Origin of the sequence: Roseomonas indoligenes, from assembly GCF_017813365.1 — a bacterium.
In the GTDB taxonomy this organism is placed as follows: Bacteria; Pseudomonadota; Alphaproteobacteria; order Acetobacterales; family Acetobacteraceae; genus Roseomonas; species Roseomonas indoligenes.
On the sequence record NZ_JAGIZA010000011.1, the window covers coordinates 109,062 to 166,596 of the forward strand.

The 57,535-nt window shown below is 71.2% G+C and carries 46 protein-coding genes and 1 tRNA gene (1 of these 47 running past the window's edge); 25 read left to right on the forward strand and 22 right to left on the reverse strand.

The window, feature by feature from the left end; all coding sequences use genetic code 11:
- Positions 1–221 carry the end of a siderophore-interacting protein gene (locus J5Y10_RS17775; protein ID WP_209375381.1) on the forward strand. The gene continues 841 nt to the left of window position 1, outside the view, so 221 of the gene's 1,062 nt are visible here — the last part of the coding sequence; its start codon lies off the left edge, out of view; its stop codon occupies positions 219–221.
- Positions 222–245: 24 nt separating this feature from the next.
- On the opposite strand, the gene J5Y10_RS17780 is transcribed toward J5Y10_RS17775, so the two are convergent.
- From J5Y10_RS17780 to J5Y10_RS17805, 6 genes are all read right to left on the reverse strand, one after another.
- Positions 246–581 (reverse strand): FKBP-type peptidyl-prolyl cis-trans isomerase, encoded by a 336-nt coding sequence (locus tag J5Y10_RS17780; RefSeq protein WP_209375382.1) that lies wholly within the window; start codon positions 579–581, stop codon positions 246–248.
- Positions 582–639: 58 nt separating this feature from the next.
- Entirely contained in the window at positions 640–1,641 is a 1,002-nt protein-coding gene (locus J5Y10_RS17785) for an LLM class flavin-dependent oxidoreductase (RefSeq protein ID WP_209375456.1), read from the reverse strand.
- A gap of 23 nt (positions 1,642–1,664) precedes the next feature.
- Positions 1,665–2,990: an LLM class flavin-dependent oxidoreductase gene (locus J5Y10_RS17790; RefSeq protein WP_209375383.1), complete on the reverse strand. Its 1,326-nt coding sequence runs from the start codon at positions 2,988–2,990 to the stop codon at positions 1,665–1,667.
- A 70-nt stretch (positions 2,991–3,060) separates the two neighbouring features.
- Positions 3,061–6,870, reverse strand: a complete 3,810-nt coding sequence (locus J5Y10_RS17795; protein ID WP_209375384.1) for a cellulose biosynthesis protein BcsC — start codon at positions 6,868–6,870, stop codon at positions 3,061–3,063.
- 1 nt (position 6,871) lies between these two features.
- The gene (gene bcsA, locus J5Y10_RS17800) at positions 6,872–11,482 is read right to left on the reverse strand and encodes a UDP-forming cellulose synthase catalytic subunit (protein WP_209375385.1); all 4,611 of its coding nucleotides are present in this window, start codon (positions 11,480–11,482) and stop codon (positions 6,872–6,874) included.
- Positions 11,483–11,493: 11 nt separating this feature from the next.
- Positions 11,494–12,312 carry a cellulose synthase operon protein YhjQ/BcsQ gene (locus tag J5Y10_RS17805; protein ID WP_342452953.1) on the reverse strand — a complete coding sequence of 273 codons (819 nt, stop codon included), beginning with the start codon at positions 12,310–12,312 and terminating at the stop codon, positions 11,494–11,496.
- Between the two features lie 1,169 nt (positions 12,313–13,481).
- Here J5Y10_RS17805 and J5Y10_RS17810 point away from each other — a divergent pair.
- Entirely contained in the window at positions 13,482–13,745 is a 264-nt protein-coding gene (locus J5Y10_RS17810; protein WP_209375386.1) for a hypothetical protein, read from the forward strand.
- On the opposite strand, the gene J5Y10_RS17815 is transcribed toward J5Y10_RS17810, so the two are convergent.
- The 6 genes from J5Y10_RS17815 to J5Y10_RS17840 form a co-directional block, all read right to left on the reverse strand.
- Positions 13,742–16,225 carry a glycogen/starch/alpha-glucan phosphorylase gene (locus J5Y10_RS17815; RefSeq protein WP_209375387.1) on the reverse strand — a complete coding sequence of 828 codons (2,484 nt, stop codon included), beginning with the start codon at positions 16,223–16,225 and terminating at the stop codon, positions 13,742–13,744. The genes J5Y10_RS17810 and J5Y10_RS17815 overlap by 4 nt on opposite strands.
- Before the next feature lie 102 nt (positions 16,226–16,327).
- Positions 16,328–17,767 carry a glycogen synthase GlgA gene (gene glgA / locus J5Y10_RS17820; protein WP_209375388.1) on the reverse strand — a complete coding sequence of 480 codons (1,440 nt, stop codon included), beginning with the start codon at positions 17,765–17,767 and terminating at the stop codon, positions 16,328–16,330.
- A gap of 25 nt (positions 17,768–17,792) precedes the next feature.
- Positions 17,793–18,062, reverse strand: a complete 270-nt coding sequence (locus J5Y10_RS17825) for a hypothetical protein (RefSeq protein WP_209375389.1) — start codon at positions 18,060–18,062, stop codon at positions 17,793–17,795.
- A 99-nt stretch (positions 18,063–18,161) separates the two neighbouring features.
- Positions 18,162–19,430 (reverse strand): glucose-1-phosphate adenylyltransferase, encoded by a 1,269-nt coding sequence (glgC, locus tag J5Y10_RS17830; RefSeq protein WP_209375390.1) that lies wholly within the window; start codon positions 19,428–19,430, stop codon positions 18,162–18,164.
- 154 nt (positions 19,431–19,584) lie between these two features.
- A complete protein-coding gene (locus J5Y10_RS17835) occupies positions 19,585–21,183 on the reverse strand; it encodes a zinc-binding metallopeptidase family protein (protein ID WP_209375391.1) in 1,599 nt (532 codons plus the stop codon).
- Positions 21,184–21,278: 95 nt separating this feature from the next.
- The gene (locus tag J5Y10_RS17840) at positions 21,279–22,142 is read right to left on the reverse strand and encodes a DUF4189 domain-containing protein (RefSeq protein WP_209375392.1); all 864 of its coding nucleotides are present in this window, start codon (positions 22,140–22,142) and stop codon (positions 21,279–21,281) included.
- Positions 22,143–22,330: 188 nt separating this feature from the next.
- Between J5Y10_RS17840 and J5Y10_RS17845 the strand changes: the two genes are divergently transcribed.
- The 8 genes from J5Y10_RS17845 (at position 22,331) to J5Y10_RS17880 (ending at position 31,689) form a co-directional block, all read left to right on the forward strand.
- Complete coding sequence (locus J5Y10_RS17845; RefSeq protein ID WP_342452954.1) at positions 22,331–24,112, forward strand: transglycosylase domain-containing protein; 1,782 nt, start codon at positions 22,331–22,333, stop codon at positions 24,110–24,112.
- A complete protein-coding gene (locus J5Y10_RS17850) occupies positions 24,109–24,693 on the forward strand; it encodes a hypothetical protein (protein WP_209375393.1) in 585 nt (194 codons plus the stop codon). Before J5Y10_RS17845 ends, J5Y10_RS17850 begins: the two co-directional genes overlap by 4 nt.
- A 256-nt stretch (positions 24,694–24,949) precedes the next feature.
- Positions 24,950–26,017 (forward strand): amino acid ABC transporter substrate-binding protein, encoded by a 1,068-nt coding sequence (locus tag J5Y10_RS17855; protein ID WP_408901589.1) that lies wholly within the window; start codon positions 24,950–24,952, stop codon positions 26,015–26,017.
- A 76-nt stretch (positions 26,018–26,093) separates the two neighbouring features.
- Complete coding sequence (locus tag J5Y10_RS17860) at positions 26,094–27,296, forward strand: amino acid ABC transporter permease (protein WP_209375394.1); 1,203 nt, start codon at positions 26,094–26,096, stop codon at positions 27,294–27,296.
- 12 nt (positions 27,297–27,308) lie between these two features.
- Positions 27,309–28,451, forward strand: coding sequence for an amino acid ABC transporter permease (locus J5Y10_RS17865; RefSeq protein WP_209375395.1), 1,143 nt, complete (start codon positions 27,309–27,311; stop codon positions 28,449–28,451).
- A 26-nt stretch (positions 28,452–28,477) separates the two neighbouring features.
- Positions 28,478–29,272: an amino acid ABC transporter ATP-binding protein gene (locus J5Y10_RS17870; RefSeq protein WP_280855421.1), complete on the forward strand. Its 795-nt coding sequence runs from the start codon at positions 28,478–28,480 to the stop codon at positions 29,270–29,272.
- Positions 29,273–29,408: 136 nt separating this feature from the next.
- Positions 29,409–31,289, forward strand: coding sequence for a potassium transporter Kup (locus tag J5Y10_RS17875; protein ID WP_342452955.1), 1,881 nt, complete (start codon positions 29,409–29,411; stop codon positions 31,287–31,289).
- A gap of 34 nt (positions 31,290–31,323) precedes the next feature.
- Positions 31,324–31,689, forward strand: a complete 366-nt coding sequence (locus J5Y10_RS17880) for a hypothetical protein (protein ID WP_209375396.1) — start codon at positions 31,324–31,326, stop codon at positions 31,687–31,689.
- A gap of 81 nt (positions 31,690–31,770) precedes the next feature.
- On the opposite strand, the gene J5Y10_RS17885 is transcribed toward J5Y10_RS17880, so the two are convergent.
- A tRNA-Ala gene (locus J5Y10_RS17885) sits at positions 31,771–31,846 on the reverse strand.
- A 125-nt stretch (positions 31,847–31,971) separates the two neighbouring features.
- Here J5Y10_RS17885 and J5Y10_RS17890 point away from each other — a divergent pair.
- Entirely contained in the window at positions 31,972–32,727 is a 756-nt protein-coding gene (locus J5Y10_RS17890) for a CoA transferase subunit A (RefSeq protein ID WP_209375397.1), read from the forward strand.
- Between the two features lie 13 nt (positions 32,728–32,740).
- Entirely contained in the window at positions 32,741–33,388 is a 648-nt protein-coding gene (locus tag J5Y10_RS17895) for a CoA transferase subunit B (RefSeq protein ID WP_209375398.1), read from the forward strand.
- A 60-nt stretch (positions 33,389–33,448) separates the two neighbouring features.
- Here the strand turns inward: J5Y10_RS17895 and J5Y10_RS17900 are convergent, their stop codons facing one another.
- From J5Y10_RS17900 to J5Y10_RS17920, 5 genes are all read right to left on the reverse strand, one after another.
- Entirely contained in the window at positions 33,449–33,922 is a 474-nt protein-coding gene (locus tag J5Y10_RS17900; protein ID WP_209375399.1) for a hypothetical protein, read from the reverse strand.
- 71 nt (positions 33,923–33,993) lie between these two features.
- Entirely contained in the window at positions 33,994–34,800 is an 807-nt protein-coding gene (locus J5Y10_RS17905; protein WP_209375400.1) for an undecaprenyl-diphosphate phosphatase, read from the reverse strand.
- Positions 34,801–34,877: 77 nt separating this feature from the next.
- On the reverse strand, positions 34,878–35,981 hold the full coding sequence (locus J5Y10_RS17910) for a TRAP transporter substrate-binding protein (RefSeq protein WP_209375401.1): 1,104 nt from the start codon (positions 35,979–35,981) through the stop codon (positions 34,878–34,880).
- A 127-nt stretch (positions 35,982–36,108) separates the two neighbouring features.
- A complete protein-coding gene (locus J5Y10_RS17915) occupies positions 36,109–38,016 on the reverse strand; it encodes an autotransporter domain-containing protein (protein ID WP_209375402.1) in 1,908 nt (635 codons plus the stop codon).
- A gap of 295 nt (positions 38,017–38,311) precedes the next feature.
- Positions 38,312–39,166 carry a prephenate dehydratase gene (locus J5Y10_RS17920; protein WP_209375403.1) on the reverse strand — a complete coding sequence of 285 codons (855 nt, stop codon included), beginning with the start codon at positions 39,164–39,166 and terminating at the stop codon, positions 38,312–38,314.
- A gap of 200 nt (positions 39,167–39,366) precedes the next feature.
- Here J5Y10_RS17920 and J5Y10_RS17925 point away from each other — a divergent pair, with 200 nt between their 5' ends.
- Genes J5Y10_RS17925 through J5Y10_RS17955 form a run of 7 tightly spaced genes read left to right on the forward strand, consistent with a single transcriptional unit; the run spans position 39,367 to position 46,769 of the window.
- Positions 39,367–39,900 carry a c-type cytochrome gene (locus tag J5Y10_RS17925; RefSeq protein WP_209375404.1) on the forward strand — a complete coding sequence of 178 codons (534 nt, stop codon included), beginning with the start codon at positions 39,367–39,369 and terminating at the stop codon, positions 39,898–39,900.
- Between the two features lie 11 nt (positions 39,901–39,911).
- Complete coding sequence (locus J5Y10_RS17930) at positions 39,912–40,697, forward strand: inositol monophosphatase family protein (protein WP_209375405.1); 786 nt, start codon at positions 39,912–39,914, stop codon at positions 40,695–40,697.
- Positions 40,698–40,742: 45 nt separating this feature from the next.
- Positions 40,743–42,593 (forward strand): extracellular solute-binding protein, encoded by a 1,851-nt coding sequence (locus tag J5Y10_RS17935; RefSeq protein ID WP_209375406.1) that lies wholly within the window; start codon positions 40,743–40,745, stop codon positions 42,591–42,593.
- Between the two features lie 6 nt (positions 42,594–42,599).
- On the forward strand, positions 42,600–43,706 hold the full coding sequence (locus J5Y10_RS17940; RefSeq protein WP_209375407.1) for a microcin C ABC transporter permease YejB: 1,107 nt from the start codon (positions 42,600–42,602) through the stop codon (positions 43,704–43,706).
- Entirely contained in the window at positions 43,703–44,752 is a 1,050-nt protein-coding gene (locus J5Y10_RS17945; protein ID WP_209375408.1) for an ABC transporter permease, read from the forward strand. Before J5Y10_RS17940 ends, J5Y10_RS17945 begins: the two co-directional genes overlap by 4 nt.
- The gene (locus J5Y10_RS17950; RefSeq protein WP_209375409.1) at positions 44,749–46,356 is read left to right on the forward strand and encodes an ABC transporter ATP-binding protein; all 1,608 of its coding nucleotides are present in this window, start codon (positions 44,749–44,751) and stop codon (positions 46,354–46,356) included. Before J5Y10_RS17945 ends, J5Y10_RS17950 begins: the two co-directional genes overlap by 4 nt.
- Positions 46,353–46,769, forward strand: a complete 417-nt coding sequence (locus J5Y10_RS17955; protein ID WP_209375410.1) for a hypothetical protein — start codon at positions 46,353–46,355, stop codon at positions 46,767–46,769. Before J5Y10_RS17950 ends, J5Y10_RS17955 begins: the two co-directional genes overlap by 4 nt.
- Before the next feature lie 81 nt (positions 46,770–46,850).
- Here J5Y10_RS17955 and J5Y10_RS17960 read toward each other — a convergent pair whose 3' ends face one another.
- From J5Y10_RS17960 to J5Y10_RS17970, 3 genes are all read right to left on the reverse strand, one after another.
- On the reverse strand, positions 46,851–47,261 hold the full coding sequence (locus tag J5Y10_RS17960; RefSeq protein ID WP_209375411.1) for a MarR family transcriptional regulator: 411 nt from the start codon (positions 47,259–47,261) through the stop codon (positions 46,851–46,853).
- A 115-nt stretch (positions 47,262–47,376) separates the two neighbouring features.
- Complete coding sequence (locus tag J5Y10_RS17965) at positions 47,377–48,741, reverse strand: leucyl aminopeptidase family protein (protein ID WP_245214834.1); 1,365 nt, start codon at positions 48,739–48,741, stop codon at positions 47,377–47,379.
- A gap of 59 nt (positions 48,742–48,800) precedes the next feature.
- Entirely contained in the window at positions 48,801–49,526 is a 726-nt protein-coding gene (locus J5Y10_RS17970; protein WP_209375412.1) for an SGNH/GDSL hydrolase family protein, read from the reverse strand.
- A gap of 9 nt (positions 49,527–49,535) precedes the next feature.
- Here J5Y10_RS17970 and J5Y10_RS17975 point away from each other — a divergent pair, with 9 nt between their 5' ends.
- The 4 genes from J5Y10_RS17975 (at position 49,536) to J5Y10_RS17990 (ending at position 53,964) form a co-directional block, all read left to right on the forward strand.
- Positions 49,536–50,735, forward strand: a complete 1,200-nt coding sequence (locus J5Y10_RS17975; RefSeq protein ID WP_245214852.1) for a glycosyltransferase family 4 protein — start codon at positions 49,536–49,538, stop codon at positions 50,733–50,735.
- Positions 50,732–51,919: a glycosyltransferase family 4 protein gene (locus J5Y10_RS17980; RefSeq protein WP_209375413.1), complete on the forward strand. Its 1,188-nt coding sequence runs from the start codon at positions 50,732–50,734 to the stop codon at positions 51,917–51,919. Before J5Y10_RS17975 ends, J5Y10_RS17980 begins: the two co-directional genes overlap by 4 nt.
- A 75-nt stretch (positions 51,920–51,994) precedes the next feature.
- Positions 51,995–52,975 (forward strand): GDP-mannose 4,6-dehydratase, encoded by a 981-nt coding sequence (gene gmd, locus J5Y10_RS17985; RefSeq protein WP_209375414.1) that lies wholly within the window; start codon positions 51,995–51,997, stop codon positions 52,973–52,975.
- Positions 52,976–52,980: 5 nt separating this feature from the next.
- Positions 52,981–53,964, forward strand: coding sequence for an NAD-dependent epimerase/dehydratase family protein (locus J5Y10_RS17990; RefSeq protein ID WP_209375415.1), 984 nt, complete (start codon positions 52,981–52,983; stop codon positions 53,962–53,964).
- A gap of 49 nt (positions 53,965–54,013) precedes the next feature.
- On the opposite strand, the gene J5Y10_RS17995 is transcribed toward J5Y10_RS17990, so the two are convergent.
- Entirely contained in the window at positions 54,014–55,423 is a 1,410-nt protein-coding gene (locus J5Y10_RS17995) for a glycosyltransferase family 4 protein (protein ID WP_342452956.1), read from the reverse strand.
- A 186-nt stretch (positions 55,424–55,609) separates the two neighbouring features.
- Between J5Y10_RS17995 and J5Y10_RS18000 the strand changes: the two genes are divergently transcribed.
- Positions 55,610–56,251: an acetyltransferase gene (locus tag J5Y10_RS18000; protein WP_209375417.1), complete on the forward strand. Its 642-nt coding sequence runs from the start codon at positions 55,610–55,612 to the stop codon at positions 56,249–56,251.
- Between the two features lie 101 nt (positions 56,252–56,352).
- Complete coding sequence (locus J5Y10_RS18005) at positions 56,353–57,504, forward strand: DegT/DnrJ/EryC1/StrS family aminotransferase (RefSeq protein WP_209375418.1); 1,152 nt, start codon at positions 56,353–56,355, stop codon at positions 57,502–57,504.
- Positions 57,505–57,535 lie beyond the last annotated feature (31 nt).

The window sequence follows — 57,535 nt, forward strand, 5'->3', positions numbered from 1 at the left end:
GCTGGCTCTACCGCGACGGGGCGCATTACGGCACCCGCCTGCTGGCAGAGGTCCGCGCCGCCACCCTGCCCGCGGGCGTCGCCGTCACCTGCTGGGCGGCCTGCGAGAACACCGCCGCCCGCGCCATCCGGGAGCATTGGGGAGAGGCCTGCGGGTTGCCGCGCAGCCGCTTCCGCGCCGTTTCCTACTGGCGGCACGGGGTGGGCGACGGGGAGGGCTGAACCCGCCCCGCCGCCGGTCCGGCGTCAGCCGACGCCGAGCAGTTCCACGTCGAAGACGAGGGTCGCGTTGGGCGGGATCACCCCGCCGGCGCCGCGCGCGCCGTAGCCCATCTCCGGCGGCAGGGTCAGGGTGCGCTGGCCGCCCACCTTCATGCCCTTCACGCCCTCATCCCAGCCGCGGATCACGTGGCCGGCGCCGAGGGGGAAGGAGAAGGGCTCGCCCCGGTCGCGGGAGCTGTCGAACTTGCGGCCCTTGTTCTCGGGCTTGGACGGGTCGTGCAGCCAGCCGGTGTAGTGCACCGTGACCTCCTTGCCGGTCACGGCCTCGTCGCCCGTGCCGGGCTTGCGGTCCTCGATCATGCCTGTGGTTCCCTGGTGGAAGGCGGGGGTTCTAGCCGGGGCAGTCCCAGCGGCCAAATCAGGCCGCGACTGCCACATCCGCCGCGACTTCCGCCAGGATGGCGTAGGAGCGCTTGCGGGCCTCGATGTCGTGGATATGCCCGGTGAGCATCAGCTCGTCCGCGCCGGTCCGCTCGATCAGGTCGTGCAATCCCTTCCGCACGGCATCCGGCCCGCCGACGATGGTGCAGGACAGGCTGTTGTCCAGCATGCGCTGCGCATAGGGGTCCAGGCTCTCGTAGAACCCCTCCTTCGGCCGCGGCAGCTTGCCGGGCTGGCCGGTGCGGAGGTTCACGAAGGATTGCTGGTGAGAGGAGAAGAGGAAGCGCGCCTCCTCATCCGTTGGCGCCGCGTGCAGGTTTGCGCCGACCATGACATGCGGCTTCTCCAGGTACTCGGAGGGCCGGAAGCGCTCCCGGTAGATGGCAATGGCGTCGTGCAGGGCGGCCGGGGCGAAATGGGACGCGAAGGCGTAGGGCAGGCCGAGCGCCGCCGCGAGCTGCGCGCCGTAGGTGGAGGAGCCGAGAATCCAGAAGGACATCTCCAGCCCCGCACCGGGCACGGCCTGCACGCGCTGGCCGGGCTGGGCCGGGCGGAAATAGGACATCAGCTCCATGACGTCCTGCGGGAAGGAGTCCACGTCGCCCTGCAGGGTCCGGCGCAGGGCATGGGCGGTGATCTGGTCCGTGCCCGGTGCGCGGCCGAGGCCGAGATCTACCCGGCCGGGGTAGAGGGCGGCGAGGGTCCCGAACTGCTCCGCGACCGTCAGCGGCGCGTGGTTCGGCAGCATGATGCCGCCCGCCCCGAAGCGGATGCGGGTGGTGCCCTGCGCCACATGGGCCAGGGACACGGCCGTGGCCGCGCTGGCGATGCCGGGCATGTTGTGGTGCTCGGCCATCCAGTAACGGTTGTAGCCGAGCGCCTCGGCGTGGCGCGCCAGCTCGGCCGAGTTGCGCAGCGCCTGGCCGGCGTCATGCCCCTCGGGGATGGGGGAGAGGTCGAGGACGGAGAGCGGGATCATGCCGGACATATGGTGCGCCCCTCTCAGGAGAAGAACCGGTTGGCAGGACGGGGCAGGCCGAGATTTTCCCGGAGCGTCCGGCCCTCATACTCCGTGCGGTGCAACCCGCGCCGCTGCAGCTCCGGCACCACCTTCTGGCAGAAGTCGTCCAGCCCCTCCGGCAGGTAGGGGAACATCATGTTGAAGCCGTCGCAGGCGCCGGTTTCCAGCCATTCCTGCATCTGGTCCGCGATCTGCGCGGGGGTGCCGACCATGGCGGCGCCGGCATAACCGCCCAGTCGCTGGGCCAGCTGGCACACGGTGAGGTTCTCCCGCCGGGCGATGCCGATGGCGCGCTCCCGCCCGCTCTTGCTGGCGTTCGTCTCCGGGATCTCCTCCGGCAGGGGGGCATCCGGGTCGAAGCGGCTGGCATCGGTGCCGAGGGCGACGGAGAGGGAGGCGATGGCGCTGTCATAGTGCACGCGGCTGTCCAGCAGGGCGCGCTTGTCCCGCGCCTCCGCCTCGCTCTCCCCCACAACCACGAAGCAACCGGGCATGACGAGGAGGTGGTCCGGGTTCCGGCCGGCCTTCGCCGTGCGGGCCTTCACGTCCGCGTAGAAGGATCGTGCCTCCTCAATCGGGCCGCCGGCGGCGAAGATCATCTCCGCCGTCTCCGCCGCAAGCTGGCGCCCGTCATCGGAGGCGCCGGCCTGCACGATCACCGGCCAGCCCTGGACCGGCCGCGCCACGTTCAGCGGGCCGCGGACGGAGAAGTGCTCCCCCTTGTGGCCGAGGACGTGCATCTTCTCCGGGTCAAAATAGACGCCCTGGTCCACGTCCCGGATGAAGGCGTCGTCGGCCCAGCTGTCCCAAAGCCCTTCCACCACGTCGATGAACTCGTGGGCGCGGCGGTAGCGGGCGGCGTGCTCCCAGTGCTCCTCCCGCCCGAAGTTCTGCGCCTCCGCCGGGTTACCCGAGGTGACCACGTTCCAGCCAGCACGGCCGTTGCTGACGTGGTCCAGCGAGGCGAACTTCCGGGCGATGTGCCAGGGCTCGTTATAGGTGGTGGATGCGGTGGCGATGAGGCCGAGATGCTCCGTCACCATGGCCAGGGCCGGCAGGAGCGTCATCGGGTCGAAGCTGGTCACGGTGGCGCTGCGCTTCAGGGCTTGGATCGGCATGTTCAGGACGGCCTGGTGATCGGCCATGAAGAAAGCATCGAAGCGCGCCGCCTCCAGCGCCTTCGCGAAGCGGACGAGGTGCTGGAGGTTGAAGTTGGCGTCGGGGAAGGCGCCGGGATAGCGCCAGGCGGCCGTGTGGATGCTGACCGGGCGCATGAAGGCACCCAGGCGAAGGCGACGTCGGGACATCAGGACTCAATCCACGTTTATTCTTCGTGTATTTATATGATGCCCGACGTCCTGCGGTGCAAGGCGGCTCTCAGAACCGGTTCTGGAGCCGTACCAGCACCCGCGTCTCGTCGAAATCGGCCGCCTTGTCGTAGCGCAGGCTGCCGATGAGGTTGAGGTCGGGGGTGATGGCCCAGTCCACCTCCGCCCGCACGCCGCCCACGAAGCCGCTTTGCGTCTGGCCGGCGTAGAAGGCGGTGGCGGGTGTGGTGGTGCCGGCGCTGGAGGTGGCCAGGGCTTCCGCCTGGGCCTGCAGGCCGGCATCCCCAGGGAAGAAGGGCGCCCGGTCCTCGCGGTAGCGCGCCCAGCCGGCGGTGCCACCGATCCGGTAGGCCACGTTGCCCATGCGGCCCCGCCAGTCCACCGGCACGTTGAAGGCCATGTACTGCTGCGGGCTGAAGTAGCCGCCATGGCCGAGAGTGAAGTAGCGGAGGTTCTTGTCGTAGCTGAAGTAGACGAGGTCGAGCCCGCCCGTCAGCTCGCCCGCCGTGTTCCGGAACAGGGGCAGGGAAAGGCCTGCCCCCGCCTCGTACCGGGTGTTGCTCTGCACGTTCTCGCCCTGGAAGGTGGCGTAGCCGCCGCCGGCATAGGCGTAGCCGCGCCCGATCGGCACCTCCAGCTGCGCGCGGCCGCCGGTGCGGACCACCGGGCCCATGGTGATGCCCGTGCGGTCGTCCACCGCGCCCGCCCAGGAGAGGAGGCTGTCCGTCACCGCCCGCCTTTCGCCGGCGACGCGGATGCGGAGATTGTCGGTGAGGGAGGGCGAGATCTCGATCCCGCCGACCACGTTGGTGCGGCGGAAGCCCAGCGGGGTGGTGCCGACATCGAGCTTCAGCCAGTCCCGCCGCACGTAGTTCAGCGCGAGCGCCACGCCGGAGGCGCTGGTGTCGCGCGCCGCGGCGAGGTTGGCGGCATCGGCCGTGATGTTGGTGTTCAGCGCGTTGGTGCCGTAGCGGCGCAGCGACTGCACGCTGGCCGACGGCGTGCCGGAATCGATGGTGACGGGCTGGACGGAGGCCGCGAGCCGCCCGCCGAGCGCGCCGGGCGAGACCTCCGCCTGGAAGGTGGCGCCCAGCTCCGTCAGCCGGTCCAGCCCCTGGTCGCCGGAGCGGACGCGGCCCGTGGCGGCGCCGAATGCCACCGTGGCCGTCTCGCTCCGCAGCGCCTCCGCCTCGGTCTGGATCTGGCGGAGCACGGGGTCGGCGGGGCCGGCGGAGGCAACCGTCGTGCCCCCGATGCCGATGCTGCTCCCGGCGCGGGCGAAGGGGTTGGCCAGGCCCTGCATCTGCATCGCGGCAGGGGCCGGGGCGGCGGCGCGGGTGCTGCCGATTTCCGCGCTGCGGAACGCGGCGGCCTGCTCCAGCGCGTTGCGGGCGCGCGCCTCGTCCCCGGCCGCACGGGCCACCCGCACCTCCAGCAGGGCCACGCGAGAATCGCGGGGGTTGGCGGATTGAGCCCCGGCCAGCAGGGACTCGGCGCGCTCCCGGTCGCCGATGGCGAGGGATGCCTCGATGGCGCCGCGCCGGGCCTCCAGGTTGCGCGGGTCGCGCATCAGCACGGCCTCGGCCACGCGCAGCGCCTCCTCCGGCCGCCGGGCGCCGAGGTAGAGGCGGGAGAGGGCGAGGTTGGCGTCGCCGTTGCCGGGATCGCTGGCCAGGACCGGGCGCAGCCGCTCGAAGGCGTCGGCCTGGTCCCCGGACTCGTTCAGCCGGTCCGCGCCGCGGATGGCGGCGCCGGCGCGGATGGCGGCGAGGTCGCGCCGCTGCTCCGCCGTGGCGCCGGCCGCGTCCGCCTGGGCGGCCAGCGCCGTCGCCTCTGCATCCAGCCCGGCGCCGAGCAGCGCGCCCGCGATGGCGATGCGCGCTGCGGTGCCGGATGCCTCGCGATTGGCGAGGGCGGTGCGCGCGGCCTCCGTGGCGCCGGCGCGGTCGTTGGCATCCCCGAAGGCGCGAATCACCGCGGCGGCGGTGCTGCCGGTGGGATCGGGCCGGGCGGCCAGCGCGAGCAGACGCGCCCGCCCCTCATAGGGGCTGAGCTGGAGGGAGGCGGCGGCGGCCTGTACCTCCCGCTGGCCGCGCACGCGGGCGGCGAGGCGGGCCATGTCCGGGCTGCGCCGGTTCGGCGGCACCCGGGCCAGCAGGGCGTCGGCGTCGGCGAAGCGGTTGTCCTCCTCCGCGAGCAGGGCGGCGGCGAAGGCTGCGTCCGGGTTGGTGCTGCGGGCGGCGAGCTCTTCCACCGTCGCGCGGGCCTCGGCGTTGCGGCCCTGGCGGCGCAGGGCGCGGGCGAGGTCCAGCCGCGTCCAGGGATCCTCCGGCGAAGCGGCGACGGCGTTGCGGAGGATGGCGGCGGCCGCGGCCGGGTCGGAGACCCGCGCCGCCTCCGCCCGATAGGAATTGCCTTCCGCCGTGGCGGTTTGCGGCGCGGCCGGTGCGCGCGGGGCGGCCGGCGCGGCCGGGCGCGGGGTGGCGAAGGCGGGGGCGCGGCCCTGGGCGCGGAGCGCGGCGTTCAGCCCCTGCTGCGCTGGCTGAAAGCCCGGGCGGCGGCCGAGCGCGGCGCGGAAGCGCTGTTCCGCCCCCTGCGGGTCGCCGCGGCGGAGTGCCAGCTCGCCCAGCACCACCTCGGCGTCGGAGCGGTCGTCCACCTGGCGCATGGCGGCACGGCGGGCCGCGGCGTCGGCCCCCTCCAGGTCGTTGCGGCGCAGCCGGGACTGCGCCTCCGCCAGGTCTGTGGAGTAGGAGGCGGCGTCCAGGGCGCGCTGCCATTGCGCGGCCCGGTCCGGGGCGGCGGCCACGGCGCGCTCCAGCAGGCGCCGGGCCTCGGGCTGGTTGCCCTGGCGCAGGCGGACGATGCCGAGGCCCCCCAGCGCATCGGCGTCGTTCGGATTGGCGGCGAGGACCGCCTCGAACCCCCGCGCGGCATCGGCATTGCCGGCATTGCCGCCGGCCTCGAGCCGGGAGAAGGCGGACTGGCGCGTGGCGGCGTTGGGATCGGCCGGGGCGGCGGCGGGCTGGGCACGCAGCGCCTCCAGCCGGCGGCGAAGCTCCGCGTCGTCGGGGTAGCGCTGCAGGTAGGCCTCGACCAGCGGGGCGGCCGCCGGGTCATTCCCCGCATAGCCGATGGCCGCGCGCCAGGACTGCCTCGCCTCCTGGCCCACCTCCGGCCGGTCGACCAGCTCGGCCAGGCGGCGGATGCCGTCGGCGCGGGTGTTGGCGGCATAGGTGAGGGACTGGGCGTAGGCGAGGCGTGAGCGGTCCGTGGCGGTGGGGCGACCGGAGAGCTGCGCCAGCCCGCGCTGCCCTTCCGCGCGCCCCGCCTCCGTGCCGGACAGGGTCTGGTAGTATTCCAGGGCGTAGGGGTCGGGCGGCGGCTGGCCGCCGAAGACCTGGCGGTAGCGCTGGGCGGCAGCCTCCGTGCGGCCGTCCCGCGCCAGGCGGCGCGCCTCCTCGATCGCGGCCCGGTCCACCGTGGCGCTGCGCACGGCGGTCTCGGCCTGGCTCTGCTGCTCGGGCGTGGCGCCCGTGGTGCGGAGGCGGGCGAGGTAGGCGTCGGCGGCGCCGCGGTTGCCCCGCGCCACCTCCAGCTTCGCCGCCACGGCGAGGACAGCGGGGTTGTTCGGCTCGGCGGCGAGCGCCCGCTCCACCGCGGGCCCGGCCAGTTCCACCCGGTCCTGGGCCAGCCAGCGCTCGGCCTGCCGGACCAGAACGTCGACGGCTCCGGGCACCGGCCCGGGCTGCCCGGAGGCGACCGGCGTGACCTGCGCCAGGGCCGGCCCGGTCCAGGCGGAGAGGGCGAGGGCCATGCCGAGCGCGGCCCGGCCCTTGCTGCGTCGCATCGCCTTCATGTCAGTGTCCCCTCGGCGTACGGGCCCGCAGGCGCATCGCGGCACGGCGGCGCAGCAACCAGTAGAAGGGCAGGCCGAGCAGCAGCGCGCCCGCCAGCATCAGCCCGGCCACGCGCCAGGGGCTGCTCCCCAGCCAAAGATAGGGAAGAACCCAGAACGGAGGGTTACCGACGGCGTAGGTGGCCGCCGTGCGGTAGCCCGCCGCCCCGCCCGCATTGAGGACGACAAGGTCGCCCTGGACCCGCGCGGAGCCTTCCGGGCTGCGCAGGGTGGAGACCACGCCCGACAGCGCCGCGGGCGTCGCGCCCAGCACCGCCACCACGGACTTGCCGGCGGCGAGCGGGCTCTCCGTGCCCACCAGCACCGCCGCGCCCTCGCCCATCTCGGTGAGGGCGGTGGAGGCGCGGGTGATCTCGTCGGAGCCCGGGCGGTCCAGGAAGAGGGCGCGGAAATCGGCCAGTGCGTCCGGCGCCGCGATCGTCAGCCGATCGTTCTGGACGGAGACGGCGCTGTCCCGCAGCAGGGTGGCGGCGGCGGGCTGGCGACCCAGCGTGCCCATGAGCAGCAGGTCCTGCCCCGCAGCCGTTTGCAGCGTGGCGGGGAAGACGACGTTGAGGCCCGTGGCGGGCAGCCCGACATTCGCCGCGAGCATCCCGATCAGGTCGAGGAAGGCGCCCGCCTCCAGCGTGTTCGGCCGCTCAGGCAGAACCGCGGCCGTGCCGGAGAGATCGGCCATGCGGGTGAAGGGATAGCCGGCGGAGGCGAAGAAGTTGAGGCTGGGCAGCCGCGCGTAGCGCCAGGCCTTCGAGACGTCGATCGTGCTGTCCGGGTCCACGGCGGCGCGGATGTCGCCGGGCACGGCCGTGCACTCGCCGCGGTTCAGCGGGCGCATGTCGAAGCGCATCTGCAGCTCCTCCCGCCCGAAGAGGAGATAGGTCGGGACCATCGCCCGGCCGTGGCGCACCGCCTCGTCGCCCAGCAGCCAGCCGCTGAGGAGATTCAGCGGCCAGATCCGCTCCCCGGAGCCGAGCGGGAAGGAGCGGAGGTAGTTCTCGGAGACGAGCACGTCGAGGCGGGAGGCCGCCACGTCCACCGCCTGCCCATTCGGGGCGCGGAAGTTGATGTTGGCCGGAATGCCCCGGTCCGCCCAGGTGTAGAGGTCGGGCGCGGTGCGCAGCGGCACGCGGATGGTGCCGGGGGCGTAGCCGTAGGCCTGCATCTCCGTGCGATCGATGAGGGAGCCGAACTGCACGGGGCGGTCCGGCGGCAGCCAGCGCGGCGCGTCGTAAGGCGCGCGGGCCGGCAGGTTGGGGGCGGAGACGCGGGCCAGGTCGCCGCCGATCCCGCCGCGCCCGGCGGCCAGCGCCAGGGCCGCCTGCGCCACCTCCTGCTCCGACCGGCCGCCGAGGACGAGCAGCGTGCCGAAGGGATCGGTGGGGTTGGCGACCATGGCGAGGGTCGGGCCCTCGAAGCGCGGCAGGGGAAGGCCGGGGACGGCATCGGGCCCCGCCGCGATCACCACCGCATTGCCCGTGGCGGGCGCGGAGCGGTCTACGGGGAAGCTGGCGCCGCGGTAGTCCGCCTGCACCGCGAACCAGGAGGCGGCGATGGCCGCGGCGCGGAGACCCTGCGCGCCGCTCTCCGCGGGGATGACGAAGGGAAGGGTCAGCGCACGGCGCAGAACGCGGCGGTCGAAGAGCGGCTCCGGCAGGCGGGCGAGGTCGCGCTGGGGCTGCAGGCGCTCGATCGTCAGCTGCAGCGTCGAGAGGTCGGAGATGTTGGCGTAGAGCAAGCCGGAGAGCGGGTCGTTGCACTCCGTCGCGTAGCGGCCGGCGAAGCGGAAGTTCAGCCGGTTTACCTCCGCGAAGTTCACGGGGTCGATGTCGAAGGAGAGCGGGCCGAAGGCCTGGCGCGCGGGATCGAGCGTGATGTTGCCGACGAACTGCTCGTTCAGCGTGATGGCGATCTGGCTGAGCGAGGGGAGGAGGGAGGCCGATGACCCGCCCTGAACGGTGAGGCGCGCGGCCGTCACCACCTCGTCCCGCGAGAGGCCGAAGAGAACGCCCTGCAGTTCGGAGACGCCGCTGAAGCGCATCGGGCCGGTCAGGCCGAGGTCGCGGAAGGTCAGCCGCGCCTCGCGCCGGGATCCCGGCGGCGCCGGGGCGGCGGCGGGCGGGGCCGCGGGCGCCGCCTGGGGGGCGGCCAGCTGGGGCGTGCCCTGCTGGGCTGTGACGGAGGGCGGGGGCGCCGGCTGCGCGGCCGGGGCCGTCGCCGGGGCAGGGATCGGCGGCGGGGTGAAGCTCGGCGGCGTCACGTCGGGCCGGGCGGGGCTCGGGGCCTGCGCCGTGCGCGGGGCGGGCTGGGCGTCCGCCACCGCCGGCAGCAGCAGCGCCAGGAGTCCGATCGCCGCTGCCGTGGTCTCGCGCAGGCCAGCCGCCTGCGTCTGCTGCTTGGGCCGCACCACGTCGGACTTCCGGATCTGCTCGACCGGCACAGGCTTGCTCACGCGGCTGGGCTCTTTCGTCATCTTGAAGCGGTACTTGCGGAACACGGCGTCCTTCGTGGCCATCACCACGTCCTTCAGGGCGCGAAGGGGCTGGTCCTTCGGCCAGTGGTCCCAGTGCACCCAGGCGTCCGGGCGGCCGAAGAACACGCGGACCATCGCGGCCTCATCGACCACGTTCTCGATATGGAAACGCAGGAAGGCCTGGCCCTCCTCCCAGTGCAGGAGGGTGGCGTGCACCGGCACCCTCTCGTCGCCTAGGTCGAAGCAGACCTCGCACTGGTCGCCGTCCGCGATGCCCAGCGGGCGGTCCAGCAGGAGGCGCGCGCCGGACATGGAGATGTCGGAGGAGTGGGCGGCGACGCGGCGCCCGTCGGAGAGGACCAGCTCGGCGGGCAGGTTCACGTCCACGCGGGCCCGGTCACGCATCTGCTCACGTTCTAGCCCGACCGCGACGGCCGCCGAGACGGGGACGAGGCAGAGGGTGGTCCAGAGCGTGTTCAGCAGATAGGCCTGGAAGTCCAGCGAGCCCGCCTCCGTCGTGAGCGTGCCGTAGAGGCCGATGCTGACGCCTGCGACGAGGCAGCCGAGCAGGATCAGGTTCGGCAGCACTGCGCGCACGTCGAGGTAGCCCACCTCCAGCCGCCCGCCCTTGTCCGTCACGTTGAACTTGCCCTTGCGTGGGTCCCAGAGCGTGGCGAGCGTCACGAGGACGAGCGGCGCCGCCATGCAGGCCTCGTAGATCTCGGACCAGAAGGAGTGGCGGTTGTGCCCGTTCAGGCGCGAGGCCGTGCCGAAGGCGTGGAACATGTGGCTGCCGGCATAGGCGATGATGGCGAGCGGGGAGGCCGCGATGATGTTCTGCCCGAAGAAGAGGAAGGCCAGCGGAGAGGTGAGGAAGACGATGCGGGGCAGCGCGAAGAGGAAGGAGAAGCCCGCGGTGAAGTAGCAGAGCCGCTGCGCCCAGGTGAGGCCGGCGGCGAAGGGCGTGTTCTCCTGCCGGAGGATCTGGATCATGCCGCGCGCCCAGCGCATGCGCTGGCCGATATGGATGGACAGGCGCTCCGTCGCCAGGCCGGCCGCCAGCGGCAGGCGGATATAGGCGGTGTGCCAGCCCTTCTGCTGCATGAGCAGGGAGCAGTGGCAGTCCTCCGTCACCGTCTGGTGCGGCACGCCGCCCACCTCCATCAGCGCGGTCCGGCGGATCAGGGCGCAGGAGCCGCAGAAGAAAGCGGCGTTCCACAGATCGTTGCCGGGCTGGATGGCGCCGTAGAAGAGCAGTCCCTCGTTCGGCACGGGGCGGCTGCGCGCAAGGTTCCGCTCGAAGGGGTCGGGCGAGTAGAAGTAGTGCGGCGTCTGCACCATCGCCAGCCGCTGATCCCGCACCAGCCAGCCGGCCGTCATCTGCAGGAAGGCGCGGGTGGGCGCGTGGTCGCAGTCGAAGATGGCGATGTACTCGCCATCCGTGTGGCGCAGCGCGTGGTTGATGTTGCCGGCCTTCGCGCCCTTGTTGTCCGGGCGGATGATGTAGCCGCAACCCACCTCCTCGCAGAACTGGCGGAACTCCGGGCGGCGGCCGTCATCCAGCACGTAGATGTTCAGCTTGTCCCGCGGCCAGTCGATGTTCATGCAGGCCAGCACGGTCGGCCGCACGATCTCCAGGCTCTCGTTGTAGCTCGGCACGTAGACGTCCACGCTCGGCCAGTCCGCGGGATCCGCCGGCAGGCGGGTGGGCTTGCGGTTCAGCGGGTAGGTGAGCTGCACGTAGGAGAGGAAGAGCAGCGAGCCCGCGTAGCACTCCGCCAGGAAGAGGCCGAGCGAGAGGAGGCCCTGGAAGAGGTTGTCGAACTCGATCGTCTCGCTCACCCGCCACCAGAGGTAGCGCGAGGTGATGGCGAAGGAGAGCAGCACCAGAAGCACCGTGGCGCGGCGCGACTTCGAGCGGTTGATGAGCAGGAAGGCGGCTATGCCCAGCAGGGTGAGCACCGCCTGCTGGTCGCCGTTCAGCGGCACGGTGATGACGAAGAGGACGGCGAGCGCGCCGAGCAGGATGCTCGCGATCCGGAGTGCCCGCCCGAGCAGGGGCAGCCGGTCGGTCGTGGCGGTCATCCGCATCGCGGTCATCGACGCAGCCCCCAATGGGTCAGCACGGAGTGTCCGCCCGCGGACATCGCCGGGGGCAGGGTGAGGCGGCCGAGGATGCCCTCGGTCAGGAGCGAGAGGTCTTCGGCGGCCCGGCTGCCCGGGATCTCCACGGGCAGCCGGCGGTCGGCCAGCGCCTCCGCCACGCCGGAGTCGCGGGCGACGACGCCGACGAGCCGCGCACCCATCACCGCCTGCGCGCAGTCCAGCACGGCAGTCGAGAGCGGCGATTCCAGATCCACCTGGTTCAGCACGAGCAGGGCGCGCTCCGCCGCCCGCAAGGCCAGGGTGCCGCGGCCGAGGAAGCGGCCATCGGCGATCTGGGGAATGAGGGAGGCGCTGCCGCCATCGGGCAGCAGCACGACGACGGAGAGGTCGATCAGCGGCATGATGGCCGAGAGCGCGGGGGAGGGGCCGGGCGGGCTGTCCACGATCAGCAGGCGGTGCGGGTCGGCCAGCATCTCGCGCACCGGCTCGGCCAGTACTTCCGGCCGGTCCATGACCAAGCGCGCCAGCTCCAGCGCGCGGCGCGGCTCCACCTCGCCGTGCGGCAGCAGGTCGACGCCGTATGGCGTGTGGCGGACGGCCGCGCGCCAGGCGGTGCCGCTGCCGATCTCCGCCAGGAATCCCGCCTCGTCCCGAACGGGCATGCCGAGATGGACCCGCAGCGCGTTCTGCGGATCGAGGTCCAGGCTCAGGACCTCGTGTCCGCGCGCCGCCAGCAGCGCAGCGACATTGGCGGCGATGGTGGTCTTCCCCACGCCCCCCTTGGGCGAGACGAAGGCGATGAGCGGCACTAGGCGGCTCCTCCGGGGGTGGGGCGCCGGCGGACGCGCAGGCGCGGCGGGGATGTTGGCGAGGGCGGACCGTCGGCACTCCCCCGGTCCGTGGCCGGAGAGGCCTGCGTCCCCGCGACCCGTGCCGTGATTTCATCCAGCAGGGCGAAGCGACGGGTGGTCTGCGTGGCGCCGGCCTGGGGAGGAGGTGTCAGGTCGGCCACCGGTCGGCGGAGGGGGGCGACGCGCGGATCCGGGGCCATTGGAGGCTGCGGCGGGGCGGGCGGCGGAGCCGGTAGGATCTCCACCGCTGCCCGCGCCGGTGGCCGCGCTTCCGGCATCCGCGCCTCCGGTGCCCGGATAAGGCCCGGGCGGACAGGACGGGCTGGGCGCAAGGCGGCTCGCGCCAGGACCGGCGTGGCCTCCGCCGGCCGGGGAGGCGGGACAGCGAGCTGTTGCGGAGGAGGTAGTGGGGCCGCCGGAGGGGGTGGCGGAGGCGGTGTGCTCTCGATCGGAGACGTCGCCTCCTGTCTCGGAGCCTCTCGTGCCTGCAGGCCGTGGCGGAGGGGGCGGGACATGCGCAGGGTGGCCCGTGCCGGAACCGGCATCGGCTCCGGGAGCGGGACAGCCGGCAGAACCGGCGCCGCGGAGGGCTGCTGCGCGGGCTCCTGTCGGAACTGCTGGGCGGGGATGTCGGCCTGCGGCGCCGCCCAGTGCGGTTGCACGTCGGAGATGGCCGGTTCGGAGGCGGCGGGCTCAGGCGCGTCGACGTCGGACGATTCGGGAACGGACGGCGGCGCGGGCGGCTCGATCCGAACCGGTGCATAGCGCAGATAGGGAAAGCTGCTCAGGCCGCAGGCACGCAGGAGGCGGTCGATCGGCTCGTGCACGCGGTCGGAAACCCCCGTTGCGTTTTGCTGCGGCAAGGATAGAGCTTGTTCCCGTTCGCGGGAAGGGCCAGGGAGATCTTCTACCATGACGGGTGTCGGGCCGATGGCCACACCGTGGCTTCGCCCACCCCAGTTCCGGGAACCGAGGTTCCGAACGATCTTACCCCAGAGAAACAATCGTGCGCGATCAAGTCAAAGGCCGGGCCGAATAAAGCGTTCGTCAGTCGTCGCACTTTATGAGATTTGGAACGTTCTCGTCCGGCTTTTTGCATGTTATGCGCTCTGAACTCCGGAGATGACGTGGAACAGGACTCCAGCATGAATGAGGCCGCGTTGCGGAGGAGCATGGCCGCCGCCATCCGCACCGTCCTCGAGGAAGGGCTCCGAAAGACGGATGATCCTGTCCACTATCTCCGCTCGGCGGCGGAGGAGGTCCGGCAGCTCGTCGACCTCTTTGAGCAGGGCGGGCCGGAAAGCCGCACGGACGGCGCGCTGATCCGCGCCATCCTGGCGGATGAGGTGGAAGCCGCCGCCCAGGAGATGATCCGCCGGCTGCACCACTAGGAGTCGTCCGCGGCGACGCCCCAGATGTCGGCAGCGTATTCGCGAATCGTCCGGTCGGAGGAGAACCATCCGACCTGGGCGGTGTTGAGCACGGCCGAGCGCCACCAGGACTCCGGCTGCGACCAGCGCGACGCCACGTCGCGCTGCCGGGTGTTGTACGAATCGAAATCCGCGGTGACGAGATACCTGTCGTCGTGCATCAGCCCTTCCACCAGGCCGCGGTAGCGGCCGGGTTCCCCGGGGGAGAAGACGCCGGAGGCGATGGCATCCAGCGCCCCGCGCAACTCGGGGGAGGCTGCGGCGGCCGCCCGCGCGTCGTAGCCGGCCCGCTTGCGCTCCATCACCTCCTCCGCCGTCAGGCCGAAGATGAAGATGTTGTCGCGCCCGACCCGCTCATCGATCTCCACGTTCGCGCCGTCCAGCGTGCCGATCGTCAGCGCGCCGTTGAGGGCCAGCTTCATGTTGCCGGTGCCGGATGCCTCCAGCCCTGCTGTCGAGATCTGCTCCGACAGGTCGGCGGCGGGGATGATCCCCTCCGCCAAGCTGACGTTGTAGTTCGGGATGAAGGCGACCTTCAGCAGGCCGCGCAGCGTGGGATCGTCGTTCACCACCGCGGCCACGTCGTTTGCCAGGCGGATGATGTCCTTCGCCTTGTGGTAGCTCGGTGCCGCCTTGCCCGCGAAGATCTTCACCCGCGGCACCCAGCTCGCGGTCGGGCGGGCGCGCATGGCGTTGTAAAGCGCGACCGTCTGCACGATGTTGAGGAGCTGGCGCTTGTACTCGTGGATGCGCTTGATCTGGACGTCGAACAGGGCGTCAGGGTCCACGCGCAGCCCGATCCGGCCGGCGATAAGGCTGGCCAGCCGCTCCTTCGCGGCGCGGCGCTGGGCCGCGAACTTCTGCTGGAAGGCGGCATCATCCGCCAGCGGCACCAGGTCGGCCAGCCGGTTCGGGTCGTCCAGCACGGCAGGCCCGATCGCATCGACCAGCAGCCGCGTCAGCCCGGGGTTCGCCCGGTGCAGCCAGCGGCGGAAGGTGATGCCGTTGGTCTTGTTGGTGATGCGGTCGCCGCAGACCTGGTTTAGGTCGGCGAAGACCGTGTCCCGCATGAGCTGGGAGTGCAGCGCCGAGACGCCGTTGATCCGGTGCGACCCGACGAAGGCCAGGTGCCCCATCCGCACCCGCCGCCCGTGCCGCTCGTCGATGAGGGAGACGGCGGAGAGCAGCATGTCGTCCGCGCCGCCCGTGCGGGCGCGGTCCAGGTGCCGGGCGTTAATGAGGTAGATGATCTGCATGTGCCGGGGCAGCACGCGCTCCATCATCGGAACGGCCCAGGTCTCCAGCGCCTCGGGCAGCAGGGTGTGGTTGGTGTAGGAGAAGACTGCCTGCGTGACCGTCCAGGCGGCATCCCACTCCATGCCGTGCAGGTCCACCAGCAGCCGCATCAGCTCCGCGACGCCGATCGCCGGGTGCGTGTCGTTCAGCTGGACGGCGATGTGCTCCGCCAGGTTCGACAGGTCGGCGTGGTTGGAGAGGTGGCGGCGAAGGATGTCCTGCAGCGACGCAGAGGCGAAGAAATACTCCTGCCGCAGGCGCAGCTCCTGCCCCGCCTCCGACTCGTCGCCGGGATAGAGCACGCGGGAGATCGCTTCCGCCCGCATGCGCGCGGACTGCGAGCCGACATGGTCGCCGCGGTTGAAATCACCGAGCTGCAGCGGGTCCGTCGCGCGGGCGGACCAGAGGCGCAGCGTGTTCACCCGCTTACCGCGCCAGCCCACCACCGGCGTGTCGTAGGCCAGGGCATTCACGATCTCCCCGGCGTGCCAGATCATGCGGGTGGAGCCGTCCACCGAGACCTCGGATCGCACATGGCCGCCAAACCGCACCTCGTAGACGAGGCCGGAGCGCTCGAACTCCCAGGGATTGCCGAGCGCCAGCCAGTCCTCCGGCACCTCGTGCTGGATGCCGCCGGCGATCACCTGCCGGAACAGGCCGTTCTCGTAGCGGATTCCGTAGCCGTAGGCGGGGACGTCGACGCTCGCCATGCTCTCCATGAAGCAGGCGGCGAGGCGACCCAGGCCACCATTGCCCAGTGCCGCGTCCGCTTCCTGCCCCGCCACCGTGTCGAGATCGACGCCCAGCCCTTCCAGGGCCCGCCGGGCCGTCTCGGTCAGGCCGAGATTGCCGAGCGCGTCCGAGAGCAGCCGGCCGATGAGGAACTCCATCGAGAGATAGCAGACGCCCTTGCGGTCATCCGAACGGGTCTGGTCGTTGGAGCGGCGCCAGTCGTCCACAATATGGTCGCGCGCGGCGAGGGCCGTGGCGATGAACCAGTCGCGCGGGCTGGCCCGCTCCGGCCGCCCCCCTACCTGATAGACGAGCTTCGCGAGGATGCTGTCCCGAAACGCCTTCACGGCGGCCTCGTCCGGGGCGTCGAATCCGGCAGGCAAGCCTGGCGCGGGAAGGGGACTGTCGTTCATCGGCCGTCCTGTTCCGAGAGAAGGTCCTGAGTGTATCAGAATCGATTTCGTGAGGCGAAAAACTTGCCGGAAATTCGCGCTAAGCGCGAATCTTTGACCGGGTTAGATCAACCCTCGGTAAATGCCGGCGTAGCGGGCCGCCGACCGCTCCCAGCCGACCGGCGCGCGCATCGCATTGGCCTGGACGGTCTTCCAGGCATCCTGGTCGGCCCAAAGGGAGGCGAGACGGGCGAGGCCCCCTTCGAGGGCCGCCGCCGTGGTGGGGGCGAATTGCAGGCCGGTCCCGACGCCGGAGGCGAGCGCGGCCTCGTTCGCGTCAATGACGGTATCAGCAAGACCCCCGACTCGGGCGACCACCGGCAGCGCTCCGTAGCGCAGGGCGCAGAGCTGGGTCAGGCCGCAGGGCTCGAACCGGGAGGGGACGAGCAGTGCGTCGCATCCCGCCTGGATCAAATGGGCCAAGCCTTCGTCATAGCCGATTCGCACGGCCACGCGGCCGGGGTGGGCGGCAGCGGCGGCGCGGAACCCGGCCTCCAGCGCCGGCTCTCCCGCGCCCAGCACCGCCAGCCGCATGCCGTGTCCCAGCAGCGCCGGCAGGCAGGCCAGGAGGAGGTCCATGCCCTTCTGGCCGGTCAGGCGGCTCACCACGCCCAGCACCAGGGCGCCCGGATCGTCCTCCAGGCCCATCCGGGTGCGCAGGCCGGTCCGGCTGGCCTCCCGGCCCTCCGGCCGGGCGGCGTCGAAGGGGGCGGGCAGGTGGGGATCGGCCGCGGGATTCCAGGCGGCCTCGTCGATGCCGTTCAGGATGCCGTGCATCGCCCGCGCCCGCGCCCGAATCAGCCCGTCCAGGCCCATCCCTTCCTCCGGCGTCGCGATTTCCCGCGCATAGGTGGGGGAGACGGTGGTGATGCGGTCCGCCAGGCGCAGCCCCGCCTTAAGGGCGCCGATCCCGCCGAAGAACTCCACCCCTTCGATGTCGAAGGCGGCGGGCGGCAGGCGCAGGGTGTTCAGCAGATAGGCCGGCGCCCAGCCCTGGAAGGCCAGGTTGTGGACGGTGAAAACCGTGCCGGGCCGCGGGCTCCCTCCGTAACGCAGGTAGGCCGCGGTCAGCCCGGCCTGCCAGTCATGCCCGTGCACCACCGCGGGCGCCCAGTCCGGCAGGGCGCCGCGCCCAATCGCCGCCGCCACCCAGGACAGGGCGGCGAAGCGCTGCGGGTTGTCCGGCCAGTCCCGCCCCTGCGAATCGGCGTAAGGGCCGCCCGGGCGGTCGTAGAGGTGGGGCGCGTCCAGGACCAGCAGGTCCAGCCCGGCATGCCGAGCCGCCAGCACCCGGGCCGGGCCGCCGAACAGCTCGTCGAAGCCGTGGACGGCTTCCGCCCCCTGCAGCCGGCCCAGCACGGCCGGGTAGCCTGGCAGAAGGGTCCGCACCCCGACCGATTCGGACGCCAGGGCCAGCGGCAGCGCGCCGACCACGTCGGCGAGGCCGCCCGTCTTGACGAGCGGGAAGCACTCGGAGGCGACGGAGAGGACGGGGAGGGTCATGGCGGCACAACATGGCCCGAGCACCCTACCAGCGCACGGGGATGAGAAGCGTCTCGGTGCGGCCCAGGCGGCGCCGCAGCGTCACCGGCAGGGTCCAGCTGCGCGTGCCCGTGTCGTAGCTCGGCGGCTCCTCGGCCAGGGCGCGGCAACGCAGCCTTCGGGCCAGCGCCTCGGCCACTGCGTCCCAGCGATCGGCGCCGCGGGGAACCGGCTCCCGGTGCTCCACGCCGTCGAAGGTGTAGAAGATAAGCCCCTGCGGCGGCGCGGTGCCGGCCGACGGGCTCGTACTCTCCATCAGCAGGCAAGGCCTCCTCTCTCTCGATGGAGGCCGAGGCTACGGAGCAAGTACTAACAGAGTGATGAACGGGGAGTCGGTAGGGGAGGGACACCGGCCTCAGCCCGACAGGGCGTCGATCATGGGCTGGGTGATGAGGCAGACACCCCCCGCCGAGCGCCGGAACCGCCGCTCATCCTCCTCCGGATCCTCGCCCACCACCAGGCCGTCCGGCAGGGCGACGCCGCTGTCCACCACCACCTTCTTCAGCCGCACGTGGCGGCCCACCACCACGCCGGGCAGCAGGACCGCGCCCTCGATCTCACCGTAGGAGCGGACGCGGGTGTTGGGAAAGAGAAGGGAGCGGCGCACATGGCTGCCGGAGATGATGCAGCCGCCGGAGACGAGCGAGTCCACGGCCATGCCGCGCCGCCCGTCGTCGTCCAGCACGAACTTCGCGGGCGGCGTCACCTCGGCATAGGTCCAGATCGGCCAGTCGCGGTCGTAGAGGTCGAGGGCGGGGACCACGTCCGTCAGGTCGATATTCGCCTGCCAGTAGGCGTCAACCGTGCCGACGTCGCGCCAGTAGGCCTCGGCCTGCTCGCTGCTGCGGACGCAGGAATCCTGGAAGCGGTGCGCCACCGCCGTCCCGCGCGCGACGAGGGCGGGGATGATGTCCTTGCCGAAGTCGCGGTCGGAGCCGGGGGTGGCGGCGTCGCGCCGCAGCTCCTCCGCCAGCAGCTTCGTCTCGAACACGTAGATGCCCATGGAGGCGAGGGCCACCTCCGGCTGCCCGGGGATGGAGGGCGGGTCCTTCGGCTTCTCGAGGAAGGAGACGATCCGGTCTTCCTCGTCCACGTGCATCACGCCGAAGGCGCTGGCCTCCATGCGCGGCACCTCGATGCAGGCCACGGTGACGTCGGCGCCGGATTCGCAGTGGCGCTGCAGCATCACCTCGTAGTCCATCTTGTAGACATGGTCCCCGGCCAGGATGACCATGTAGCGGGGCCCGTAGCTCTCGATGATGTCGAGGTTCTGGTACACGGCGTCCGCGGTGCCGGCGTACCACTCCGTCTCCGAGACGCGCTGGCTCGCCGGCAGGATGTCGAAGCTCTCGTTCCGCTCCGGGCGCAGGAAGTTCCAGCCGCGCTGCATGTGGCGGATCAGGCTGTGCGCCTTGTACTGCGTGGCCACGCCGATGCGTCGGATGCCGGAGTTGATGGCGTTGGACAGGGCGAAGTCGATGATGCGGGACTTCGCGCCGAAGAACACGGCGGGCTTGGCCCGCCGGTCCGTCAGCTCCATCAGGCGGGAGCCCCGCCCGCCGGCCAGGACATAGGCCATGGCATGACGCGCCAGGGGCCCGGAGTTGACCGGCCTCGATGACATGCTTTCTCGCCCCCGTGCGACTTTCCCGGACTATGGCATCTTTCGGGCATCCCGGAACGGGGGTGGCCGGGCAAGGCGGACACGGACGCGCGATTCACCGCGGGGGAGGGCACGCCCGGCCAAGCCCGCCGCTGCGTGCGGCGGGCGGCGCGCGTCAGATCGGCTCGCCCGCGCCGGTGCCGTTGCGCGGCGTGGGGAAGGTCCACTCCTCGCCGCGCGGGGTCGAAACGTATTCCGGCCAGCGCAGGTCCACCGGCGGGTCGAAATCCGCCGGCAGCAGCGGCCCCACCCATTCCGTGCCGCCCACGCCGCCGCCGGTGCGGTCCCGGAACTCGGCCTGGCAGGCCTCCAGCGCGCCGGGCTTCGTCGCCAGGTCCACCATGGTCAGCGCCATGGTGCGGCCCGCCACGAACATCCCGGGATCGACCGCTGCCGGCAGGCCGCCGAGCGCGAGGTAGGACCAGTTCGGATAGGCGTAGCCGGGGGAGGGGGCGCGCAGGCGGGGCCGCGCGGCCAGCAGGCGCACCGTCGGGCAGTGCCAGGAATATTCCACGTAGTCGTCGGCGCTGAGATGCGTCTGCCAGCCGGCGAGGGTGCGGCGCAGGCCCTTGTCGTTCTCCTCCGGCGTGGTCAGCGTCGTCACCGTCGGGATGAAGGGGTTCTGCATCGGCTCCAGGCCGAGGTTCTTCTGGATCTCCCGGCCGAAGGCCAGCGCCTCCTCGGAATAGGTGGGGGCGCCCACGGCCTGCAGGTTCTCCCAGGTCAGCGCCGTCAGCGCCGTATTGGGCAGGCCCACGCGCGTCTTTGTCACCCAGCGCACATAGGCCTTGCAGCCCGTCGCCATCGCGGCCGACCGCGCGTTGTTCGCCAGAACGCGCCAGATCTGTTCCTGGATGGCGAGGGAGGAGGAGCGCCAGGAGTACTGGATTTGGCTGAAGCGCGGCGCCAGGTTGTCCGATGTCGCGCCGCCATCGCCGAGGACGAACTCGTTCAGCGTCCAGGACCCGCTGTGCGGGAACATCGCCTCCTTCGTGTACTTCGTCGTCGTGTACATCAGGCACATCGCGTCCAGCGAACCCGGGCAGCGCGCCACGGCATGCGCGGCCTGGGTGGGCATGAGCGAGGGATCGACCCAGCCCTCGGGGTTGTCGCACTCGAAGGTGATCACGGCGCTCCAGTAGGCGCCGAAATGGATGTCGCCCGTCACCGTGTTGCTGGGCCAGGGGTGCCAGACCACAGCGGCGTCCAGCCCGTCGAAATAGCCCTTCGCGGCATGGATGGGCTTCGATCCGCAGACCTTCTCCGCCGGTTCCCCGAAGAGCTTCAGCCTGGCCTTCACCCCGTGCTGCGCGAAGGCGGCCTTGGTGGCGAGCATGGCGGTGAGGGAGGCGGTGCCGAGCACGGAGTGCGGGTCCGTGTGCCCCGCGGTGTAGGGGTGCAGCCCCTCGCGCGGCGCGGGATAGGGAACGACCTGCTGCGAGTTGCCGGGCACCGCATCGTACTCGGAGAAGCCGGCGAGCACCGGGCCGGAGTCGCCCCAGCGCGCGGCGAAGGCGGTCGGCATCTCGCCGGAGCCCTCCTCCACCGTGAAGCCCTCCTCACGCAGGATCTCGGCATAGGCGGCCATGGAGCGGTACTCGCGCCAGGCAGGCTCCGCATAGCCCCAGATCCGCTCGTTGAAGGCCGAGAGGCGGGCCTCGTTCCGCGTGATCCAATCCAGCGCGGATTGGCGGACGGCATTCGGATCGGACATCACGGCTCCTCTCGGCGCGCCGGGAATCGCGGCGCGGCGGGAGCCTAGATCGGGATCGCCGGAGGCGGAATCGCCCGGGAGAGCAATTCCCGCGCTCAGTCGGCGCAGCGCGCCTCTGTCACGGTGCAGGTCAGGCCGCGGCCGCGCTGGGAGCAGGCCGAGAGCGCCTGGCGCTCCGCCTCCTCGCGGGTCGCGCCCGTGCCGCTCGTCGCGGCCATCACCGTGTAGGTGCTGGAATGGGCCGTCATCACCACCGCGTTGTTGGAGCGGAGCGCGTGGGCCACGGCGGCGCAGCGCGCCGTGAAGTCGCCGGCCATGCGGCAATCGGCGCCGGTGCCGCTCTTGCAGGCGGCTTCCGCCTGCCGGTGCGCCACCGCGCGGTCCCCGACGCCAACCGCCAGCCCGAAGCTGCGGGAGGGCGCGGCGGCGAGGTAGACCGCCCCATAGGACCCGCGCCCGGTGCGGCGGGCCGGCGTGGCGGGTGCGGAGACCGGCACTAGGCCCGGCTCGGCCGCCTGCGCCGCCATGAGGGAGCCGAAGAGGGAGGTGGACGGGGCGGGCGGAGCCGCGGCGACGGCCGTCACCGGTGCGCCGCCTGGTGCCCGACGGCCCCGCGCCGCCTCCCGCTGCACGGGCTTCGTCTCGGCCGGGCGCTGCGCCTGCGCCACCCGCGTGAGCGCGCGATTGCTCCCGGGAAGCTGGGTCCAGGGCGTCTGCGGGGTCGGCATGGCCATGGTGCCGGAAATGTTCGCCCGGCCCAGCGCCGCGGAGCGGGCGGCGCAGCGGACGAGGCAGGCCTGGATGACCGTGGTGTTCTGCGCACGGTCGGCGAAGGGCGCGGCGCACTCGGTGCGGCAGAAGGGGCTGTCCTGGGCCGAGGCGCCGTGCGGGAGGAACCCCAGGGCCATCGCCAGCACAAGGCCCGGTGCGTTCCGCAGCAGCGCCAACACCCCCTGCATCCCCCATGTCCCGGCACGACCCCACCCCGTGTTTCCGGCTTGGGCTGAGTGGGCGCGGCCCGGATTCGTGCTACGCTTCGTCTGCCATGCCGAGGGCTCCGACCGCAACCATTCCGCGCAGCCCCTCGCCACGGCCCGCCCGCCCGGCGAAGGGAGCCCCGAAGGGGGTCAGGGCGTCACCCGCGAAGGTGGCGCCGGCGAGCGCGACCACTGCTCAGCTCCGGCGGCGACTGGCCGGGCGCCTCCTCGGCTGGGCCGTCATGGCGGCCATCTGGGGCGGCCTCGCCCTCGGCGTCCTGCTGCTGGTCTTCGCCTGGGACCTGCCCCGGCCGGAGGAGGCGCTGGAGACGACGCGCCGGCCCTCCGTGACGCTGGAGGCCGCCGATGGCCGCCTTCTTTCCACCAGCGGCGACCTCTACGGAGAGACGGTGCGGCTGCGGGACGTGCCGGTGCACCTGCCCACTGCCCTGCTGGCGATCGAGGACCGGCGCTTCCGCGACCATTTCGGGCTGGATCCCGTCGGGCTGCTCCGCGCCGCCTGGGTGAACCTCACCAGCGGCCGGGTGTCCCAGGGCGGATCGACCCTGACGCAGCAGTTGGCGAAGAACCTGTTCCTCACGCCCGAGAGGTCCTTCCGGCGCAAGGTGCAGGAGGCGATGCTGGCCCTGTGGCTGGAGAGCCGCTTCACGAAGGACCAGCTGCTGGAGATCTACCTCAACCGCGTCTATCTCGGCGGTGGCGCCTACGGGGTGGATGCGGCCGCACGTCTCTACTTCGGCGTGCCGGCCCGGCGTTTGGCGATCTGGCAGTCCGCGGTGCTGATGGGGCTGCCCAAGGCCCCCTCCCGCTACAACCCGCGGGCCAATCCACAGGCAGCGGCGGATCGCGGGGCGGAGGTGCTGCGGGCCATGGCCGCCACCGGTGCCCTGACGGAGGCGCAGGCGAATGCGGAGGCCGAGCGCATCGCCTTCCCCCCGCGCCCGTCCCGCGATGCCGGCTGGTTCGCGGACTGGGTGAACGACGACCTCGCCGCGCGCTTCCCCGGCTCCGCGGACCTCACGCTCCGCACCACGCTGGACCTGCGCGTGCAGGCCCTGGTGGAGGCGAAACTGGAGACGCTGCTGGCCGGACCCGGCGCCGCCGCGGAGGTAGGGCAGGGAGCCGTGGTGGTGATGGACGTGGCCACGGGGGCCGTGCGCGCCATGGCGGGTGGCCGGGACTATCGCCGCAGCAGCTTCAACCGGGCCGTCTCCGCGCGGCGGCAGCCGGGTTCCGTCTTCAAGCCCTTCGTCTATCTCGCGGCCCTGGAACACGGGCTCTCCCCGGATTCCACCGTTTCGGACGGGCCGCTCACCCTCGGCCGCTGGTCCCCGGGCAATGGCGGCTGGCGCCCGCGCGGCGACCTGCCGCTGGAGGAGGCGCTGGCCCACAGCGTCAACACCGCCGCCGTGCGGGTGCTGGTGCGGGGCGGCGGACCGAAGGAGGCGGCGGCGGTCGCCCGCCGGCTGGGGCTGACCGGGCCCTTCCCGAACGACGCCACCATCGCGCTCGGCACGGGGGAGGCGAGCCTGCTGGAGCTGACCGCCGCCTATGCCGCCATCGCCAATGGCGGGATGCGCGTGGTGCCCAACGGCATCGCCTCGGCCCGGGCGGAGCGCCGCGCCCTGCCTTCCGGTGAGCCCGCCCCGATCCGGGTGCTGCAGGCCGAGGACGCGCTGGCAATGCGGCGCATGATGGAGGCCGTGGTCAACCGCGGCTCCGGCAGGGCCGCCGGCGTGCCGGGCCGCAACGTCGCGGGCAAGACGGGTACCACGCAGGACTTCCGGGACGCCTGGTTCATCGGCTTCACCGGAGGGACGGTCATCGGTGTCTGGCTCGGCAATGACGATGCCACGCCCATGGACGACGTGCGCGGCGGCACCCTGCCGGCCCGCCTGTTCCACGACATCCTGGAGGGATTGCCGCGATGACAGGACCGAGTGACCGGGTGGGCCCGGGACAGGATGGGAATGGTGCCTCCCCTGCCGAGCAGGCCATGGCCCTGTTGATGCGGCCGGTGCGTCACGCCGTGAACAACCTCTCCATGGTCCTCACCGCCAACCTCGATTCCGCCCTGCCGCGGCTGCCGGAAGGCGGGGTGGTGACCCGCCAGGTCACGCGCGCCCGGGACGCCGCGCTGGAGTACGACGCGCTGGCCCGCGGCTTCCTCGCGCTGGGCCGGGAGGAGGGGGTCCGCCCGGCGCCGGCCGGGAGGATCCTGCAGGAGCTCATCCCCCTATTGACCCTGGCCGCCGGCGGGCCGGTGGAACTCCGCATCCTCGGCCAGGCCGTGGTGCAGCGGCGCTCCCCCCTGCTGGAGGGCGCGTTGATCCTGGCGGCCTCGGGGGGTGCCGGCCTGCCACCGGGGCCGCGCCCGGCGATCCGCCTGGACGGGGCGAGGCTGACCCTGGCCTGGCCCCTGCCTTCCGCGGCCTGGGCCGCGCTGGAGGAGCTGGGCGCGGTGCTGGAACCGGTGAGCGAGGGCGTGGCCGTCACCCTTCCGGCGGGCTGATCCCCTCCGGGCCGGTCTGCGGCACGGGGCTTGCTGTGCCTGCCGCGTGATGTGGAATGATGCCGTCCTGCCGCCCGGACCGGGTGGGTTGAGCCCTTCCGGCGAGGAATGGACGTTCGCGCGACGGAAGGCTAAGGGGCGGCGGCCCTGCGGTCCGCGCAATCCCGCGTTGATCCAGGCACAACCCTGGCGCAGCATGACGTCTGGGTGAGTCCCAATTGAGACTGAGTCCGAACAAGAGTTCTGGGAGAATGGAATGAGCATGCAGCCCTTGCGGCGCGTGATGTCCGGCCTGAAGGGTGGCCTCCTTGGCGCCCTGGCCGTGACCGTGGTGGGTGCCCTTCCGGCCGCCGCCCAGGCCCCGGCCGCCGGCAGCGCCGCGACCCTGGACGCGATCAAGGCGCGCGGCACTCTTGTCTGCGGCGTGAACACCGGCCTCGCCGGCTTCGCCCAGCCGAACAGCCAGGGCGTGTGGCAGGGCTTCGACGTGGAGTACTGCCGCGCCATCGCCGCGGCGATCTTCAATGACCCGAACAAGGTCCGCTACGTGCCGACCACGGCGCAGAGCCGCTTCACCGCGCTGCAGTCCGGCGAGATCGACCTGCTGGCCCGCAACACGACCTGGACGCTGTCGCGCGACACCTCGCTCGGCCTCGACTTCACGGGCGTCAACTTCTTCGACGGCCAGGGCTTCATGGTGAAGACCTCGACCGGCGTGAAGACCGCCAAGGAGCTGAACGGCGCCACCATCTGCGTCCAGCCCGGCACCACGACCGAGCAGAACCTGACGGACTGGGCCCGCGCCAACAACGTGCAGTTCACCCCCGTTGTGATCGAGCGCCTGGAGGAGCTGGTGGGCGCCTATGCCGCCGGCCGCTGCGACGCCTACACCACGGACGTCTCCGGCCTGGCCGCCACCCGCTCCAGCCAGCCCAACCCCGCCGAGCACACGATCCTGCCGGACGTGATCTCGAAGGAGCCGCTCGGCCCGCTGGTGCGCCACGGCGACCAGCGCTACGCCGATCTCGTGCGCTGGGTGCACTACGCCCTCGTCGCCTCCGAGGAGCTGGGGATCACCCAGGCCAACGTGGCGCAGATGGCCGCGAACGACACCCGCCCCGAGGTGCAGCGCATGCTCGGCAAGAACGGCGGCCTCGGCCAGATGCTCGGCGTCTCGAACGAGTGGGTCGTGAACGTCATCAAGGCGACTGGCAACTACGGCGAGATCTTCGCCCGTCACCTGCAGCCGATCGGCATCCAGCGCGGCCCGAACGCGCTCTGGACCACGCCGGGGGGCCAGCAGTACGCGATGCCCTTCCGCTGATCCCGATCGCCGCGGGGGCCTTCCGGGACCCCCGCGGCACGCTTCAAGAATAAGAAGACAGACGAGGCCCCAACGGATGTCGCAGACCTCCACCGACCCGCGGCACTTCCGCGCCCCGCCGAAACGCCAGCTCAGGCTCTCCTGGGCGGATGAGCGCGTGCGGGCCATCGTGTGGCAGGTGGTGATCGTCGGGATCGTGGCCGGCGTCATCTGGTGGCTGGTGCGGAACACCCAGCACAACCTGGAGGTGCGGCGCATCGCGACGGGATTCGGCTTCCTCCAGCGCGAGGCCGGGCTGCCGATCGGCGAGCACCTGATCGAGTACACCCCGGCCAGCACCTACTTCCGGGCCCTGTCGGTCGGCGTGCTGAACACGCTGAAGGTGGCGCTCATCGGCATCGTGCTGGCCACGATCCTCGGCACGCTGGTCGGCATCGCGCGGCTCTCGAAGAACTGGCTGCTGGCGAAGATCGCGGCCGTCTATGTCGAGGTCATCCGCGACATCCCGCTGCTGCTGCAGCTGCTGTTCTGGTACACGATGCTGCAAGGCCTGCCCGCCCCGCGGCAGGCGATGAATCCCGTGACCGGCGTCTTCCTCTCCAACCGCGGCCTGCGGCTTCCCTTCCTCGACTGGCAGGTGGCGCATAGCTGGGCACTGCTGGCCTTCGTGGCCGGCCTCTTCGGCACCTGGCTCACCGCCAGGGCCCTGCGGCGCAAGCAGATGGCGGACGGCAAGCCCCGCCCGCTCTGGCCGGCCGCGCTCGGCCTCATCATCGGCCTGCCACTGGTGGTCTGGCTGGCCGGCGGCGCGCCCACGGCCGTCGACTGGCCGGCGCTGCGCGGCTTCAACTTCCAGGGCGGCTTCACGATCAGCCCGGAATACTTCGCCCTGCTGATCGGCCTGACCACCTACACCGCCGGCTTCATCGCGGAGATCGTGCGCGCCGGCATCCTCTCGGTCTCGCAGGGCCAGTGGGAGGCGGCGCAGGCGCTGGGGCTGCGCCCGGGCGTGGTGCTGCGTCAGGTCGTGCTGCCCCAGGCGCTGCGCGTGATCGTGCCGCCGATGACCAGCCAGTACCTGAACCTGACGAAGAACTCCTCCCTCGCGGTCGCGATCGGCTACCAGGACATCGTCAGCATCGCGAATACAACGCTGAACCAGACGGGGCAGGCGATCGAGGGCATCGCCATCATCATGGCGGTCTACCTCACCATCTCCCTGTCCATCAGCTTCTCCATGAACTGGTACAACAACCGCATCGCGCTGGTTGAGCGCTGAGAGGGCACGGGCATGAGCGACATCTCCCTCGGCACCTCCGTCGCCGGCATCCCCGAGGCGGCGCCGCGCCAGCCGCCGGCCCTCACCACCGGGCCGGTGGCCTGGGTGCGGGCCAACCTGTTCTCCTCCTGGCTGAACACGGCGCTCACGCTCGTGCTCGCCTACTTCATCGTGCGCTACGCGATCGGCTTCGTGGACTGGGCCTTCGTCAACGCCATCTGGTCGGTGCCGAACAATCAGACCCAGGCCTGCCGCGCGCTGAAGGCCTCGGCCACCCCCGGCGCCTGCTGGGCCGTGGTGACGGAGAAGCACCGCTTCATCCTTTTCGGCACCTATCCCTATGAGGAGCACTGGCGGCCGGCCCTGGTCTGCGTGCTCTTCACCGCGCTCTACATCGTCTCCGGCATGCGCCGCTTCTGGCGCAAGGAGCTGGCGCTGGTCTGGATCGCGACGCTGGTCGTGATCGGCATCCTGATGTGGGGCGGCATCCTCGGCCTGAGCTATGTCCCGCAGGAGCGCTGGGGCGGCCTGCCGATCACCCTCATCCTCGCCACCTTCGGGCTGGCCTTCGCCTTCCCGCTCTCCATCCTCGTGGCCCTCGGCCGCCGCTCCTCCATGCCGGCGGTGCGCGTGCTCTGCGTGGCCTATGTGGAGCTGATCCGCGGCGTGCCGCTGATCTCCCTGCTCTTCATGGCGAGCGTGATGTTCCCCCTGTTCCTTCCCGAGGGGATCAACATCGACAAGCTGCTGCGCGCCCAGGTCGCCATCACCCTCTTCGCCGGCGCCTATCTGGCGGAGGTGGTTCGCGGCGGGCTGCAGGCCCTGCCGAAGGGGCAGTACGAGGCGGCGGACGCGCTCGGCCTCTCCTACTGGTACAAGACCGGCTTCATCATCCTGCCCCAGGCGCTGCGGCTGGTGATTCCGCCGCTGGTGAACACCTTCATCGGCTTCTTCAAGGACACGTCGCTGGTGCTGATCATCGGCATCTTCGACCTGCTGACGGCGGGGAAGACCGCGGTCGTGGAGCCCGCCTGGCAGGGCTTCGGCGTGGAGGTCTACCTCGCCATCTCCGTCATCTACTTCTGCTACTGCTTCGCCATGTCCCGCTACAGCCAGAACCTGGAGGCGGAGCTGAACCGCCACCGCGGCCGCTGAGCCCCGAGGATCGAAAGGACCACGCCATGAGCGCCGCCCTCGACACGGAGACCCATCTCCGCTCCGCCGTCCGCACGGATGCGCCGCCGGCGATCCTGCTGGACAAGGTCAACAAGTGGTACGGCGCCATGCACGTGCTGCGCGACGTCTCCCTCCAGGTCGCCACCGGCGAGCGGGTGGTGGTCTGCGGGCCTTCCGGCTCTGGCAAGTCCACCATGATCCGCTGCATCAACCGCCTGGAGCAGCACCAGGAGGGCCGGATCGTCGTGGACGGGACGGAGCTCTCGGACGACGTCCGCGCCCTGGACGCGATCCGGCGCGAGGTCGGGATGGTGTTCCAGTCCTTCAACCTCTTCCCGCACCTGACGATCCTGGAGAATTGCACCCTGGCCCCGATCTGGGTCCGCCGCATGCCGAAGCGGGAGGCGGAGGAGCTGGCGATGCACTACCTGACCCGGGTGAAGATCCCGGACCAGGCGCGGAAGTACCCGGGACAGCTCTCCGGCGGGCAGCAGCAGCGCGTGGCCATCGCCCGCGCCCTGTGCATGAAGCCGAAGATCATGCTCTTCGACGAGCCGACCTCAGCCCTCGACCCCGAGATGATCAAGGAGGTGCTGGACACCATGGTCGGGCTGGCCGAGGACGGCATGACCATGATCTGCGTCACCCACGAGATGGGCTTTGCCCGCCAGGTGGCCGACCGGGTGGTGTTCATGGACCGGGGCGAGGTGGTGGAGCAGGGCGCGCCCGAGTCGCTCTTCAACGACCCAAAGACCGAGCGCCTGCGGACCTTCCTCTCCCAGATCCTGCGCGGGCACTGAGGCCCGGAAGCCGCGCGGAAACCGGATCGGAGGCGTCCCGCATGACCGGGCTGCAACCCGAAGGCAGGGCCAGGGGTTGCAGGGTCCGGGGCAGCAGTCATATGCCGCTGCCGGCCCACAGGCGCGGACAACCGACGTGACAGCAGCGGATACCCCAGGCGACCGGCGGCCGGTGAATGCGGCCGTCCTCCTGGGCGTTCTGGGAATCGTCTACGGGGACATCGGCACCAGCCCGCTCTACTCCATGCGGGCGGCCCTGCTCCATTTCTCGGCGGACGGGCTGGAGAACTGGGAGATCCTGGGGATCCTCAGCCTCATCATCTGGTCGCTGATCATCGTTGTCACGGTGAAGTACGTCTGGCTGGTGATGCGGGCGGACAACCGGGGGGAGGGGGGGATCCTCGCCCTCATGGCCCTGGCCCAGCGCGTGGCAAAGACGGAGCGCGGCCGCTGGACGGTGGCCCTGGTCGGGATCGCCGGCGCGGCGTTGTTCTTCGGCGACGGCGCCATCACCCCCGCCATCTCCGTCCTCTCAGCCATCGAGGGGCTGAAGATCATCTCCCCGGCCTTCGACGGCGCGGTCGTCCCGCTCTCCCTGGCCGTCCTCCTGGCGCTGTTCCTGTTCCAGTACCGCGGCACCGGCAGCATGGGCGCGGTCTTCGGGCCCATCACCGTGGTCTGGTTCGCCGTGATCGGCGTGCTCGGCCTCATCGAGGTGGTCCGGGAGCCGGGCGTCCTGGCCGCGCTCTCGCCGCACTACGCGGTGCAGTTCGTCCTCACCTACAAGCTGGCGGCCTTCATCGCCCTCGGCTCCGTCGTGCTGGCCGTCACGGGGGCGGAGGCGCTCTACGCCGATATGGGGCATTTCGGCCGTCGGCCCATCCAGATCGCCTGGGTGGCCTTCGTGCTGCCCTCCCTCGCGCTGAACTATCTCGGGCAGGGCGCGCTGATGCTGGCCGACCGCTCGGCGCTGGAGAACCCCTTTTACCTGCTGGCGCCGGAATGGCTGCGCCTGCCGCTCGTCATCCTCGCGACCGCCGCCACCATCATCGCCAGCCAGGCCATGATCTCCGGCGCCTACTCCATCGCCCGCCAGTGCGTGCAGCTCGGCTTCCTGCCGCGCCTCGTGGTGCGCCACACCAGCGAGACGGAGGAGGGGCAGATCTACCTGCCGCAGGTGAACTTCGCCCTGCTGGCCTGCGTGCTGATCCTGGTCGTCGCCTTCCGGAACTCGGACAGCCTCGCCGCCGCCTATGGTCTGGCGGTGACCGGCACCTTCCTGGCGACCTCCACCCTCGCGGGGCTCGTCTTCCGGCGCAGCTTCGGCTGGTCGCTGCCGCTGGTGGTCGCGGTCTTCACCCCGCTCTTCCTGCTCGACTTCGCCTTCTTCCTGTCCAACGTGCTGAAGGTGCCGGATGGCGGCTGGGTGCCGCTGCTGCTCGGCGGCATGCTGTTCACCCTCATGCTCACCTGGCGTCGCGGCCGGGACCTGCTGTTCAGCCGCTTCCGGCAGGACAGCCTGCCACTGAAGTCCTTCCTGGCCCGCTTGCCGCAATCCCGCACCGTGCGGGTGCCGGGCATCGCCGTGTTCATGACCAGCCAGGCCGACTACGTGCCCAACGCGCTGCTGCACAACCTGAAGCACAACAAGGTGCTGCATGAGCGCGTGCTTTTCGTGACCGTGAACAACGAGGACGTGCCGCAGGTCACGGACCGGCGGAAGGTCGAGGAGCTGGCGCCCAATATCCATCGCATCACCCTCTGCTACGGCTTCCAGGAGAGCCCGAACATCCCGAAGGAGCTGGAGGGGCTGCGCGACATGGGCGTGGACTACGAGCCGATGCAGGCCTCCTACTTCCTGGGTCGGGAGACGGTGGTCGCCTCGGCCATGCCGAAGATGGCGCGGTGGCAGCAGTGGCTCTTCGGCCTGATGTCCCGCAACTCGGTTCCGGCGACCGAGTTCTTCCGTATCCCGAGCGACCGCGTGGTCGAACTCGGGGTTCGCGTCGCTATCTAGGCGGCCACGCCGCCGCAGCCTCAGGAGGTTCCGCATGCCGCTCGTCGTCCTGTCGCCGAGCGGCGGCACTGGCCTGCCCGAGGGCAGCCCCGAACACCGCTACGAGGCGCAGCTGACGCTCGATTCCCAGGGCTTTCCGGACCCGAATGCCTGGTTGGCGGATGCGGCGCCCTGGCCGGCGCGGCGGTTCTGGCCGGGCCAGGGACTGATGGACGGCGACGTTCTCTACGATCCGGATACGGGCTGGGCGCTGCGCTTTTTCCGGCGCGACGACAGCCCGATCGACGCGCCCATTCAGGCCGTGATCCGCAGCGGCGTGCCCTGCCGCCCAGGCGAGAACATGACGATCACCGAGCCTGACGGGCAGGAATACGCCTGGCGCATCGTAGGCGTCGGCTGAGCGGCGCGGACCTGGAGAACGGGGCGCCAAAAAAGAGAGCGGGGCGCCCGTTTCCAGGCGCCCCGCATCATCCCGCTAAACTGGTGGAGCCAATCGGAATCGAACCGACGACCTCTTGAATGCCATTCAAGCGCTCTCCCAACTGAGCTATGGCCCCCTAGCGTGCGGGTGCCGCGATATAGCCGCGGACCTTCGGGCAGGCAATCCCCCTTTTCCACCCTTTCTCACCTCGTAAGGGAGGGTTAGCTTCCCGGCCGCAAGGTGCTGGAGGAAAGCCGTCGAATGAGCAGGAAACTCTATCCCGATGCGCGGGCGGCGCTGAACGGCCTGCTGCGGGACGGGATGCTCATCCATTCCGGTGGCTTCGGGCTCTGCGGCGTTCCCAGCCTGCTGATCGAGGCCATCCGCGATTCCGGCGTGAAGGACCTCACCTTCGTCTCCAACAATGCCGGCGTGGATGATGCGGGCCTCGGCCTGCTGCTGAAGACGCGGCAGATCCGCCGGATGATCGCCTCCTATGTCGGCGAGAACGCGGAGTTCGCCCGCCAGTACCTGGCCGGGGAACTGGAGATCGAGTTCAACCCGCAGGGCACGCTCGCCGAGCGCATCCGCGCGGGCGGCGCCGGCATCCCCGCCTTCTTCACCCGCACGGGCGTGGGCACCGCGGTGGCCGAGGGCAAGCCGACCCAGGAGTTCGACGGCGTTACCTACGTGCTGGAGCGCGGGATCATGGCCGACCTCGCCATCATTCACGCCTGGAAGGCCGACCCGGAGGGCAACCTCGTCTTCCGCAAGACCGCGCGGAACTTCAACCCGGTGATGGCCACTGCAGCCCGCGTGACGGTGGTGCAGGTGGAGGAGATGGTCGGGCAGGGCGAGCTGGACCCCGACCACATCCACACGCCCGGCATCTACACGAAGCGCATGATCGTCGTGTCGCCCGGCACGGAGAAGCGCATCGAGCAGCGCACGGTCCGCAAGCGCACCGAGCCCGCGACCCCGGCCGCCGCCGGCACCGACCCCCTTCCGGCCCGCTGAGGAGGCGCCCGACATGGCCTGGACCCGCGACGAGATGGCCGCCCGCGCAGCCCGCGAGTTGGAGGACGGCTTCTACGTGAACCTGGGGATCGGCATTCCGACCCTGGTCGCTAACCACATCCCCGATGGCGTCTCCGTCCAGCTGCAGAGCGAGAACGGTATGCTGGGCATGGGGCCCTTCCCCTATGAGGGGGAGGAGGACCCGGACCTCATCAATGCCGGCAAGCAGACCGTGACGGAGCTGCCGACCACGAGCTTCTTCTCCTCCGCCGACAGCTTCGCGATGATCCGCGGCGGGCATATCGACCTGTCCATTCTCGGTGCCCTGCAGGTGGCGGGGAATGGCGACCTGGCGAACTGGATGATCCCCGGGAAGATGGTGAAGGGGATGGGCGGCGCCATGGACCTAGTGGCTGGCGTGAAGCGGGTCGTGGTGCTGATGGAGCACACCGCCGGCGGCAAGCCGAAGCTGCTGCGCGCCTGCACCCTGCCGCTGACCGGCCAGGGCGTGGTGGACATGGTGGTGACGGAACTCTGCGTGATGGCGATCGACAAGGCCGCCGGCACGATGCGGCTGATCGAGCTGGCGCCTGGCGTGACGGAGGAGGAGGTCCGGTCCAAGACCGAAGCCGACTACGAGGTGGCCCTGCAGGCCGCCTGAACGAGGTCCGGGGCGCCATGGCGCCCCGGATCGGGAGTTACGGTGCTGCCGTCGCCGCCCTCAGCGCGGGGAGCGCCGCTCCTGGTCCAACTGGCGCTGCAGGTCCCGGATCTGCTGGTCCCGGTCGGACAGCTCCCGCCGCAACTCGTCCCAGGTGACCGCCCCGGAACGGGACACCGACCGGGAGGCGGCGGTGGAGCGGATATTGGCGCGGCGCCGCTCCGTCCGGCGCGGCTCGTCCCGGTAGGAGCGGGATCGCGAGGTGGACGGGGGCAGGGGGGCAGCCACGATGGAGGGGGTGCCGACCTCCACGGAACCCGGAACGTCCGTCACCGGCATGTCCGGAACAACTCGTTCCCCGAGATTCCTCTCGATGGGCGGGGGGGAGAGACGTTCGAACTGCCGGACTGTGAGACCGAGATAGTCGCTCGTCGGGCCCGAATCGCTGGGCCAGCTCTGGGCGGCCACCGGCAGGACGTACAGCCCGGTGAGGGCCAACCCAAGGATTCCAGCGTTCAGTCGCGGCGTCAGCATGCGGCCTCTCCTCCTCCGCGGCGTCGAAGCGTTACGCCATTCGGCTTCGGTGAGGAAGCCTTTGCGTTCGCTTAGCGAAATCCGAGCCAGAGGAGAATGATCCCACCCAGCACGATTCGATACCATCCAAAGGGCGTAAAGCCGATTTTTGAGATGTGCGCCAGGACGACCCGCACCACCACCAGCGCCACCAGGAAGGCCGCGACGAAGCCGACGCCGATCTGGCCGAGGTCGGAGAGATCGATCTCCGCACGCGCCTTCCAAAGGCTGAAAACCGTGGCGGCCAGCATGGTGGGAATCGCCAGCAGGAACGAGAACTCGGCCGCCGCACGCCGCTCCACCCCCAGCAGCAGGGCGGTGATGATGGTCGCGCCCGACCGGCTGGTGCCGGGGATCATGGCCAGCACCTGCCCGAACCCGATGAGCAGCGCCGCCACCGGCCCGATCTCCGGAATGGATCGGATGGTCGGGTTCGGCCGGGCCCGCTCGATCAGGATGATCGCGAGGCCGCCGACGACGAGCGCACAGGCGACCACCCAGGGGTTGAACAGCAGCCGCGTGATCGTCCCGTGCAGCGCCGCCCCGATGACCAGGGCCGGCAGGAAGGCGAGGAGCAGGTTCACCACGGTGAACCGCTCCACCGTGGCGGGACGCCACATGCCGCGGGCCAGGATCATCAGTTCCCGCCAGTAGGTGACGACCACGGCGAGGATGGCGCCGAGCTGGATGGCGATCTCGAAGACCTTCCCGGGCGGACCCTGGAAGCCGATCAGCTCCCCCAGCAGGATCAGGTGGCCGGTGGAAGAGATTGGAAGGAACTCGGTCAGCCCCTCCACCACGCCCATAAAGAGGGCGGACAACAGGCCGGCGAGATCCATGGAAGGTCCGTAACCCAGAAAAGGAAAAAGGGGCGGAGCCCCCCGGCCCCGCCCCTTCCTTTACGCGTCCCGGCGACTCAGCGCACCGTCTGGGACGCGGTGAAAGCGAAGTTGTCGAAAGAATTCTCGCTCACGCGGTGCCAGGTATAGACCTCGTCCCGGAACTTGCGGTGGCTCTCCAGGACCTTCTTGAAGCGCTCGTTCTTGTCGGCCTGCTCGTTCATCACCTCGTTGGTGGCGCGCCAGGCTGCTTCCAGGATGGGGCGGGACCAGAAGCGGAGCTGGGCGCCGGCGGCTACCAGCCGGCGCAGGGCCAGCGGGTTCGCCACGTCGTACTTCGCCACCATCTCGGCATCCGCCTCGGCGCAGGCGACCTGGATCGCGGCCTTGTAGGTGGCGGGCAGGGCGTCGTAGGCGCGCTGGTTGGCCAGGAAATGCAGCCGCGCGCCCGGCTCCCAGAAGCCCGGGGCATAGTAGTTCGGTGCCACGCGGGCGAAGCCGAGCTTCTCATCGTCGTGCGGGCCGACGAACTCGGCCGCGTCGATCGTGCCGCGCTCCAGCGAAGAGTAGATGTCGGAGGCCGGTGTGACGGAGGGGGTGGCGCCCATCTTGGCGAAGACCTGACCGGCCAGGCCGGTGATGCGGAACTTCAGCCCCTTCACGTCGTCCACCGTGCGGATTTCCCGCCGGAACCAGCCGCCCATCTGGGCGCCCGTGTCGCCACAGGGGAAGGAGATGGCGTTGTACTCGCGCAGCAACTCGTCCAGCAGCTGCTGGCCGCCGCCGAAGCGCAGCCAGGCCGTGTTCTGCCGGGCGTTCAGGCCGAAGGGCACGGCCGTGAAGAAGGCCAGCGTGGGGTCCTTGCCGATGTAGTAGTAGGTGGCGGTGTGGCAGCACTCGATGCTGCCGGACTGCACGGCGTCCAGCGCGGAGAGGGCCGGGGCGATCTCGCCGGCGGAGAAGGCCTGGATGCGGAACTTGCCATCCGTCAGCTCGCCCACGCGGCGGGCCACCGCCTCGGCCGTCCCCCAGAGGATATCGGTGTTCTTGGGGAAGGAGGAGGTGAGGCGCCAGCGCACCTCCGGGTTCGCCTGGGCCAGCGCCGGGGTGGCGAGCATCGCCGGGACGGCGGCTGCCGGGGCGGCGCTGAGCAGGGCACGGCGGTTGACGCTTGATGTCATGCGGGGCGTTCCTTTCCCTTAATCGTTTAGATTGATGGCGTGATAAGGGATCGCCGCCCGGCGGGGAAGCCGGATCGGCGGGGCGGCCCGTGCCGGCCGCCCCGCCCGTTGCGGCGGAAAGCCCGCCTCAGAACGCCAGGCGCACGCCGCCCCAGAAGGCGTAGTCGTTGCCATCGCGCCGCGCGAAGGTCGTGCCGGCATTCGCCATCACGGCGACGCCGGGAACCACCTCCGCGCTGATGCCGCCGGCCACCTGCCCGTAGGTCCGGCCACGCTCCTCCACCTGGGACTGGATGGGAAGGGCCTGCGCGAAGGTGGCGTTGGTGACCAGCGTCCGGCCACGGCCGATGAAGTCGTGCTCGGCCGTGACGTTGACGTAGGGCGTCACCGCCCGGCCGGCGACCGTCACGTTCAGCCGCGCCTGGGCGCCGAGGCTGCCGGTGAGCGCGTCGATCGTCTGCCGGCGCACGTCGTTGGTCAGCAGCTCGTCCCCGCTCTCGGTGTAGTTGCCCGAGCGCGACCAGGTGTAGGTCAGCCCGCCGATCGGGCCGAAGCGCACCGGCCCCGCATTGACGAGGTAGCCGCCCCGCAGCCCGACGCTCGCGCTGCTGCCGGTCGGGTCGCCGCGCAGGGCGGAGATGACGCCGGTGCGGGAGGTCTCGTAGACGTCGCGCCCGGCGGTCACCACGCCGTCCACGAACCAGTCCGGCCGGGTGAGGGATCCGTAGACGGCGACGCGGTAGCTGTCCGCCTCCACCTTGCCCAGGCGCGCGTCGATGTCGGCGTTGGTGTTGGAGTAGTTGAAGGCGAGGCCGAGCCGCACCCCGGCCACCGGCCGTACCTCCCCGCCGATCGTGACGCCGCCGAGGTCGTAGCTGTAGCCCGCCACGCCATTGCGGCGGTCGCGGTTCCCGGCGGCGTAGTGGCCCTGCACGAAGACCGAGACGTTGCTGCCCGGCGCGACAGGCACGGGCGCGGAGCCACCGCCGCCCATCCCCACGCCCGCCAGCGCCTGCCGTCCGTCCAGCCCCGCGAAGCGGTAGGTGTCCAGCCGCTCGAAGACCGAGTTGGTGAAGGCGGTGACGGAGGCGAGGCCGATTTCCGGCGTCACCGCGATCGCGTCGGGGGCCCCGACCTGCGCCGCGATGTAGCGGGCGACGAGCTCGAAGCCTTTGCTCGTCAGGTGCAGCCCATCATAGGTCAGGTACTGCTGCTGCAGGGGCGAGGTCGGCGTGCGGCAGGCGACGAAGGTGTTGCAGGGCGTCTGCGCGTCGGTGAAGCCATAGGCCGCCGGGTTCGCCTGGACGGCGCGCAGCAGCCGCCCCGTGTCGAAGAGGAACACCCGGACGCCCTGGTTGCCGAGCGGGGCGAGGTCGCGCTGCAGCCCCTCGAAATAGAGGCGCCCGTACTCGATGCTCCCGGCCGGGTTGGGCCCGTTCCGGACCGAGGCGAGCGCGCCGAGGTCGCTGGTGGAGCGGAAGACAATGTTGCGCGCTCCGGCCGCGACGAGCTGGTTCACCGCGGCGAGGGAGTTGGCGTTCGCCGTCGCCGCCGTGGAGGCCGCGAGGGAGAGCGGCACGGAGCCGCTGGAGGCGCCGCCGTCATTGCCGCCGATGGAGAAGAGCACGAGCTCCCGCGACCCGATGCGCTCACCCCGCGCGGCGAAGGTCTGGAGCTCAAACGGCAGGCTGAGGCCACGGCCCGCGGAAGCGTTTACCGAGGTCGTTGTGGCGCCGCCGATCGCGTAGTTCCGGACGCCGGCGTCACGAATGCCGTAGAGCTGCTGCACGTATTGCGGAAAGGTGTAGTAGGCGACCGAAGGGTCCGTCGTGCTCGACGGGTAGGTGCCGGTCTCGCCGCGCAATAGGCGTTGGACGTTGCCGTTGTCGGCGTAGCTGTCGCCGAAGGCGGTGAGCCGGTCGAAGCCCACCTGTGCGCGGGCTGTCAGTGGGACCGCGGTGAGCGCCGTGGCCGCGAGAAGGCCGAGCGCGATGGCCGAGCGCCGTCGGCGCCCCGTGAAGGGTTGCTGTTCCAAGTCCGATCCTCCCCCGAGCGCCCTGCGTTGTGCAGGTGCGCTGCCCCCGTATCCCGGGAATCGGAGGGACCGGCGGACCGGCCTCTCCTTTCCACGGGCGGGAACGGTCCGAGGGGATCATCTGCGTTTCCGGTCGTCAAGCGGATTGAATTTCCGCTGTGCAGAAATAAGAAGCTTGCTCCGCGCGCGTTGTCGATGCCGCTCGCGAGAGAGCCGGTTTCGCAATCTGGTGGGCTGTGCCGGGCGACGCCGGTTCCCGCCGTGCCGCCCGCTCCGTGTTACCGTCGCGGCCGGCTCACTCCGCCGCTTCGGCCTGCTGTCGGCGATAGGGGTGCGCCGGATAGCACCCGAGCACGTGCACCTCGCGCGAGAAGAAGCGCAGTTCCTCCATCGCCCGGCGAAGGGGCGGCTGGTCGGGATGGCCGTCCACGTCGCAGAGGAACTGAACGGCGGTGAAGTGCCCGTCCAGCATGTAGGATTCGAGCTTCGTCATGTTCACGCCGTTGGTCGCGAAGCCACCCAGCGCCTTGTAGAGCGCGGCGGGGACGGAGCGGACGCGGAAGACGAAGGTGGTGACGCTGTCCTGCGCGGTCACGGGCGGCAGGATCGGTTCCCGCGACATGACGTAGAAGCGGGTGGTGTTGTGCGCCTCGTCCTCCACGTTCCGGCGGAGGATGTTCAGCCCGTAGATCTCGCCTGCGAGGGAGGAGGCGATGGCCGCGTCCTCCACCCCGCCGCGCTCGGCGATGAGATGGGCGGCGCCGGCCGTATCGGCCTCGATCACCGCCTGCCAGCCCGTGTTCCGCAACAGGTTCAGCACCTGGCCCAGCGCCACGGGGTGGGAATGGGCGCGGCGGATCGTCTCCATCGTGGCGCCGGGCGGGGCGAGGATGCAGTGCTCCACCCGCTCGAAGTGCTCGCCCACGACGTGCAGGCCGGATTCGGGCAGCAGGCGGTGGATGTCCGGCACCCGGCCGGCCAGGGAATTCTCGCAGGGGAGCATCGCCAGATCCGCCCGCCCCTCCCGCACCGCGGCCATCGCCGCCTCGAAGGAGGGGCAGGGCAGGGTGGTCCAGCCGGGATAGGCGGCGCGGCAGGCCAGGTCGGAATAGGCGCCGGGAAGGCCCTGGAAAGCGATGGTCTGGTTCACGGGGCCTCTCAGCCTGAATGTCCGGGCCACCAGCCCGGGGTGGAGCGCGGCCGGCATCGCCTCCGCGACGGGCGCCACGGGTTGTCGCGGCGATCCGGGAACATTATGGTCCGCCGGCTTCTAGCCGTGACGGCGGGGGCGCGCAAACGTGCCGCGCCGGTCCAACGGATGTGGCCAGACATGGGGAACGGGCAGGTCGGATGAGCCTGGAAGCGAACAAGGCCTTCGCGGCGGTCCTGACCGCCGGCATCAGCTTCATGGTCGCCGGGCTGGTCGGCGGTATCCTCGTGCACCCGCACCGGCTGGAAAAGCCCGCGATCGACACGGGCGAGGTGGTGGCCGCCGCCGCCCCGGCCGCGCCCGCCGCGCTGGAACCGATCGGGCCGCTGCTGGCCAGCGCCGATGTGGCGAACGGCCAGGCGATCATGGGCCGCGTCTGCGCGGCCTGCCACACCTGGACCGAGGGCGGGCGCAACGCCGTGGGCCCGAACCTCTACAACGTCCTCGGCGGGCCGCATGCCCATAAGGAGGACTTCAACTACTCCCCGGCGATGAAGGCCCTGCACGACAAGACTTGGGACTACGAGGCGCTGAACGCCTTCCTCAACCGTCCCGCCGGTGCCGTGCCGGGCACCCGCATGGCCTTCGCCGGGCTGAACCAGGCGAAGCAGCGGGCGGACGTGATCGCCTATATCCGGACCCTGTCGGGCAGCCCGCAGCCGCTGCCCCAGTAGGCGTCCTCGTAATGGATGCCCTGCTCGCCTCGGCCGAGGCCGCGGCGGACCTGGCGGGGGCGGTCATCCGCCCCCTTTTCCGTTCGGCCCTGCTGGTCGAGGCGAAGGGCGATGCCAGCCCCGTCACCGAGGCCGACCGCGGCGCGGAGCGCGCCATCCGCGACCACATCGCCCGTCACCATCCCGACCACGGCGTGATCGGGGAGGAGTACGGGAACGACCGACCGGATGCCGAATGGGTCTGGGTGCTGGACCCGATCGACGGCACCCGTGCCTTCGTCACCGGCCGCCCCCTCTTCGGCACGCTGATCGCCCTGCTGCACCGGGGGCGCCCCGTGCTCGGCATTATCGACCAGCCTGCCACGGGGGAGCGCTGGATCGGGGTAGAGGGCCGCCGCACGGTCTTTCGCGGCCCCTTCGGCGACCCCTCTGGCGGCACTGTCGGCTGCCGGCCCTGCCCGGAGATCGGTGCGGCGGAACTCGCCAGCACCTCGCCCGACATCTTCCCACCGGGGCAGGACGCCGGCTTCCTGGCCCTGCGCCGGTCCGTGCGCCGGGTGAGCTGGGGTGGCGATTGCTACATCTACGGCCTGCTCGCCCTCGGCCTGATCGATGTGGTGGTGGACGCCACCATGAAGCCCTGGGACTGGGCTGCCCTGGTTCCCGTGGTGGAGGGCGCCGGCGGGCGGGTTACGGACCATGCCGGGCGGGTGCTGACTCTCGAATCGGCGGGGGATGTGATGGCGGTCGGGGATCCGGCGCTGCTGCCCGCCTGCGCCGCGTTGCTTTCCGTTTAGTTGCAGCGGGTTGAGGGAAGGGGGTTTAGGCCCCACTGTGAGGCCATGCAGCGCCGCACCCTCCTCTCCTCGGGCCTAGCCCTCGGCCTGCCGGCCTTTCCGGCGCTCGCCCAGGGAACGCCCGCGGCGGCTCCAGCGGGGCCGCGCCGGGTCCATGCGCTGTCGCTGCTCGGCGATCCGGCCCTGCCGGCCGATTTTACCCATTTCCCCTGGGTGAACCCGGACGCGCCCAAGGGTGGGGAGATCACCCTCTACGCTCTTGGCAGCTTCGACAGCTTCAACGCCTATATCCTGCGCGGCACCACGGCCGTCGGCATGGGCAACCTCTACGACACCCTGCTGAAGGAGAGCGCGGACGAGGCGAGCGCCGAGTACGGCCACCTCGCCGGGATGGTGGAACTGCCCGCCGACCGGCGCGGCGTGACCTTTGAGCTGCGCGAGGGCGCCCGCTGGCATGATGGCCGCCCGATCACGGCCGAGGACGTGGTCTGGACATTCAACGCCCTGCGCCAGCACGGCCGCCCCTTCTACCGCGCCTACTGGGCCGATGTGACCGAGGTGGTGGCCGAGACGCCGCGCCGCGTGACCTTCCGCTTCTCCACGGAGGAGAACCGGGAGCTGGCCCTCATCCTCGGCCAGCTCGCGGTGCTGCCGAAGCACTGGTGGGAGGGGCGCGACTTCTCCCGCCCGGGGCTGGAGGTGCCGCTCGGGTCCGGGCCCTACCGGATCGAGCGCTTCGAGGCCGGGCGTTCCGTGGCCTATCGCCGCGTGGCCGACTACTGGGGCCGCGACCTGCCGACGATGAAGGGCACCGCCAACTTCGACCTGATGCGCTACGAGTACTACCGCGACGCCACCGTCTCGCTGGAGGCGTTCAAGGCCGGCAGCATCGACTTCCGCACCGAGAACGTGGCGCGCGACTGGGCGACCGCCTACGACTTCCCGGCCGTGCGCCGGGGCTGGGTGAAGCGCGACGAGGTGCGCCACGAGCTGCCGACGGGGCTGCAGGGCTTCATCATGAATGAGCGCCGGCCCCTGTTCCAGGACCGGCGCGTGCGGGAGGCGCTCGGCCTCGTCTTCGACTTCGAGTGGATGAACACGAACCTCTTCTACGGTTCCTATGCGCGCACGACCTCCTACTTCTCCAACTCCGACTTCGCCGCGCGGGGCCTGCCGGAAGGGCGGGAGAAGGAGATCCTGGAGCGGTTCCGGGACAAGCTGCCGCCGGAGGTCCTGACCCGCGAGTTCAAGGTCCCGGTGACGGACGGCAGCGGCAACAACCGCGAGGGAGCCCGCCGCGCGCTGGACCTGCTGCGCGAGGCCGGGTGGACGGTGAAGGACCGCCGCCTGACCAACGCGCAGGGTCAGCGCTTCGAATTCGAGATTCTGCTGAACGGCCCGACCTTTGAGCGCGTGGCCCTGCCCTACATCCAGTCCCTCCAGCGCCTGGGGATCGAGGCGCGTGTGCGCACGGTGGACCCGCCGCAGTACCAAGTGCGGATGGACGCCTTCGACTACGACATGACGGTGGAGGTCTTCGGCCAGTCCTCCTCGCCCGGGAACGAGCAGCGGGACTACTGGACGAGCGCGAAGGCGGACGAGAACGGCAGCCGCAACACCGTGGGCATCAAGGACCCGGTGGTGGACGAGATCGTGGATACCATCGTCAACGCGCCGGACCTGCCCTCGCTGACGGCCGCCTGCCGCGCGCTGGACCGCGTGCTGCTCTGGGGCTTCCACGCCATCCCGCAATGGCACAGCCGCACCTTCCGCCTGGCCTGGTGGGACAAGTTCGGGCGGCCGGAGCGGGCCCCGAAGCGCGCCATCGGCCTCGATAGCTGGTGGGTCGACGCCGAGAAGGAACGCGCCCTGGCCGAAGCCCGGCGCGCGGGCTAGGGGCGCGTGGCCGCCTATCTGCTCCGCCGGCTGCTGCTGCTGGTGCCGACGCTGTTCGGCATCATCCTCATCAACTTCGCCGTCACCCAGTTCGCGCCGGGCGGCCCGGTGGAGCAGATGATCGCGGAGCTGCGCGGGCAGGGCGACACCAGCCTCGGCCGCCTGACCGGCGAGGGTGGCGGGGAGACGCGCCAGCCCCGGCCGCAGGAGGGTAGCGGGGAGGGGCCCCGCGCCGCCTATCGCGGGGCGCGTGGGCTGGATCCGGCCGTGGTGGCCGAGATCGAGAAGACCTTCGGCTTCGACAAGCCGGCCACCACCCGCTTCTGGGAGATGCTGGGGAGCTATCTCCGCTTCGACTTCGGGCAATCCCTCTTCCGCGGCCGGCCGGTGCTGGACCTGATCCTGGAACGGCTGCCCGTCTCCATCTCGCTCGGCCTCTGGTCCACCCTCATCATCTATTTCGTCTCCATCCCGCTGGGCATCCGCAAGGCGGTGCGGGACGGCACGCGCTTCGACGCCTGGTCCTCCGGCGTGGTGCTGCTGGGCTACGCCATTCCCGGCTTTCTCTTCGCGATCATGCTGGTGGTGCTCTTCGCCGGGGGGTCCTTCGTGCAGTGGTTCCCGCTGCGCGGGCTCACCACCTCCGGCAGCGAGACCTGGCCCTTCTGGCAGCGGGCGGCGGACTACGCCTGGCACATGGTGCTGCCCACCATCGCCCTGGTCGTCGGCGGCTTCGCCGGGTTGACGATGCTGACGAAGAACGCCTTCCTCGACGAGATCAACAAGCAGTACGTCCTCACCGCTCGCGCCAAGGGGGCGGGGGAAGGGCGGGTGCTCTATGGCCATGTGTTCCGCAACGCGATGCTGCTGATCATCGCGGGCTTCCCGGCGGCCTTCATCGGCATCCTCTTCACCGGGGCGCTGCTGGTGGAGATCGTGTTCAGCCTCGACGGGCTCGGCCTGCTCGGGTTCGAATCCGCCATCCGGCGCGACTATCCCGTGATGTTCGCCACCCTCTACATCTTCACGCTGCTCGGCCTTGTCATGCAGATCATCGGCGATATCAGCTACATGCTGGTGGATCCCCGCATCGATTTCAGCGCCCGCCGTTGACCCTCTCGCCGCTCACCCGCCGCCGCCTCGCCAACTTCCACGCCAATCGGCGGGGTTGGTGGTCGCTCTGGCTTTTCGGCATCCTCTTCGCGCTGACGCTCTTCGCGGAGCTGATCGCGAATGATCGCCCGATCGTGGCACGGGTGGAGGGTCAATGGTTCTTCCCCGTTGCCGTGGAATACGCCGAGAGCGACATCCTGAGCGACGGCTTCCCGACAGCCGCCGACTGGACCGATCCCGTGCTGGTGGAGGAGGTGAGCAAGCGCGGCTGGGCGATCTGGCCGCCCATCCCTTTCAGCCACCGCACCGTGGTTCGGGACCTCGGCCGACCCGCGCCATCGCCCCCCTCTGCCCGCAACCTTCTGGGCACGGATGACCAAGCGCGGGACGTTCTGGCGCGGGTGATCTACGGCTTCCGCATCTCCGTCCTCTTCGGTTTCACCCTCACCATCCTCTCCTCCGTCATCGGCGTCGTGGCGGGGGCGGTGCAGGGATATTACGGCGGCTGGGTGGACCTGATCTTCCAGCGGGTGATCGAGATCTGGTCGGGCCTGCCGCAGCTTCTGCTGCTCATCATCCTCGCCAGCGTGATTGAGCCGAGCTTCACCTCGCTCCTCGTCTTCCTCCTCCTCTTCTCCTGGATGTCGCTGACCGGCGTTGTGCGGGCGGAGTTCCTGCGGGGCCGCAACCTGGATTATGTCCGTGCCGCGCGGGCGCTCGGCGTCTCCGACACGCGTCTGATGGCCCGCCACATCCTGCCCAACGCCATGGTGGCCACCCTGACCATGCTGCCTTTCATCCTGGCCGGCTCCGTCACCGTGCTCGCCAGCCTGGACTTCCTGGGCTTCGGCCTGCCGCCCGGCTCGCCCTCCCTCGGGGAGTTGGTGTCGCAGGCGAAGAACAACCTTCAGGCACCCTGGCTCGGCATCACCGCCTTCGTCGTGCTCGGTGGCATGCTCACCCTGCTCGCCTTCATCGGCGAGGCGGTGCGCGATGCCTTCGATCCGCGCAAGCAGCCCGGTGGTTCCATGGGGGGACGCCGGTGAGCGAGTCCATCCTCGACGTCCGCGACCTCTGCGTCGCCTTCCGCGGGCATCAGGTCGTGAATGGCGTCTCCTTCAGGGTCTGCCCCGGCGAGACCCTCGCCCTGGTGGGGGAGAGCGGGAGCGGCAAGAGCGTCACGGCCCTGTCCTGCCTCCGTCTTCTCGGCCCTGGCGGCGCCAATCCGGCGGGAAGCGTGACCCTGGACGGGGTGGACGTGCTGCGCGCCCCGTCGGGCGAGCTGCAGCGGCTGCGCGGCGGCGTGGCGGGGATGGTGTTCCAGGAACCCATGACCTCGCTCAACCCGCTGCACACGATCGGGCGGCAGGTGGCGGAGGCGGTCACCCTGCACCGGCCGATGCGTGGCGCGGCGCTGCGCCAACGCGTGATCGAGCTGCTGCACCGTGTCGGCCTGCGCGCCGCGGAGGAACGGCTGAACGCTTTCCCGCACCAGCTCTCCGGCGGGCAGCGGCAGCGCGTAATGATCGCCGTCGCGCTCGCCAACGACCCGCGCCTGCTGATCGCGGACGAGCCGACCACGGCGCTGGACGTGACCATCCAGGCGCAGGTGCTGGACCTTCTCGCGCGGCTAAAGCGGGAGCTTCGCATGGCGATGCTTCTCATCACCCATGATCTCGCGATCGTCCGCCGCCACGCGGACCGTGTCGTGGTGATGAAGGACGGCGCGGCCGTGGAGCAGGGCCGCGTGGCGGATGTCTTCGCCAATCCCGCCCATCCCTATACGCGCATGCTGATCGAGACCCAGCCGCATGGCCGCGCGGCGCCCCTGCCGCCGGACGCGCCGGAGATCCTGCGCGCCGAGGGGATGAGGGTGCATTTCCCCATCCGCCGCGGGCTGTTCCGCCGTGTGGTCGGGCAGGTGAAGGCCGTGGACGGCGTGGACCTCACGCTACGGCGCGGGGAGACGCTCGGCGTGGTGGGGGAGAGCGGCAGCGGCAAGACGACTCTCGGCCTCGCCCTGCTTCAGCTTGAGCACTCCGAGGGTGAAGTGGCGTTGGACGGGCAGCCCATTCACGACCACTCCCGCAAGGCCCTGCGCCCGCTGCGGCGGAAGATGCAGATCGTCTTCCAGGACCCCTATGGCAGCCTCTCCCCGCGCATGAGCGTGGGCGAGATCGTGGGTGAGGGGCTGGCGGTGCACGAGCCCGCCCTGTCCCGTGTCCAGCGGGATGCAAGGGTTGCGGACGCGCTGCGGGAAGTGGGCCTCGATCCCGCCACCGCCATTCGCTACCCGCACGAGTTCTCCGGCGGGCAGCGCCAGCGCATTGCCATCGCCCGCGCCCTGGTGCTGGGGCCTGAGCTGGTGGTGCTGGACGAGCCGACAAGCGCGCTCGACGTCTCCGTGCAGGCGCAGGTGGTGGAACTGCTGCGGGACCTGCAGGCCCGCCGCGGCCTGGCCTATATCTTCATCTCCCACGACCTGCGCGTGGTGCGCGCCCTGGCCCATCGGATCGTCGTGATGAAGGACGGGGAACTGGTTGAGGCGGGTGAGACGGAGGAGGTGGTCTCCAACCCGAAGCAGCCCTACACCCGCGCCCTGATGGAGGCCGCCTTCGAGCTGCGTGCCGAACCCGGGGTGGAAACGTGACCGAACTCGAACGCCTGCGCGAACTGCTGGACCGGGAACAGGTAAAGCTCGGCATCAACATCCGGCAGATGAACGCGCCGGGATCGCCGGTCTACCGGACCGGCGAGAATATCCTGATTCCCGCCGTCCTGCTCGGCGCCAGTCTTCTGGCGACGATGTACGTCCACACCTGGCTCGGCTTCGCCATCCTGGCCATCGGCGCGGCCTGGTGGATCCTGAAGGTGCTGCCAAAGGTCAGGGACGGCGTGTTCGACCGCAGCGCCGCTTTCGCCCTCTCCAGCGAGGCCGCCTTCGACGCGCTCTGGGCGAAGGGCGTGCTCAGCCTCTACGCGCGTATGCCGGACGGGACGGAAAGGGCGGCTGCGAAGCGGCAGGACTGGCGCGCCTTCGTGCGCGCCCTGCCGGAGAGGTAGCTTCTCCGGCATCGGGGCAGATCGCTGGAAGGGCCAGTGCGCCCGAAGGCGTGCGCGGCGCTTCCAGCGATGTCGCGGCCTTCAGCTCGCCCGCTTCGTGGCGACCTGGGTGTTAGCCGCCTGCGCGGTGGCCTTCTGGTCCACGTCCTCGGCAGCTGCAGCGGCCTCGCCCATGATGCTGCGCATCTCGCGCAGCAGGGCGGCGCCCTTCACGGTGCGCTGGACGAGCACGGAGCGGCGGTCCTGCGGGTCGGTCTTGCGGCGGGCGAAATCCAGCTCGCCCAGGCGGTCCAGCGCGCGGGTGATCGCGGGCTTGGAGACGTTGAGCGACGCGGCCAGCCCGCGCACGGTATGCGGACCCTCGCCGAGATAGACCGTCAGGAACACGCCCAGCTGCCGCGCGGAGAGATCGGGGCCGTCGCGGCGGACCAGCGCCACCACCGTATCCCGGAGAATGCCGACGAACTGATCCGGTGTGCCTTCTACGGGCATCGATAGTATAATCCTTCTCATGGGGCGGTCCGTTCTGGGCCGCCAAACCTATAAACAGCTGCGGGACCCATCCCCTCTCGGAGATCGGCCCGGGGCGGTCTTGCGGAATTCCCGCTCAGGAACCGGCCCATGCAGGCAGGAGCGTCATCAGTCCGGCCTGGAGAGCCCGCAAGCCCATTGCCTCGCCGCCCTCGGGACGTCCGGGCCGCGCCGAATCGTTCCATGCGTAAACGTCGAGATGGGCCCATGGGACATCGTCCGGGACGAAGCGCCGCAAAAAGAGCGCAGCGACGATGGAACCAGCCATCGGCCGACTGCCGACGTTGTTGATGTCGGCTGCCGAACTGTCGAGCCACGAAGCGTAACCTTCGTGCAACGGCAGCCGCCAGACCGGGTCGTGGCATGCATTCCCCGCCGCGAGAAGGGCGGCGGCCACGCTTTCATCATTCGTGAACAGCGCGGGCAGATCGGGGCCGAGTGCCACGCGCGCCGCGCCGGTCAGCGTTGCGGCATCCACAATTAACCTGGGCTGGTGCTCGCCTGCGAAGGTGAGCAGGTCGGCCAGCACCAGCCGTCCCTCGGCATCCGTGTTGCCCACTTCCACCGTCAGTCCCTTGCGGGTCCGCAGCACGTCGAGCGGACGCATCGCGGTCGAGGACACGGCGTTCTCCGCCGCGCCGATCGCGACGAGCAGGCGGATCGGCGCGCGCAGCCGCATCAGCGCCTCCGCCAGGCCAAGCATCAGCGCGGCGCCGCCCATGTCCTTCTTCATGCGCTTCATGCCTTCGGCGGATTTCAGGTCCAGCCCGCCGGTGTCGAAGCACACGCCCTTGCCGCAGAGCGCGACCAGCGGCCCCTCCGCGCTGCCCTCCCAGCGGATCACCGCCACGCGGGGCGCACGATGGCTGCCGCCGCCCACGGCGGCGACGGCCGGGAAGCCCTGCGTCAGCGCGTCGCCGGAGATTTCCTCGAAGTCGGCCCCGCAGCGCTCCGCCACTTCGCGCGCGGCGTCGGAGAGTTCGGCGGGGCCGAGATCGGCGGCGGGCAGGTTGATCAGCTCCCGCGCGCGCAGGATCGCCTCCGCCAGGATCCGCGCCGTCGCGCTGCCTTCCGGCGGCACGAGGCGGGCGGGCTTGCGGGGCGGCGCCTTGTGCCGGGTGAAGCGATAGGCGCCGAGCATCCAGCCGAGGGTGGCGGCGTCCTCATCCGCCTCGCCGCCCAGGTGCCAGGCCGTCTCCTCCGGCAGGGCGTATGGCAGGGCGCCGTAGGACCAGGGCGAGGCGGGCGCGGCGCCAAGGCCGAGAACGGCGGCGGAAACTCCCTCCCTGCCTGGCACCAGCACCACCCGTCCTGCCTCCGCCACGAAGCCGTTGTCACGCAGGAAGGCGGCGGCCGAGGGTTCCAGCAGCGCCAACAGCTCCGGCAACCCCTGGCGCGTCACGGCATGAACGGTGCGCGCTTCGGAGCCGGAAGCAGCCAAGGCCCAGGAAGATTCGGTCTGTGCAATTCCTGCAACCAAAGATTGTATATCCTTGCAATTTATCGCGAAAGCGAAATCGATGTCCTGATGCCATTCGCGACGGCCTCCGCGAGGCAGGCATAGCCGCGGTCGTTGTGGTGCAGCCCGTCCCGCGCGATCATCGCGGCGTCGGGCGTGCCCGCGGCCACCCACTCGTCCATCATCCGCCGACGGGAGAAGAGCTGCGCCCCGCGCTCCTGCGCCACTTCCGCCAGGGTCGCGTCGAACAGGTCCCGCAACACGGCATGGGCGGCCACCCAGGGGCCGCGCTGGCTGTCCATCAGCACCACGTCGGCGCCGGCCTCCTGCATCATCGTCACGCCCTGGCGCAGCAGGGTCCGGAAGCGGGCCAGGCTCTGCTCGCGGATCGCGCCGTTCACGCCGAGTTGCCAGATCACCACCGTCGGCCGCGCCGCCATAACGTCCGCCTCAAGCCGGGCGCGCATCTCCAGCGCGTCCTCCCCGCCGCGGCCGCGGTTCAGCACCCGCACGGGAATGCCCATCCGCCGCAGCGCCGCCTCCAGCCGCGCCGGGTAGGCCCTGTCGGGGGAGGAGGCGTAGGCGCCCTGGGTGGAGGAGCTGCCGAAGGCCACCACCACCGGCTCCCGCCCCTCGCGCAGCGCTTCCGCGAGGCGCGGCAGTGCCAGGGGCTGCAGCGCCGCCGATGGACAGGCCGGCGCTTCCTCCGCCCGGGCGGGGGAAGCGAGGAGGGCGAGCAGGACGGGAAGGAGGAGGCGCCGGGCCATCCATTGCCTATGCCGCACGTTCCCCACATCGCCAAGATCGCGGAGGTGGAGGCGGTCTGCGGGTGGCGGTTGGGGGCGTCCGGCTTTCCCCGGGCGGGCGCGGGTGATACGCGCCGCGGGATGCGAATCCTGCTCTGGTACTGGGGCCGGCGCGGCGGTGGGGCCCAGTTCGCCCTCTGCCTCGCGCGCGGCCTGGCCGGGCGGCCCGGGGTGGGGCTCGCCCTCTCCCTGGCCGACCGCAACGAGTTGCTGCCGGAGGCGCGCGCGATCGGCGTGCCGTTGGACGCCGTAGAGACCTTTGCCGGCGCGGCGGGCGCGGCGACGGGCCTCCTCCGCATCCCCGCCCTTCGCCGCCGCCTCGTCGCCCAGGCCCGGGCCACGGGCGCGGATGTGGTCGTCTCCGCCATGAACCATGTCTGGACCCCGCTCGTCGCGGGCGCCCTGCCGCGGGCGGGCCTTTCCTTCGTCAGCACGGTACATGATGCCCTGCCCCATCCCGGCGATCCGGCCTTCGCCTGGGACTGGCGCCTGCGGCGGGAACTGAACGCGGCCGCGGGGGCCGTGACCTTCTCGGAAGCCGTGTCGCGCGCCGTGACCGCGCGGCGGCCCGGCCTTCCCGTGCTGTGCCTGCCGCTGGGTGCCCATATCCCGGCCATGGCGGCGGGGGCCGTGGCGCCGGCGGCGGACTTCCTCTTCTTCGGCCGGATCCGCGCTTATAAGGGCCTGGACCTGCTGCGCGACGCCTTCGCCGCCCTGCGCGCCCGCCACCCCGGCGTGACCCTGCGCGTGGTGGGTGAGGGGGATCCGGAATCCTGCGCCCCCGGCCTCGGCGCCCTGCCGGGCGTGACGGTGGAGCCGCGCTGGGTGCCGGATTCCGAGATGCCAGCCCTCGTCGCCGCCGCCCGGGCGGTGGTGCTGCCCTACCGGGAGGCCAGCCAGTCCGGCGTGCTGCCCGTCGCCCTCGCCCTCGGCGTGCCGGTGGTGGCCACGCCCGTGGGCGGCCTCTCCGCCCAGCTGGAGCACGGGGTCAGCGGCCTCGTGGCACGGGAGGCCTCCGCCCCCGCCCTGGCCGAGGCAATGGCCGCGATGCTGGACCCGGCCCGCCGCCTGGCCCTTTCCGCCGGCGCGCGGGATGCGGGGGCACGCCTGACCGACTGGGACGCGCAGGCGGCCCGGCTGGTCGCCTGGCTCGAGGAAGCCCTTCGATGAGCCCGCTGCGCCGGATCTGGACGCTTCTGCCGCGATCGGCCCGGCGGGAGGCCTTGTTCTCCCTCACCGCCCTGCTCGCCCCGCGGATCGCGCGCCCCGCGCCGCCGCCCGCTGTTCCGGTGGTGGTGGCCGGCTACTTCAACGCCCGCACCGGCCTAGGCGCCGCGACGCGCCGGCTGGCGGCCGGGCTGCGGGAGCAGGGCATTCCCGTTGAGGAGGCGGACCTGACCGGCCCGCTGAAGCAGGGCCCCGCCGGCCCGCCGCCCGCCGTTCGGCCCGGGCCGGGGACGCTGCTGGTGCATGTGAACGGGCCGATGCTGCCCTGGGCGCTGCTGGCGCTCGGCCGGCGGGCGGTGGCTGGCAAGCGGGTGATCGGGGTGTGGAACTGGGAGTTGCCCGTGCTGCCCGCGGACTGGAATCGTGGGCTGGCGGCCTGCCACGCCGTCTGGGTCGGCTCGGAATTCGTGGCCGGGGCCTGTCGCCGACCGGATGGCCCCCCGGTGCAAGTGGTTCCCTATCCCCTGCCGCGCCCGGCGCCTTCCGGCCTGCGACGGGCGGATTTCGGGCTGCCCGAGAGGGCCTTCGTCACGCTGGCCGTCTTCGACGCCACCTCCTCCCTGGCGCGGAAGAACCCGCTGGGCGCGATCGAGGCGCATGCCCGCGCCTTCGGCGGGGATCCCGGCCACATCCTCGTCCTCAAGACCCACGGCACGGCCGAAGCCGGCCCCGGTTGGGCGGCGGTGGCGGAAGCGGCTGCCGCCCGTCCGAACATCCGGGTGATGGACGCCTCCCTCTCCCGCGGTGATCTCTGGGCCCTGATGGCGGCGTCCGATGCCCTGATTTCCCTGCACCGCTCCGAGGGATTCGGGTTCGCGATCGCCGAGATGATGGAGCTGGGCCGCCCCGTGGTGGCGACGGGCTGGTCGGGGAATACCGACTTCATGCACGGCCCGGGCTGCCACGCCGTGGGCTGGCGGCTGGTGCCCGCGCGCGATCCCCAGGGCACCTACGACATGCCAGGCGCCCTCTGGGCCGAACCGGATCCCGAGGAGGCGGCCGCGGCGCTCCGCCGGATCGCGGAGGATCCCGCCCTGCGGAACCCTCCACCGGTCCGGCTGGCCGTGCCCGACTACCGCGCGGCGCTCGGCCTGGGCCAGGGCTGGGCTCCCGACGCGGCCCTGTGACCGTTCTGCCCTAGCAAGGCCGGGTCAAGGCCGCTAAACGCAGCCGGCCTGAAACACCAGACGAAACTGGAACCCATGCCGCGCGCGCTCATCACCGGTGTGACCGGACAGGACGGGGCCTACCTGTCGCAGCTTCTCCTCGACAAGGGCTACGAGGTGTTCGGCCTTCTGCGCCGTTCCTCCTCGGGCGACGTGATCGACGAGCGGCTGCGCTGGCTCGGCATCGCCGGCCGGGTGCGGATGATGGACGGCAACCTGCTGGACCTTTCCGCCCTGCTGCGGATCCTGCAGGAGGTCCAGCCGGACGAGGTGTACAACCTCGGCGCCCAGTCCTTCGTGAAGACCTCGTGGAACCAGCCGCTGCTAACGGGCCAGGTCACCGCGATGGGCGCCGGGAACATGCTGGAGGCGGTTCGCCTCGGCGCCCCGAACGCGCGCTTCTATCAGGCCTCCTCCTCCGAGATGTACGGCCTGATCCAGGAGCCGGTTCAGAGCGAGAAGACGCCCTTCTACCCCCGCTCCCCCTACGCGGTGGCGAAGCTTTACGCGCACTGGATGACGGTGAACTACCGCGAGAGCTTCGGCCTGCACGCCAGCAGCGGGATCCTGTTCAACCATGAGAGCCCGCTGCGCGGCATCGAGTTCGTGACCCGCAAGGTCACGGACGGCGCCGCCCGCATCAAGCTCGGCCTGGCGCAGGAACTGCCCATGGGCAACCTGGACGCCAAGCGGGACTGGGGCCATGCGCGGGACTACGTGCAGGCCATGTGGCTGATGCTGCAGCAGGACACGCCGGACGACTACGTGGTGGCCACCGGCCGGACGGTGACGGTGCGGGACATGTGCCGCATCGCCTTCGAGCATGTCGGCCTGGGCTACGAGGATTTCGTGAAGGTGGACCCCGCCTTCATGCGCCCCGCCGAGGTGGACGTGCTGCTCGGCGATCCCGCCAAGGCGAAGGCGAAGCTCGGCTGGACGGCCGAGACGACGCTGGAGGACATGATCAAGGAGATGGTCGAGGCGGACCTCGCCCGTCACCGCGCGCGGATGCGCTAGGCCCGGTGGCCCGACCCGGCCGCATCCTGCTGACGGGAGCCGGGGGCTTCGTCGGCGGGCACCTGCTGCCCGCTCTGCGGGCCTCCTTCCCCGGCACGGTCCTGATCGGGACCACGCGGGGGCGGGCGGAAGGAAGCGTGGCCGGCGCGGACGAGACGCTGGTCCTCGACCTCGACGATCCCGCGGCGATGCCGGACGCCCTGGCGGCGGCCCGGCCGGATGCCGTGCTGCACCTCGCGGCCCGGGCCGATGTCGGCGCCTCCTTCCGGGACCCGCTGGCGGTCTGGCGCACGAACCTGACGGGCACGGTGGCGCTGGCGGAGGCCGTCCTGCGGGTCGCGCCCGCCGCGCCCTTCCTCCTCGCCTCCTCCGGCGAGGTCTATGGGATGGCCTTCAAGGCCGGCCGGCCGGTGGCGGAGGACGCGACGCCGGCCCCGGCCAATCCCTATGCCGCGAGCAAGGCGGCGGCCGACCTGGCGCTGGGCGAGCTGGCCCTTCGCGGCCTGCGCGCCGTGCGGCTGCGCCCCTTCACCCATACCGGCCCGGGACAGACCGACGGCTTCGTGGTGGCGGCCTTCGCCCACCAGGTCGCCCGGATCGAGGCCGGGCTGCAGGCCCCGGTGCTGCGGACCGGGGCGCTGGACCGCTGGCGCGACTTCCTCGACGTGCGCGACGTCTGCGCCGCCTATGTCGCCGCGCTGGAGCGGGCGGATGCGCTGACGCCAGGGGTCGCGCTGAACATCTGCTCCGGCACGCCCCGCCGGATCGGTGACATGCTGGACAGCCTCCTCCGCCTCTCCGGCGTCGAGGCGCGGGTGGAGCAGGAGGCGGCGCGGCTGCGGCCGACGGATGTGGAGCGGGTGCTGGGCGACAACAGCCGCGCCCGCGAGGCCCTCGGCTGGGCTCCCCGGATCGCCTGGGAGGACACGCTCCGGAGCGTGCTGGACGACTGGCGCGCGCGCGTGGCGGCGGAGAAGCGGGGCGGCTGAGGCCCGGCGGACCGGCTCGTCCGCCACGGCCTATCGAACCGCGGTCTGTTCAGGCCCTGGTGCCGGCCGCCGGCTCCAGGCCCGCCAGCAGGGCGCGGGCGGTGGCAGACCAGGACACCGGCTGGAACTCCCGCCCGATCCTCGCTTCGAGCGCCGCAATCTTCTCGGGGCTGGACATCACGCGGCGCAGCAGCGCGACCGCCTCCGGCACGTCATCCGGGTCGTGGTAGAGGCAGAAGGGGCCTCCGGCCTCCGGGATCGAGGTAGAGGAGGAGGCGATGCAGACCTTGCCGAAGGCCAGGCTCTCCGTCACCGGCAGGCCCCAGCCCTCGTAGTGCGAGGGAAAGAGGGTGAAGCGGCACCCGGCGTAGAGGGCGGCCAGTTCCGTGTCGCTCGGGTCCTCCACCAGCACCACCTTGCCCGCCAGCCAGCCGCAGTTCTCCAGCTGCTGCATGAGGTCGGCCACCATCCACCCGACCCGTCCGGCGAAGACGAGGCTCGGCACCTCCTCCGCCGGCATGGTGTCCAGCAGCCGGCGCCAGGCCCGGAAGGCCATGAGGTGGTTCTTCCGCGCCTCGATTGTTGAGACGAAGAGCGCGTAGCCCGGCGGCAGGGCGGCCACGCGGGGCGTAAGGCCGGGCGCCCCGGCCTGCTCCTGTCCGAAGCCGCTGCCGATGGGCAGGGCGATCGCCGGGCCTGGAAGGCTGAAGCCCAGCTGGGGCGCCAGCCGCTCCAGGTCCGCGGCGCTGGCGCGGGAGATGGCGAAGAACCGGTCCACCACGGGCAGGGTTGATGCCATCCAGGCCGTGAAGGTTCGGACGAGCCCGGGATCGCAGAACTCCGGCCGGGCCACCGGGATCAGGTCGTAGACCAGCAGGGCGACGGAGACGCCGGAGGCCTGCTTCACCCGCTGCAGCAGCGCCCCGTAATCCGTGCGGAACCAGGGCGAGCCCAGTATCAGCAACGTGTCGCCGGGCCGGGCGAGGGCCTTCAGATCGCCGCCCTCCGCTACGGCCTGGTCGGGCGGGCGGCCCGCGGCGGGGCGGAGGATGCGGCGCAGGGCGGCAAGGGTGCCTCTGCCGGCCCGCAGCCCGGCCCGCAGCGCCGAGCTTTGGGACCGCACCGCCTCGCCGAGCGGGAGGCGGATATCGGCCGGCAGGCGGGAGGCAAGGCGGCGCACCGCGCCCGACTGGCCGGGCGGTCGTGCGCCGGCGGGAACCCCGCTGGCCGTGGGCGGGCCTTCCGCGTGGCTGAGGACCTTGAACAGCGTCTCGACATCGGACCAGGGCACGGCGCGCATGGTGTCGCGGATCCGGTCGTGCCGGCAGAAGGCGACCTCTCCCGGGCGCTCGGCCAGCAGGGCGCGGTAGAGTTCATAGGACAGGCGCTGGATGCCGCTCGGGCGGCGGTTGACCAGCGCGTACTCGAACAGGTCCTCGACATCGATCCAGAAGGTCACGCGGACCTCCTGCAGGGATGCGGCCCTGTCCCGTCCGGACGGGCGTGGCACGGTTCGGTCATAAAATGGCGATACGCGATGCGTCCGGCGGTGCCAAGGATTGCGGTCCCATCGGGGCCGGCGGGGCGACAGCCCGGCATGCCTGTGCGATCCTGGCAGCCTTCCCATCGGTTCAGGAGAGATGCCTTGCCCGAAGCGCCGCGCGTGGTGATCGTCGGGGCGGGCGGCCATGCCAAGGTGATCATCGAGGCGCTGCAGGCCGCAGGCTTCCCGCCGCCGCTGGGCCTGGTGGACCCGCACCCGCCCGGCCCCCTCGTGCTTGGCGTGCCCGTGCTGGGCGGGGATGAGCGACTGGAGGCGTTGCGGGCCGAAGGGGCCGTTGCTGCGGTGGTGGCCCTTGGCGGGAACGGGCTCCGCCTTCGCGTGGGGAACAAGCTGGCCGCGCTCGGCTACGCGCTGCCGGCGGTGATCCATCCCGCCGCCCAGGTCTCGCCCAGCGCCTTCGTGGCGGAGGGGGCCGTCATCATGGCCCGGGCCTGCCTGGGGCCGGATGCCCGGATCGGGCGGCTGGCGATCGTCAACACCAATGCGGTGGTGGAGCACGACAACGTGCTGGGCGAGGCCGCCCATGTGGCGCCGGGCTGCGCCCTGGCGGGGAACGTGACGGTTGGGGACCGGGCCCTGGTCGGCGCCGGCTCCGCAGTGCGCCCGGGGATCACCATCGGGGCAGATGCCGTGATCGGTGCCGGATCCGCGGTGGTGCGGGACGTGCCGGCGGGCATAAGGGTCGGCGGGGCGCCCGCCCGCCCCCTGGCGGAGCGGGGCTGAAGGCAGCATCGGTGAATCCCTGCTTCATCCCGGCCGAAACCGGTGTAAGAGGCGGCGAAACACGGCCGGTCACGGCGCGGCAACGAAGGACGGCGATAAGAATGAGCGGTGCGACGATCCCGCAGCCCGAACGGCCGGCTCGCGCGGCGCAGCCCGTGATCCCCGTCTACCGGCCGGACCTCTCGGGCAACGAGCGGGCCTATGTGCTCAACTGCATCGAGAGCACCTGGATCTCCTCCCTCGGCGCCTATATCGGCAAGTTCGAGGCGGCGATCGCCGGCATTACCGGGGCGAAGCACGCGGCCGCGCTCTGCAACGGCACCGTCGCGCTGCACCTGCCGCTGCACTGCATGGGCATCGGGCCGGGGGACGAGGTGATCGTTCCCGCCTTCACCTACATCGCCTCCGTCAACACCATCGCCCAGACCGGCGCCACGCCCGTCTTCGCCGAGAGCCGCCGGGGTGACTGGCTGCTGGACCCGGAGGACATCGAGCGCCGGATCACGCCGCGGACCAAGGCGATCATGCCCGTCCACCTCTATGGCGGCGCCTGCGACATGCCGGCGATCATGGAGATCGCCCGCAGGCGCGGCGTGCGCGTGCTGGAGGACGCGGCGGAGGCGCTGGGCACCACCATCCACGGCCGCCATGTCGGCACCTTCGGCGATGCCGGCAGCTTTTCCTTCTTCGGCAACAAGACCGTGACGACCGGCGAGGGCGGCATGGTGGTGACGGATGACGACGACTTCGCGGCCCAGCTCCGCCAGGTGAAGGGCCAGGGTCAGTCCCTGACGCGCCGCTACTGGCACGAGGTGCTGGGCTTCAACTACCGGATGACCAATATCTGCGCGGCGATCGGCCTGGCACAGACGGAGCGCCTGCCGCAGATCCTGGCGGCCAAGCGGCGCCTGGCGGATTTCTACCGGCAGCACCTCTCCAACCTGCCCGTGACCTTCCAGGTGAAGGGTGATGGCGTGGAAAGCGCCGACTGGCTGGTCAGCCTGCTGCTGCCGCCCGGCACCGACCGGGACCGCGTGATGGCGGAGATGGGCGCGGCCGGGGTGGAGACCCGCCCGGTCTTCTACCCGGCGCACCATATGCCGATGTACCAGCAGGACGCGCATTTCCCCGTGGCCGAGGAGATCGCCGCGCGTGGCATCTCCCTCCCGAGCTTCCCTGCCCTGACCGATGACGAGCTGGGCCGGGTGTGCGAGGCGCTGACGGATGCGCTGCGGGCCCAAAGCAAAGCCTGATATCCGGCGGTTGCCCGGGAATTCCGGGGGG

What these genes read in the sequence shown, in the direction of transcription:
- J5Y10_RS17880 (WP_209375396.1), top strand. Translation starts at nt 31,324, where the DNA reads ATGCCGCTCGTCGTCCTGTCGCCGAGCGGCGGCACTGGCCTGCCCGAG.
- J5Y10_RS17790 (WP_209375383.1), bottom strand. Translation starts at nt 2,990, where the DNA reads ATGTCCCGACGTCGCCTTCGCCTGGGTGCCTTCATGCGCCCGGTCAGC.
- J5Y10_RS17905 (WP_209375400.1), bottom strand. Translation starts at nt 34,800, where the DNA reads ATGGATCTCGCCGGCCTGTTGTCCGCCCTCTTTATGGGCGTGGTGGAG.
- J5Y10_RS17935 (WP_209375406.1), top strand. Translation starts at nt 40,743, where the DNA reads ATGCAGCGCCGCACCCTCCTCTCCTCGGGCCTAGCCCTCGGCCTGCCG.
- gmd (WP_209375414.1), top strand. Translation starts at nt 51,995, where the DNA reads ATGCCGCGCGCGCTCATCACCGGTGTGACCGGACAGGACGGGGCCTAC.
- J5Y10_RS17930 (WP_209375405.1), top strand. Translation starts at nt 39,912, where the DNA reads ATGGATGCCCTGCTCGCCTCGGCCGAGGCCGCGGCGGACCTGGCGGGG.
- J5Y10_RS17785 (WP_209375456.1), bottom strand. Translation starts at nt 1,641, where the DNA reads ATGATCCCGCTCTCCGTCCTCGACCTCTCCCCCATCCCCGAGGGGCAT.
- J5Y10_RS17840 (WP_209375392.1), bottom strand. Translation starts at nt 22,142, where the DNA reads ATGCAGGGGGTGTTGGCGCTGCTGCGGAACGCACCGGGCCTTGTGCTG.
- glgC (WP_209375390.1), bottom strand. Translation starts at nt 19,430, where the DNA reads ATGTCATCGAGGCCGGTCAACTCCGGGCCCCTGGCGCGTCATGCCATG.
- glgA (WP_209375388.1), bottom strand. Translation starts at nt 17,767, where the DNA reads ATGACCCTCCCCGTCCTCTCCGTCGCCTCCGAGTGCTTCCCGCTCGTC.
- J5Y10_RS17815 (WP_209375387.1), bottom strand. Translation starts at nt 16,225, where the DNA reads ATGAACGACAGTCCCCTTCCCGCGCCAGGCTTGCCTGCCGGATTCGAC.
- J5Y10_RS17980 (WP_209375413.1), top strand. Translation starts at nt 50,732, where the DNA reads ATGAGCCCGCTGCGCCGGATCTGGACGCTTCTGCCGCGATCGGCCCGG.
- J5Y10_RS17850 (WP_209375393.1), top strand. Translation starts at nt 24,109, where the DNA reads ATGACAGGACCGAGTGACCGGGTGGGCCCGGGACAGGATGGGAATGGT.
- bcsA (WP_209375385.1), bottom strand. Translation starts at nt 11,482, where the DNA reads ATGACCGCCACGACCGACCGGCTGCCCCTGCTCGGGCGGGCACTCCGG.
- J5Y10_RS17960 (WP_209375411.1), bottom strand. Translation starts at nt 47,261, where the DNA reads ATGCCCGTAGAAGGCACACCGGATCAGTTCGTCGGCATTCTCCGGGAT.
- J5Y10_RS17925 (WP_209375404.1), top strand. Translation starts at nt 39,367, where the DNA reads ATGAGCCTGGAAGCGAACAAGGCCTTCGCGGCGGTCCTGACCGCCGGC.
- J5Y10_RS17975 (WP_245214852.1), top strand. Translation starts at nt 49,536, where the DNA reads ATGCCGCACGTTCCCCACATCGCCAAGATCGCGGAGGTGGAGGCGGTC.
- J5Y10_RS17860 (WP_209375394.1), top strand. Translation starts at nt 26,094, where the DNA reads ATGTCGCAGACCTCCACCGACCCGCGGCACTTCCGCGCCCCGCCGAAA.
- J5Y10_RS17780 (WP_209375382.1), bottom strand. Translation starts at nt 581, where the DNA reads ATGATCGAGGACCGCAAGCCCGGCACGGGCGACGAGGCCGTGACCGGC.
- J5Y10_RS17795 (WP_209375384.1), bottom strand. Translation starts at nt 6,870, where the DNA reads ATGAAGGCGATGCGACGCAGCAAGGGCCGGGCCGCGCTCGGCATGGCC.
- J5Y10_RS17835 (WP_209375391.1), bottom strand. Translation starts at nt 21,183, where the DNA reads ATGTCCGATCCGAATGCCGTCCGCCAATCCGCGCTGGATTGGATCACG.
- J5Y10_RS17825 (WP_209375389.1), bottom strand. Translation starts at nt 18,062, where the DNA reads ATGGAGAGTACGAGCCCGTCGGCCGGCACCGCGCCGCCGCAGGGGCTT.
- J5Y10_RS17890 (WP_209375397.1), top strand. Translation starts at nt 31,972, where the DNA reads ATGAGCAGGAAACTCTATCCCGATGCGCGGGCGGCGCTGAACGGCCTG.
- J5Y10_RS17900 (WP_209375399.1), bottom strand. Translation starts at nt 33,922, where the DNA reads ATGCTGACGCCGCGACTGAACGCTGGAATCCTTGGGTTGGCCCTCACC.
- J5Y10_RS17855 (WP_408901589.1), top strand. Translation starts at nt 24,950, where the DNA reads ATGAGCATGCAGCCCTTGCGGCGCGTGATGTCCGGCCTGAAGGGTGGC.
- J5Y10_RS17895 (WP_209375398.1), top strand. Translation starts at nt 32,741, where the DNA reads ATGGCCTGGACCCGCGACGAGATGGCCGCCCGCGCAGCCCGCGAGTTG.
- J5Y10_RS17865 (WP_209375395.1), top strand. Translation starts at nt 27,309, where the DNA reads ATGAGCGACATCTCCCTCGGCACCTCCGTCGCCGGCATCCCCGAGGCG.
- J5Y10_RS17970 (WP_209375412.1), bottom strand. Translation starts at nt 49,526, where the DNA reads ATGGCCCGGCGCCTCCTCCTTCCCGTCCTGCTCGCCCTCCTCGCTTCC.
- J5Y10_RS17910 (WP_209375401.1), bottom strand. Translation starts at nt 35,981, where the DNA reads ATGACATCAAGCGTCAACCGCCGTGCCCTGCTCAGCGCCGCCCCGGCA.
- J5Y10_RS18005 (WP_209375418.1), top strand. Translation starts at nt 56,353, where the DNA reads ATGAGCGGTGCGACGATCCCGCAGCCCGAACGGCCGGCTCGCGCGGCG.
- J5Y10_RS17870 (WP_280855421.1), top strand. Translation starts at nt 28,478, where the DNA reads ATGAGCGCCGCCCTCGACACGGAGACCCATCTCCGCTCCGCCGTCCGC.